At 66.2% G+C, this 56,445-nt stretch carries 52 protein-coding genes and 1 pseudogene (1 of these 53 only partly in view); 34 read left to right on the plus strand and 19 right to left on the minus strand.

Annotation, left to right across the window (positions count from 1 at the left end; all coding sequences use genetic code 11):
- Positions 1-229: hypothetical protein (locus ACTJI4_RS04450; protein WP_440868633.1), on the plus strand; the 229-nt coding region annotated here is incomplete at its 5' end.
- 150 nt (positions 230-379) lie between these two features.
- Positions 380-838 (plus strand): REP-associated tyrosine transposase, encoded by a 459-nt coding sequence (locus tag ACTJI4_RS04455; RefSeq protein WP_440868634.1) that lies wholly within the window; start codon positions 380-382, stop codon positions 836-838.
- Between the two features lie 60 nt (positions 839-898).
- On the opposite strand, the gene ACTJI4_RS04460 is transcribed toward ACTJI4_RS04455, so the two are convergent.
- Both ACTJI4_RS04460 and ACTJI4_RS04465 read right to left on the minus strand, forming a co-directional pair.
- Positions 899-2,629 (minus strand): M28 family metallopeptidase, encoded by a 1,731-nt coding sequence (locus ACTJI4_RS04460; protein ID WP_392919915.1) that lies wholly within the window; start codon positions 2,627-2,629, stop codon positions 899-901.
- 52 nt (positions 2,630-2,681) lie between these two features.
- A complete protein-coding gene (locus tag ACTJI4_RS04465) occupies positions 2,682-3,344 on the minus strand; it encodes a hypothetical protein (RefSeq protein ID WP_392919954.1) in 663 nt (220 codons plus the stop codon).
- 94 nt (positions 3,345-3,438) lie between these two features.
- Here ACTJI4_RS04465 and ACTJI4_RS04470 point away from each other — a divergent pair, with 94 nt between their 5' ends.
- Positions 3,439-4,764 carry a murein hydrolase activator EnvC family protein gene (locus ACTJI4_RS04470; protein WP_392919913.1) on the plus strand — a complete coding sequence of 442 codons (1,326 nt, stop codon included), beginning with the start codon at positions 3,439-3,441 and terminating at the stop codon, positions 4,762-4,764.
- A 96-nt stretch (positions 4,765-4,860) separates the two neighbouring features.
- Entirely contained in the window at positions 4,861-6,297 is a 1,437-nt protein-coding gene (locus ACTJI4_RS04475) for a S41 family peptidase (protein WP_440868635.1), read from the plus strand.
- A 231-nt stretch (positions 6,298-6,528) separates the two neighbouring features.
- Here the strand turns inward: ACTJI4_RS04475 and ACTJI4_RS04480 are convergent, their stop codons facing one another.
- Positions 6,529-7,221: a rhomboid family intramembrane serine protease gene (locus tag ACTJI4_RS04480; RefSeq protein ID WP_282247678.1), complete on the minus strand. Its 693-nt coding sequence runs from the start codon at positions 7,219-7,221 to the stop codon at positions 6,529-6,531.
- Positions 7,222-7,451: 230 nt separating this feature from the next.
- Here ACTJI4_RS04480 and ACTJI4_RS04485 point away from each other — a divergent pair, with 230 nt between their 5' ends.
- A complete protein-coding gene (locus tag ACTJI4_RS04485) occupies positions 7,452-8,795 on the plus strand; it encodes an outer membrane protein transport protein (protein ID WP_440868636.1) in 1,344 nt (447 codons plus the stop codon).
- A gap of 75 nt (positions 8,796-8,870) precedes the next feature.
- On the opposite strand, the gene ACTJI4_RS04490 is transcribed toward ACTJI4_RS04485, so the two are convergent.
- On the minus strand, positions 8,871-9,599 hold the full coding sequence (locus ACTJI4_RS04490; RefSeq protein WP_440868637.1) for a ThuA domain-containing protein: 729 nt from the start codon (positions 9,597-9,599) through the stop codon (positions 8,871-8,873).
- 104 nt (positions 9,600-9,703) lie between these two features.
- Here ACTJI4_RS04490 and ACTJI4_RS04495 point away from each other — a divergent pair, with 104 nt between their 5' ends.
- The gene (locus tag ACTJI4_RS04495) at positions 9,704-10,351 is read left to right on the plus strand and encodes a hypothetical protein (RefSeq protein WP_440868638.1); all 648 of its coding nucleotides are present in this window, start codon (positions 9,704-9,706) and stop codon (positions 10,349-10,351) included.
- A 69-nt stretch (positions 10,352-10,420) separates the two neighbouring features.
- Here the strand turns inward: ACTJI4_RS04495 and putA are convergent, their stop codons facing one another.
- A complete protein-coding gene (gene putA / locus ACTJI4_RS04500; RefSeq protein ID WP_440868639.1) occupies positions 10,421-13,645 on the minus strand; it encodes a bifunctional proline dehydrogenase/L-glutamate gamma-semialdehyde dehydrogenase PutA in 3,225 nt (1,074 codons plus the stop codon).
- A gap of 275 nt (positions 13,646-13,920) precedes the next feature.
- Here putA and ACTJI4_RS04505 point away from each other — a divergent pair, with 275 nt between their 5' ends.
- The 6 genes from ACTJI4_RS04505 to ACTJI4_RS04530 are packed head-to-tail and all read left to right on the plus strand — an operon-like array spanning position 13,921 to position 18,628.
- Positions 13,921-14,397: a DUF2244 domain-containing protein gene (locus ACTJI4_RS04505; RefSeq protein WP_392919893.1), complete on the plus strand. Its 477-nt coding sequence runs from the start codon at positions 13,921-13,923 to the stop codon at positions 14,395-14,397.
- A gap of 11 nt (positions 14,398-14,408) precedes the next feature.
- Positions 14,409-15,344, plus strand: coding sequence for a cytochrome c oxidase subunit II (coxB, locus tag ACTJI4_RS04510; protein ID WP_440868640.1), 936 nt, complete (start codon positions 14,409-14,411; stop codon positions 15,342-15,344).
- A 59-nt stretch (positions 15,345-15,403) separates the two neighbouring features.
- The gene (gene ctaD, locus ACTJI4_RS04515; RefSeq protein ID WP_440868641.1) at positions 15,404-17,014 is read left to right on the plus strand and encodes a cytochrome c oxidase subunit I; all 1,611 of its coding nucleotides are present in this window, start codon (positions 15,404-15,406) and stop codon (positions 17,012-17,014) included.
- 8 nt (positions 17,015-17,022) lie between these two features.
- Positions 17,023-17,151 carry a hypothetical protein gene (locus ACTJI4_RS04520; RefSeq protein ID WP_440868851.1) on the plus strand — a complete coding sequence of 43 codons (129 nt, stop codon included), beginning with the start codon at positions 17,023-17,025 and terminating at the stop codon, positions 17,149-17,151.
- Complete coding sequence (locus ACTJI4_RS04525; protein WP_392919884.1) at positions 17,148-17,729, plus strand: cytochrome c oxidase assembly protein; 582 nt, start codon at positions 17,148-17,150, stop codon at positions 17,727-17,729. The genes ACTJI4_RS04520 and ACTJI4_RS04525 overlap by 4 nt, the downstream gene beginning before the upstream one ends.
- Before the next feature lie 20 nt (positions 17,730-17,749).
- Entirely contained in the window at positions 17,750-18,628 is an 879-nt protein-coding gene (locus ACTJI4_RS04530) for a cytochrome c oxidase subunit 3 (RefSeq protein ID WP_282247951.1), read from the plus strand.
- Positions 18,629-18,640: 12 nt separating this feature from the next.
- On the opposite strand, the gene ACTJI4_RS04535 is transcribed toward ACTJI4_RS04530, so the two are convergent.
- Entirely contained in the window at positions 18,641-18,859 is a 219-nt protein-coding gene (locus ACTJI4_RS04535; protein ID WP_068848753.1) for a twin transmembrane helix small protein, read from the minus strand.
- A gap of 57 nt (positions 18,860-18,916) precedes the next feature.
- Between ACTJI4_RS04535 and ACTJI4_RS04540 the strand changes: the two genes are divergently transcribed.
- The 6 genes and pseudogenes from ACTJI4_RS04540 (at position 18,917) to ACTJI4_RS04565 (ending at position 24,463) form a co-directional block, all read left to right on the plus strand.
- Positions 18,917-19,648, plus strand: coding sequence for an SURF1 family protein (locus ACTJI4_RS04540; protein WP_440868642.1), 732 nt, complete (start codon positions 18,917-18,919; stop codon positions 19,646-19,648).
- A 13-nt stretch (positions 19,649-19,661) separates the two neighbouring features.
- Positions 19,662-20,237 (plus strand): hypothetical protein, encoded by a 576-nt coding sequence (locus ACTJI4_RS04545; RefSeq protein ID WP_392919876.1) that lies wholly within the window; start codon positions 19,662-19,664, stop codon positions 20,235-20,237.
- A gap of 10 nt (positions 20,238-20,247) precedes the next feature.
- A pseudogene (locus tag ACTJI4_RS04550) lies at positions 20,248-21,405 on the plus strand (COX15/CtaA family protein); the annotation flags it as partial.
- Between the two features lie 149 nt (positions 21,406-21,554).
- Positions 21,555-22,442, plus strand: coding sequence for a heme o synthase (cyoE, locus tag ACTJI4_RS04555; protein WP_392919873.1), 888 nt, complete (start codon positions 21,555-21,557; stop codon positions 22,440-22,442).
- Between the two features lie 111 nt (positions 22,443-22,553).
- Positions 22,554-22,985 (plus strand): hypothetical protein, encoded by a 432-nt coding sequence (locus ACTJI4_RS04560; protein WP_440868643.1) that lies wholly within the window; start codon positions 22,554-22,556, stop codon positions 22,983-22,985.
- A 737-nt stretch (positions 22,986-23,722) separates the two neighbouring features.
- A complete protein-coding gene (locus ACTJI4_RS04565; protein WP_440868644.1) occupies positions 23,723-24,463 on the plus strand; it encodes a hypothetical protein in 741 nt (246 codons plus the stop codon).
- A 48-nt stretch (positions 24,464-24,511) separates the two neighbouring features.
- Here the strand turns inward: ACTJI4_RS04565 and ACTJI4_RS04570 are convergent, their stop codons facing one another.
- From ACTJI4_RS04570 to rpsU, 5 genes are all read right to left on the minus strand, one after another.
- Positions 24,512-25,480 carry a bile acid:sodium symporter family protein gene (locus ACTJI4_RS04570; RefSeq protein WP_392919864.1) on the minus strand — a complete coding sequence of 323 codons (969 nt, stop codon included), beginning with the start codon at positions 25,478-25,480 and terminating at the stop codon, positions 24,512-24,514.
- A gap of 43 nt (positions 25,481-25,523) precedes the next feature.
- A complete protein-coding gene (dnaG, locus tag ACTJI4_RS04575) occupies positions 25,524-27,248 on the minus strand; it encodes a DNA primase (protein WP_392919861.1) in 1,725 nt (574 codons plus the stop codon).
- Positions 27,249-27,312: 64 nt separating this feature from the next.
- Positions 27,313-28,263 (minus strand): YihY/virulence factor BrkB family protein, encoded by a 951-nt coding sequence (locus ACTJI4_RS04580; protein ID WP_440868645.1) that lies wholly within the window; start codon positions 28,261-28,263, stop codon positions 27,313-27,315.
- 161 nt (positions 28,264-28,424) lie between these two features.
- The gene (locus tag ACTJI4_RS04585; RefSeq protein ID WP_440868646.1) at positions 28,425-28,871 is read right to left on the minus strand and encodes a GatB/YqeY domain-containing protein; all 447 of its coding nucleotides are present in this window, start codon (positions 28,869-28,871) and stop codon (positions 28,425-28,427) included.
- Between the two features lie 115 nt (positions 28,872-28,986).
- On the minus strand, positions 28,987-29,202 hold the full coding sequence (gene rpsU / locus ACTJI4_RS04590) for a 30S ribosomal protein S21 (protein ID WP_002808376.1): 216 nt from the start codon (positions 29,200-29,202) through the stop codon (positions 28,987-28,989).
- A gap of 167 nt (positions 29,203-29,369) precedes the next feature.
- On the opposite strand from rpsU, the gene tsaD reads away from it, so the two are divergent.
- The 5 genes from tsaD to ACTJI4_RS04615 all read left to right on the plus strand — a co-directional run bounded on the left by tsaD (position 29,370) and on the right by ACTJI4_RS04615 (position 35,370).
- Positions 29,370-30,398: a tRNA (adenosine(37)-N6)-threonylcarbamoyltransferase complex transferase subunit TsaD gene (gene tsaD, locus ACTJI4_RS04595; protein WP_392919852.1), complete on the plus strand. Its 1,029-nt coding sequence runs from the start codon at positions 29,370-29,372 to the stop codon at positions 30,396-30,398.
- 283 nt (positions 30,399-30,681) lie between these two features.
- Positions 30,682-31,035, plus strand: a complete 354-nt coding sequence (gene folB / locus ACTJI4_RS04600) for a dihydroneopterin aldolase (RefSeq protein ID WP_314104877.1) — start codon at positions 30,682-30,684, stop codon at positions 31,033-31,035.
- A 60-nt stretch (positions 31,036-31,095) separates the two neighbouring features.
- Positions 31,096-32,358, plus strand: coding sequence for a mechanosensitive ion channel family protein (locus ACTJI4_RS04605; RefSeq protein WP_440868647.1), 1,263 nt, complete (start codon positions 31,096-31,098; stop codon positions 32,356-32,358).
- An 82-nt stretch (positions 32,359-32,440) separates the two neighbouring features.
- Positions 32,441-34,615, plus strand: a complete 2,175-nt coding sequence (gene bglX / locus ACTJI4_RS04610) for a beta-glucosidase BglX (protein ID WP_440868648.1) — start codon at positions 32,441-32,443, stop codon at positions 34,613-34,615.
- A 128-nt stretch (positions 34,616-34,743) separates the two neighbouring features.
- On the plus strand, positions 34,744-35,370 hold the full coding sequence (locus tag ACTJI4_RS04615; RefSeq protein WP_440868649.1) for a hypothetical protein: 627 nt from the start codon (positions 34,744-34,746) through the stop codon (positions 35,368-35,370).
- 234 nt (positions 35,371-35,604) lie between these two features.
- Here ACTJI4_RS04615 and ACTJI4_RS04620 read toward each other — a convergent pair whose 3' ends face one another.
- Positions 35,605-36,762, minus strand: coding sequence for a PQQ-dependent sugar dehydrogenase (locus ACTJI4_RS04620; protein ID WP_440868650.1), 1,158 nt, complete (start codon positions 36,760-36,762; stop codon positions 35,605-35,607).
- A gap of 142 nt (positions 36,763-36,904) precedes the next feature.
- Here ACTJI4_RS04620 and yiaA point away from each other — a divergent pair, with 142 nt between their 5' ends.
- Positions 36,905-37,336 carry an inner membrane protein YiaA gene (yiaA, locus tag ACTJI4_RS04625; protein WP_440868651.1) on the plus strand — a complete coding sequence of 144 codons (432 nt, stop codon included), beginning with the start codon at positions 36,905-36,907 and terminating at the stop codon, positions 37,334-37,336.
- A gap of 23 nt (positions 37,337-37,359) precedes the next feature.
- Here the strand turns inward: yiaA and ACTJI4_RS04630 are convergent, their stop codons facing one another.
- The 6 genes from ACTJI4_RS04630 to ACTJI4_RS04655 all read right to left on the minus strand — a co-directional run bounded on the left by ACTJI4_RS04630 (position 37,360) and on the right by ACTJI4_RS04655 (position 43,353).
- Entirely contained in the window at positions 37,360-37,722 is a 363-nt protein-coding gene (locus tag ACTJI4_RS04630) for a hypothetical protein (protein WP_282246945.1), read from the minus strand.
- A gap of 92 nt (positions 37,723-37,814) precedes the next feature.
- Positions 37,815-39,107, minus strand: coding sequence for an APC family permease (locus ACTJI4_RS04635; RefSeq protein WP_440868652.1), 1,293 nt, complete (start codon positions 39,105-39,107; stop codon positions 37,815-37,817).
- Positions 39,104-39,898 (minus strand): L,D-transpeptidase family protein, encoded by a 795-nt coding sequence (locus tag ACTJI4_RS04640; RefSeq protein WP_440868653.1) that lies wholly within the window; start codon positions 39,896-39,898, stop codon positions 39,104-39,106. The genes ACTJI4_RS04635 and ACTJI4_RS04640 overlap by 4 nt, the downstream gene beginning before the upstream one ends.
- Positions 39,899-39,915: 17 nt before the next feature.
- Positions 39,916-40,764 carry a MurR/RpiR family transcriptional regulator gene (locus ACTJI4_RS04645; protein WP_440868654.1) on the minus strand — a complete coding sequence of 283 codons (849 nt, stop codon included), beginning with the start codon at positions 40,762-40,764 and terminating at the stop codon, positions 39,916-39,918.
- A gap of 40 nt (positions 40,765-40,804) precedes the next feature.
- On the minus strand, positions 40,805-41,911 hold the full coding sequence (locus ACTJI4_RS04650; protein WP_440868655.1) for a dipeptide epimerase: 1,107 nt from the start codon (positions 41,909-41,911) through the stop codon (positions 40,805-40,807).
- Positions 41,911-43,353: a C40 family peptidase gene (locus ACTJI4_RS04655; protein WP_440868656.1), complete on the minus strand. Its 1,443-nt coding sequence runs from the start codon at positions 43,351-43,353 to the stop codon at positions 41,911-41,913. The genes ACTJI4_RS04650 and ACTJI4_RS04655 overlap by 1 nt, the downstream gene beginning before the upstream one ends.
- Positions 43,354-43,485: 132 nt before the next feature.
- Here ACTJI4_RS04655 and ACTJI4_RS04660 point away from each other — a divergent pair, with 132 nt between their 5' ends.
- The 9 genes from ACTJI4_RS04660 to hglS all read left to right on the plus strand — a co-directional run bounded on the left by ACTJI4_RS04660 (position 43,486) and on the right by hglS (position 54,403).
- On the plus strand, positions 43,486-44,970 hold the full coding sequence (locus ACTJI4_RS04660; protein ID WP_440868657.1) for a transglutaminase-like domain-containing protein: 1,485 nt from the start codon (positions 43,486-43,488) through the stop codon (positions 44,968-44,970).
- A 61-nt stretch (positions 44,971-45,031) separates the two neighbouring features.
- Positions 45,032-48,031 (plus strand): TonB-dependent receptor, encoded by a 3,000-nt coding sequence (locus ACTJI4_RS04665; protein WP_440868658.1) that lies wholly within the window; start codon positions 45,032-45,034, stop codon positions 48,029-48,031.
- 4 nt (positions 48,032-48,035) lie between these two features.
- Positions 48,036-49,745 (plus strand): serine hydrolase domain-containing protein, encoded by a 1,710-nt coding sequence (locus ACTJI4_RS04670; RefSeq protein ID WP_440868659.1) that lies wholly within the window; start codon positions 48,036-48,038, stop codon positions 49,743-49,745.
- Entirely contained in the window at positions 49,711-50,337 is a 627-nt protein-coding gene (locus ACTJI4_RS04675; protein WP_440868660.1) for a M15 family metallopeptidase, read from the plus strand. Before ACTJI4_RS04670 ends, ACTJI4_RS04675 begins: the two co-directional genes overlap by 35 nt.
- A 38-nt stretch (positions 50,338-50,375) precedes the next feature.
- Entirely contained in the window at positions 50,376-50,753 is a 378-nt protein-coding gene (locus ACTJI4_RS04680; RefSeq protein ID WP_440868661.1) for a hypothetical protein, read from the plus strand.
- A gap of 220 nt (positions 50,754-50,973) precedes the next feature.
- Positions 50,974-51,396, plus strand: coding sequence for an EF-hand domain-containing protein (locus tag ACTJI4_RS04685; RefSeq protein ID WP_392919806.1), 423 nt, complete (start codon positions 50,974-50,976; stop codon positions 51,394-51,396).
- 95 nt (positions 51,397-51,491) lie between these two features.
- Positions 51,492-52,241, plus strand: coding sequence for an HAD family hydrolase (locus tag ACTJI4_RS04690; RefSeq protein WP_392919803.1), 750 nt, complete (start codon positions 51,492-51,494; stop codon positions 52,239-52,241).
- A 4-nt stretch (positions 52,242-52,245) separates the two neighbouring features.
- Entirely contained in the window at positions 52,246-52,779 is a 534-nt protein-coding gene (locus tag ACTJI4_RS04695) for a hypothetical protein (RefSeq protein WP_440868662.1), read from the plus strand.
- 259 nt (positions 52,780-53,038) lie between these two features.
- A complete protein-coding gene (gene hglS / locus ACTJI4_RS04700; protein WP_440868663.1) occupies positions 53,039-54,403 on the plus strand; it encodes a 2-oxoadipate dioxygenase/decarboxylase HglS in 1,365 nt (454 codons plus the stop codon).
- Between the two features lie 145 nt (positions 54,404-54,548).
- On the opposite strand, the gene ACTJI4_RS04705 is transcribed toward hglS, so the two are convergent.
- Entirely contained in the window at positions 54,549-56,063 is a 1,515-nt protein-coding gene (locus tag ACTJI4_RS04705) for an acetyl-CoA hydrolase/transferase family protein (protein WP_392919794.1), read from the minus strand.
- A 335-nt stretch (positions 56,064-56,398) separates the two neighbouring features.
- Between ACTJI4_RS04705 and glnE the strand changes: the two genes are divergently transcribed.
- A protein-coding gene (glnE, locus tag ACTJI4_RS04710) for a bifunctional [glutamate--ammonia ligase]-adenylyl-L-tyrosine phosphorylase/[glutamate--ammonia-ligase] adenylyltransferase (protein WP_440868847.1) crosses the window boundary here: on the plus strand, positions 56,399-56,445 show its 5' portion. Its footprint extends 2,812 nt past the window's final position; 47 of the gene's 2,859 nt are visible here — the first part of the coding sequence; its start codon is at positions 56,399-56,401; its stop codon lies beyond the right edge, outside the window.

Genomic DNA, 56,445 nt, shown 5'->3' on the forward strand with positions numbered 1-56,445 from the left:
TCGCCAGGGTTTACACCCAAAAACCCCGCTGCTCACGCAGCGGGGTTTTTTCTTTTCCGCGATGGGCGCGTTCCGACCAACGGTCGACATCTACCGTGACGGGCCGGGAGGCGGTAGGGTCGGTTCCCAAACGACGATGTGCATGGATGCACAAGTGGTGCGGCCGCAGGACGCGGAAGAGCATCCACTGCCGATAACGGTGATCGGCACGGTGACGCATGGACCCTGATCAAAATGCGTTGCCTGCGTTCGTGGTCATGCCCCAATGGGGTAATCACCACGGCGGTCGATTGGGATGCGACCCTACCGGCTTCGTCTGACAGGTTGATTGAGGCTTCCCGGATACAACACACCATGGGCAAAACGCCACTCTGTGGTCATGCCCAGTCCACGCCTCCTCATCGGCCGCCGCTCCCTTCAGGGCGCGTATTACATGCTTACCACCGTCGTCGCCGGCCGCCAATCCCTCTTTGTCGATGACCCCACCGTTGAATGCGTGGTCGAGGCACTTCGCTGCTCCGATCGCGAACATCGCTCACGCACGCTCGCGTGGGTGGTGATGCCCGATCACGTCCATTGGCTGATGCAGCTGGGCAACGGCAACATCAGTCGCTGTGTCCAAGCTTTCAAATCCCGCTCCTCTCGTGCAGTCAATCTGCATCGCGGCAGCCAGGGTGCGTTGTGGCAACGCGGCTTCTGCGACCACTGCATCCGCTCCGACGAATCGTTACTCACACAGGCCAACTACCTGATCGAGAACCCGGTTCGTTCGGGACTCGCGACAAAGGTAGGCGAGTACCCGTATTGCTGGACGCGGTGGCCATCCACTATCGAATGAACCACAAAAAAGCGGCGCCTCAAGGCGCCGCTTCTTCTCAACCAGCGATGTGGGCCAGGCTTACTTCGCAGCCGGGGCTGGCGCAGCCGCCTCGGTCTTGCCCTTCATCATCTCGTCGCGGGCCGCCTTGAACGGGTTGCCCTCGTACCAGTTCGGCCACTGGCCGCCCACCGCGATGGCCTTGCCTACGCCGTGCAGCAGCTCCAGGTCTTCCACGGTGCCGTCCAGCTTCCAGGTGCTGGCGTCGTACTCGTCCTTCGGGCCGTGGTAACGGTCGCGGCCATACGCCTCAGCCGCCTTTCGGCCTGCGTCCACGCCGCCGTCGAGCAGGTCCTCTCCACCGTCGGCATACAGCGCCGGCACGCCGGCCTTGGCGAAGTTGAAGTGGTCCGAACGGAAGTAGAAGCCGCTCTGCACCGAGGTTTCGCCGTGCAACGTGCGACCCTTCTCCGCGGCCAGCGGCTTGAGGATGTCCTCCAGCTGCGAACTGCCGAAGCCGGTCACGGTCAGGTCCTTGGCCTTGCCGGCCACCGACATCGCATCGATGTTGATCACGCCGGCAATCTTGTCCAGCGGGAAGGTCGGGTGGTTCACGTAGTACTTCGAGCCCAGCAGGCCCGACTCCTCCAGCGTCACTGCCAGGAACACCACCGAACGCTCCGGTGCCGGCTGCTCATGTGCCATCGCATCAGCGATCTCCAGGATGCCGGCCACGCCGGTGGCGTTGTCGATCGCACCGTTGTAGATGTTGTCGCCCTGCTCGCCTTCATGCTTGCCCAGGTGGTCCCAGTGCGCCATGTACAGCACGGCCTCATCGGCGTGCTTGGTGCCCGGCAGCACGCCGACCACGTTGCGCGACTTCTTCTCGGCAATCGTGCTCTTCAGGTCCAGCGAGATCTTCGCCTTCAGTGGCACCGGCTTGAAGCCGCGCTTGTTGGCATCCTTGTAGGCCTGATCCAGGTCCAGCCCGGCATCGGCGAACAGCTGGCGCGCCGCATCGGCGCTCAGCCACCCCTGCGCCGGCAGGCGGGGTTCCGGATCGTCCTTGGCCGGCAGGTCGTACTGCGGACCCGCCCACGAGTTCTTCACCACATCCCAGCCGTACGAAGCACCGGCGGTGTCATGCACGATGAACGCCGCAGCGGCACCCTTGCGGGCGGCCTCTTCGAACTTGTAGGTCCAGCGGCCGTAGTAGGTCATGCGCTTGCCGTCGAACAGGGTGTCGTCGTTGGCGTGGAAGCCCGGGTCGTTGACGAACATGACCACCGTCTTGCCCTTCCAGTCCTGGCCGGCGTAGTCGTTCCACTTCTGCTCCGGCGCGTCGACGCCGTAGCCCACGAAGACCAGGTCGCTGCCGTCGATCTTCACTTCCTGCTGGCCAGTGCGGGTGCCGACCACCATGTCGGTACCGAACTTCAGGTCGCGCTGCTTGCCGGCCTGGTCCAGCTTCAGCACGGTGCTTTCATCGGCAGTGGTCTCGGTCATCGCCACCTCCTGGAACCAGCTGTCGCCGTTGCCGGGCTGCAGGCCGATGCGCTGCATCTGGTCGCGGATGTACTCCACCGTCCGGTCCTCGCCGGCGCTGCCCGGCGCGCGGCCTTCGAACGCATCCGACGACAGGGTCTTGACCAGCTCGCCGAAGTCGCCGGCGTTGATCTCGGCCGAGAAGGCGTGGCCGGCGGCAGCCGGGGTGGTATCAGCAGCCGGCGCGGCGGCCGGTGCGGTGGTCTCGCCCTTGCACGCGGTCAGCGCGGCGGTGGCGGCCAGGCACAACAGAAGTTTGCGGGACATCATCGATTCCTGGAGACAAAGGGCCGGTGCGCGGGCACCGGGTGAAAGCGTATCAATTGGCGGGCGCGGCGTCGGTGTCGAACGGCACGGGTTCGGCGCCGGTGACCGGGCCAATGCTCGCCGTGCGGTGCACGTACAGCACGACCTCGCGCTCGAACCGTAGTTCGCCGGCAACCGAGGCATTCGGGCCGATGATCACGCGGGGCTTGCGGGGTGCATTGAACGAAATGCTGAAATTCGGCTTTTCGATGTGGATACCGCCCTCCACATGCGAGCCGACTCCGACGGTGATGTCGCCGTTGACGGTGGTGATGCCGTTGCGCAGGCGCGTTTCGACCAGGCCGATGCCACCATTGACGGTTTCAATACTGCCTTCGATCTGGCTGCCGCGATCGGTGAAGATGCTGCCGTTGACCGTCTCCAGGTTGCCTCCCGCAATCACCCGTTGACCGATGGCGATCTTGCCATTGACGGTGGAAACACTGCCGGTCCGGGCGCCCTCCTCGACAATGATGCCGCCATTGACGGTTTCGATGCTGTGGGTGGTGGTGCCGGCGCCAACCTTGATGTTGCCGTTCACCGTCTGCAGGTCGCCATAGGCCTGCCCGGCGTCTGCCGTAATGCTCCCATTGACCTTGCTGATGTCGTCAACGGCCCAGGCTGACCCGCAGGGGATCAACAAGGCCAACAACAGGGGAAGCGGATGGAGTTTCATCTGTGCGTGTCCGGTATGCGGCTGGCAGGCCGCCTTCAGGAATGTCACCATGCAGCGCTGCAATCCGCATCTGCCTGAAGTCACTGGAAAGCCCTTGCGCCCCAACGTCTTTTCCTCACGCCGGAATAACAAACCGACCGCTGGGCACGGTCATGGCTCGCGTTGGCCGGTGGCGCTGCCGGCGTTGGCATTGATCCTGGCCCTTGCCGGCCCTGCGCCTCTTTCAGCGCAGAATCCGAAGGAAGCCGAACGCAAGCTGCAGAAGCTGCGCACCGAACTCAAAGGCGTCGCCCAGGAACGCCGTACGTTGGAAAGCCAGCGTGGGCAGGCGTCGCGCCAGTTGCGCGAGGCCGATGAGAAGGTGGCCCGTACCGGCCGCGTGCTGGCCCAGACCGAAACCGCGCTGCAGCGGGAGACCCGCGCCCTGCAGGAGCTGCAGCAGCGCCGGGGTGAACTGCAGGCCGGCTTGAAGGCGCAGCGCCAGGAGCTGGCCTCGCTGTTGCGTGCCGCCTACCGGATCGGCAACAACGCGCCATTGAAGCTGCTGCTGTCGCAGGACCGCGTTGCCGATGCCAACCGCACCCTGGCCTATCACCGCTATCTGCAGCGCGAACGCGCGCGGCGCATCGGCGCGCTGACCGCCGATCTGACTGAACTGGAAACGGTGGAAGCGCAGATCGAAGAGCGCCGGCAGGCGCTGGAAGGGACCCGTCAGCAGCAGAAGCAGCAGGCCGCCAGCCTGGCACTCGATCGGCGTACCCGCGCGCAGACCGTGGCCAGCCTGGACGAGCGCTACAAGGACCGCAGCGAACGCGAGAAGGCGCTTGGCCAGGATGCCAAGGCGCTGGAAACGCTGCTCGCCAACCTGCGCGCTGCTGCCGCCCGCGCCGAAGCCGAACGCCGTGCCGCTGCGCGCCGCGCCGCCGCGGAAAAGGCCGCCGCCGAGAAGGCCGAGCGCGCCGCCGCAGCCAGTGGGAGCAAGCCGCCGCCGCGCCCTGGCAAGACCCCGCCGGCAGTGGCCTCGGCGCCGGCGCCGAAGGTGGGGGGGCTGGGCTGGCCGCTGTCGGGCAACCTGCTGGCGCGCTACGGTGGCAAGTTGCCGGACGGCCGAACCAGCAGTGGCGTGTTGATCAGCGCGCCTGCGGGCAGCACCGTCACCGCCGTCGCCGATGGCACCGTGGTGTTCTCCGACTGGATGACCGGCTACGGCATGATCCTGATCGTCGACCACGGCAATGGCTACATGAGCCTGTACGCACACAACGACACCCTGCTGCGCGATGCCGGTGGCACGGTGAAGAAGGGCGATGCCGTGGCCAAGGTCGGCAACTCCGGCGGGCAGGGCGTTACCGCGCTGTATTTTGAATTGCGGCGTAATGGGCAGCCGGTGGATCCTTCGTCATGGTTGCAGCGCCGGTAGCCCCGTTCAACGGGAATTTACCGTGCCTTCGCGCATAATCGGGCCACGCACCATCAGTGCGTGGTGTCCCGTCCCCCGCTCAACCTGGAGTGCTTCATGCGCGTAGCCCGTTCCGCCACCCTGCTGCTGGCCCTGGTGCCGGCGCTGTCATGGGCGCAGCAGACCGCCCAGGTTCCGGAACGCGGCGGCGATGCGGCCTCCACCGAAGAGGCGGTAACCTCGCGCGTGCCGCTGGAGGAGATCCGCCGCTACGTGGCGGTCTACAACGCGGTGCGTGCGGCGTATGTGGAACCGGTGGACGACAAGAAGCTGATGCAGTCGGCCATCCGCGGCCTGCTGCTGGACCTGGATCCGCACAGCACCTATTTCGACAAGGAAGACGCCGAAGCCTTCGACGAACAGGCCGAAGGTGCCTATGAAGGCATCGGCGTGGAGCTGCAGCAGCAGCCCGACAACAGCAGCCTCAAGGTGATCTCGCCGATCGACGACACGCCGGCAGCCAAGGCCGGCATCCTGGCCGGTGACCTGATCATCGCCATCGACGGCAAGCCGATCAGCGCCATCGAAGCTACCGAGCCGCTGCGGGGCAAGGCCGGAAGCAAGGTGATCCTCACCATCATGCGCGAGGGCAGACTCAAGCCATTCGACGTGCCGATCACCCGCGAAACAATCCGCATCACCAGCGTGCGCAGCCGCATGCTGGAACCGGGCTATGGCTATGTCCGCCTGAGCACTTTCCAGGCTGATACCGGCGCTGATTTCCAGAAGCATGTGGCGCAGTTGCAACAGCAGGCCGGCGGCAAGCTCAGGGGCCTGGTGCTGGATCTGCGCAGCAATCCGGGCGGCCTGCTTACCGCCGCCGTACAGGTGGCCGACGACCTGCTCGACAAGGGCAACATCGTCAGTACCCGGGGCCGCATCGCGATCAGCGACGCACGTTTCGATGCCACGCCCGGCGATCTGCTCAAGGGCGCGCCGGTGGTGGTGCTGGCCGACGCGGGTTCGGCCAGCGCCTCGGAAGTGCTGGCGGGTGCGCTGCGCGACAACGGTCGTGCCCGCGTGATCGGCAGCCGTACCTTCGGCAAGGGCTCAGTGCAGACCGTACTGCCGCTGGACAACGGCGACTCGGTCAAGCTCACTACTGCGCGCTACTACACCCCCAGCGGCAAATCGATCCAGGCCACCGGCATCGTGCCCGACGTGGTGCTGCTGCCGGACAAGAAGGCGGGCGAAGACGACGACCTGCCGGCCAGCCTGTCCGATTACAGCGAAGCGACGTTGCCGGGCCACCTGCGCGGTGACGAAGAAGGCGGCGATGGCTACCAAGCCGGTGACGTGCTGCCCGGCGACGGCCCGATCAACGACGCGCTGGCCGAGTTGAAGCAGCCGGGTTCGGTGGCCGCCAAGCAGAAGGCCGAAGCGGCGAAGAAGCCGGTGCCCAATGTGGAAGCAAAGCCGGAAGCAAAGCCGGAAGCAAAGCCGGAAGCAAAGCCGGAAGCAAAGCCGAAGCCGGAACCTGCACCCACGCCGTGACGGGTGCACCCGCTGGTAGAGTCGGTTCCCAAACGACTGCCGATGACGGGGCAACGCCCGGTAACGCATTGCGTTGAACGGCGTAACAGCCGGATCCGCCGATGTTCATGCCGACATCGAACGCGGCGGATACCACGGCGGTGGTGCTCCTCCGCATCCTGCGGCCGCACCACTCGTGCATCCGTGCACATCGTCGATCGGGATGCGACCCTACCAGCCTGCGGCGTACGCTTAGAACCCGTGCCGCTTCCGCAACCGCCGCGCGATCGCCGCGCGCACGTAAACCCCATACACCAGCCCGAACACGAACCCGGCAATGTGTGCCCACCAGGCCACCATGCCGAAGGTCGGGCCGATGTACGCGAACACCACCTGCAGTCCGGCCCACACCCCGATCAGCAGGTAGGCCGGCGCCCGCACGAATTCCAGGAACAGCCCCAGCGGGATCACCACCCCCAGCCGCGCGCCGGGGAACAGCGCAAGGTACGCCCCGATCAGGGCCGACACCGCGCCACTGGCGCCGATGATGATCTGGTCCGGGCTGCCCATCGTGTAGATCGCGGTGAGGTTGGAGATCGCCCCGCCCACCAGGAACAGCAGGATCAGCCGCCACGGCCCCAGCACCCGCTCGGCAGGCAGGCCGAAGATCAGCAGGAACACCAGGTTGCCCAGCAGGTGCGACCAGTCCGCGTGCAGGAACAACGCGGTGAACAGCCGCAGCACGCTGCCGTCCTGGAAGGTGGCCCACCAGTCGAGGGGCCGGGTCAGCCCGGTGGACAGCGCGCCCCAATCCATCCACAGACTGCGTCGGGCATCACCCGGGCGCGAGATCGACCACAGGAACGCGGCCCACAGGGTCGCGAACAGCAGGGGCGTTGCCCAGCGGACAGCGGACTTCTTGCGGGAGGGGAGCGAGACGAACATGCGTGGGCGCTAGCCTAGCGCGGCAACGCGCCTGAAGGGGCGAAGACGCGTTCAGCCTGAATAGCCGGAAAGAGTGATCGCGTTATTGTTTCATTAACCGGTCTGGGTATACTCGCATACGGCGTCGTATGTCGGGAGGGGAATCCGGCGCGTTGTGTCAAGCCTTTCGGGGCCTGGGACAGCGCAGGCGCGCGTTGCCAAATCACACGCATTTCCGGAGAGAACAAACGATGCATACCGCTTCCACCCTCGCCCGCGTCACCGCCCTTGCTGTCGGCATCGCCGGTGTCCTGGCCGTTGGCCACGTCAACGCCGCCGCCTTCCAGCTGAAGGAAAACAGCGCCAAGGGCCTCGGCCGCGCCTTCGCCGGTTCGGGCAGCGCCCAGGGCGACGCCTCGATCATCGCGGTCAACCCGGCCGGCATGCGCCAGCTGGAAGGCACTCTGGTCCAGGGCGACCTGAGCGCCATCAGCTTCAAGGCCGAATTCGAAGGCACCGGCCGCAAGCCGACCGGCCAGCCGCAGACCGGCGGTGACGGCGGCGACGCCGGCATGATTGCCCCGGTTCCGGCCGCGTACTTCCACATGCCGATCGGCGAACAGGCCCACTTCGGCGTGTCGCTGACCGCCCCGTTCGGCTTCAAGACCGATTACGACAACGGCTGGGTGGGTCGCTACAGCGGCCTGAAGACCGATCTGAAGGCGATCGACCTGGGCTTTGCCGCCTCGTACGACGTCAACCCGTACGTGTCCTTCGGCGCGTCGGTGTTCGTTGAGCACCTGACCATCGAACTGAGCAACAACATCGACTTCGGCACCGCGCTGGCCCAGTCCCGCGTGCCGGGCTTCGCCCCGGGCAGCGCCGACGGCAAGCTGACCGTTGAAGGCGACAACAATGCGGTGGGCTGGACCGTCGGCGGCTTGTTCAGCCCCGATGAGAACACCCACATCGGCTTCAGCTACCGCTCCAAGGTCGAACACAAGATCACCGGCGGCGACGCCACCTTCGACGTGCCGTCCAACGCAGCTGCCGTGCTGGCCGTTGCCCAGCCGGGCCGTTTCGTGACCACCTCCGGCAAGGCCACCGTGACCCTGCCGGCCTCGGCCACCATGAGCGTGACCCACAACATCAACGACAAGTGGACCGTGATGGGTGATGTCACCCGCACCGCATGGTCGACCGCATTCGACCAGGTCACCATCGACTACGCCTCGGCGCAGCCGGACTCGGTGCTGGAATTCGGCTACCGCGACACCACCTTCGTGTCGCTGGGCGCCGACTACAAGCTGAGCGACACCCTGACCCTGCGTGGCGGCGTCGCGTATGACCAGACCCCGACCACCGACGCCCACCGCGACGTGCGCGTACCGGACACCAGCCGCAAGTGGCTGTCGTTCGGCGTGGGCTGGACCCCGTCGGCGAACATGGAATACAACTTCGGTTACACCCACCTGTTCACCAGCGACCCGAACATCAGCGTGCCCGCCACCACCAACAACCAGGGCAACTCGCTGACCGGCAAGTACAAGGTACGCGGCGACGTGCTGGCAGCTTCGTTCCAGTACAAGTTCTGATCCACGGCGTTCTCGCCGCGTGACAGACGGAAGGCCCCGCGCAAGCGGGGCCTTCTGCGTTTGGGTCTTACCGTTTCAACATTGGGGCGAACGGCCCGCCGCATACAGCAGGCCCTGCCGCAGGTGGGCCAGGAAATCGCGGTTGCGGTACAGGCCCGTGTCATGGCCCAGCCCGGTGTACCAGCTACGGCCGCCATCGAACGGGTGGCACCACGCAATGGGGTGGTCGGCACCCATCGTGCCGCCCTGGTACATGCGTTCGTCCACTGTGGCGATCACCTGCACGGCCCCACGTGGGTTGCTGCGGAAGTTGTACAGCTCGTCGCGCACCGGCCATGAAGTGCCCTGGGGCGTTCCCCCGCGCTCAGGCTGCACGCGGCTGAACTGCAGGCCTTCGGGATGGTTCTTGAAATACGCGCCCACCAGCTGCCCGTACCACGGCCACTCGTACTCGGTGTCTGCTGCCGAGTGCACGCCCATGAATCCGCCGCCCGCCCTGATGAAGGTCTCCATCGCCTGCTGCTGGGTGGCATCGAGCACATCGCCAGTGGTATTGGCGAACACCACCACCCGGTAGCGGGCCAGGTTGGCATCGTTGAAGTCGGTCGCGTTCTCGCTCTGGTCCACCGCCATGCGCTCGCGCTCGGCCAGCAGGCGCAGCGTGCTCACGGCGGTGGGAATGGAATCGTGGCGGAACTTCGCGGTGCTGGTAAACACCAGCACGCGCTCATTGGCCGCCGCCATGGCCGCGGGAACGGTGGACAGGAACATCGCCAACAGCAACGGCAGGACATTTGGGCGCATGGCCGGATCATGACACAGCCCCGTACAATCGCGGTCCGCGCGCAGCCGGCCGGGTGCCGCCTGCGGCGCAGGAACCGCTTCACGATCCATGACAAGGAAACCACATGTCGCCCGTTCTGCTTCGTTCCACCCTGGCCTTTGCCCTCTCGGCGCTGGCCGCGCCGGCCTTCGCCGCCGCCGATTTCGCCACCTGCTTCACCCTCACGCCGGGCCTGCGCTTCTCCACCGGCGATGAAACCCTGACCATCGAGAAGGCCACCTTCAACGGCCACGACGCCATCAAGGTGCACAGCGCCGGCGGCGGCGTCGGTACCGCCGCCTATTACGATGCCAGCGGCCGCCAGCTGCTGGGCCAGGACCGCTACGGCATCTCCGCCTGGGGAGGCGATGCCTCCCGGCCGGTGATGACCGATACCTTCAAGCCCGCGCCGACCTTCCCGCAGACCGCCAGGCCGGGCGAGCGCTTCGTGGTCAACGGCAGCGGCGAACGCACCCACCACGTGGAAGAAACGGTCGAGCCGGTCGACTACGACGGCTTCAACGACTACACCTTCGTCGGCTTCGAAGACGTGGAGGCCACGGTCGACGACCAGCCGCGCACCTTCAAGGACACCTGCCACCTCACCGCGACCTTCGAAGACAACCGCATGGAAGCCTGGTACGCACCGGGGTTCGGCCGCATCAGGTTCGAGCGCTACATGGGCGAAGAACTGCTCATGCGCGATGAAATCGAGGCGATCCACGCCGAGTGACGGCGACGGTTCAACCCACAAAAAACCCCGCTTTCGCGGGGTTTTTCGTTCAAACCATTACAACGACGATCAATCGCCCAGGGTCAGCAGCGAGGCATTGCCACCGGCGGCCGTGGTGTTCACGGTGACGGTCTTTTCGGTGGCAAAGCGCAGCAGGTAGTGCGGGCCGCCGGCCTTCGGACCGGTGCCGGACAGGCCCTGGCCGCCGAACGGCTGCACACCCACCACCGCACCGATCTGGTTACGGTTGACGTACACGTTGCCCACGTTCACCCGCGAGGCAATGCGGTCCACGGTTTCGTCGATGCGCGAATGCACGCCCAGGGTGAGGCCGTAGCCGGTGGCGTTGATCTGGTCGATCACCGCATCCAGCTGGTCGCCCTTCCAGCGGATCACGTGCAGCACCGGCCCGAAGATTTCCTTGTGCAGCTGGTCCAGGTTCTTCAGCTCATACGCACGCGGGGCGAAGAAGGTGCCGTGCGCGGCCGCTTCGCTGAGCTCGGCAGCGGCGATCAGGCGCGCTTCCTTCTCCATGCGCACCGCATGTTCCTGCAGGATCTGCAACGCATCGGCGTCAATCACCGGGCCGACGTCGGTCGACAGCAGGCCCGGGTCGCCGATCTTCAGTTCGGCCATCGCACCGGCCAGCATGGTCATCACCTTGTCGGCGATGTCGTCCTGCACGAACAGCACGCGCGCGGCCGAGCAGCGCTGGCCGGCCGAGGTGAAGGCCGAGCCGATCGCATCCTTGACCAGCTGTTCCGGCAGCGCCGAGGAATCGGCGATGAACGCATTCTGGCCGCCGGTTTCGGCGATCAGCACGCCAATGGCGGCATCGCGGGCGGCCATCGCACGGTTGATCGCGCGCGCGGTATCAGTTGAACCGGTGAAGGCCACACCGGCCACGCGCGGGTCGGCGGTGAGCGCAGCACCCACGGTGGCGCCGTCGCCGGGCAGGAACTGCACCACGCCTTCGGGCACGCCGGCGTCCAGCAGCAGCTTCACCGCGTAGTAGCCGATCAGGTTGGTCTGTTCGGCCGGCTTGGCGATCACGCTGTTACCGGCGGCAAGCGCGGCGGCGACCTGGCCCAGGAAGATCGCCAGCGGGAAGTTCCACGGGCTGATGCACACGAACACGCCGCGGCCATGCAGCTGCAGTTCGTTGGATTCACCAGTCGGGCTGGGCAGTTTCTCGGCATGGCCGAACTGCTCGCGCGCCTGCTTGGCGTAGTAACGCAGGAAGTCCACCGCTTCGCGCACTTCGGCGATGCCGTCGGGCAGGCTCTTGCCGGCTTCCTTGACACACAGTGCCATGAACTCGGGCAGGCGTGCTTCCAACTGGTCGGCGGCGTGTTCCAGGATCGCCGCGCGGCTGGCGGCCGGGGTGCGGTTCCACTGCGGCTGTGCGGCCACGGCGTTGGCCAGGGCCTTCTCCACGGTGGCGCTGTCGGCCGGCTGCCACTGGCCCACCACCTGGCGCGTATCGGCCGGGTTCACAACGTTCAACAGCGCGCCGGTGGGCTGTGCACCCGGCACCAGCGGGGCGGCCTGCCACGGCTTCACCGCAGCGTTGAGCTGCTCGGCCAGGGCGCGCAGATCGTTGTCGTTGGCGAGATTGACGCCCATGGAGTTCTTCCTGTCGTGGTTCTGGCTGCGCAGCAGGTCAACCGGCAGCGGGATTTTCGGGTGCGGAATGGATTCAAACGAGGCCACGGCTTCGACCGGATCGCGGATCAGGTCGTCGATGGCCACCGCGTCGTCGGTAATGCGATTGACGAAGCTGGAGTTGGCGCCGTTCTCAAGCAGGCGGCGCACCAGGTACGGCAGCAGGTCTTCGTGCGAACCCACCGGTGCGTACACGCGGCACGGCACGTTCAGGCGGTTGGCCGGTACCACTTCGGCATACAGGTCATCGCCCATGCCGTGCAGCTTCTGGTGCTCGTACTGGCCCCCCTGCGCGATCGCCTGCACCGCGGCGATGGTGTGCGCGTTGTGCGTGGCGAACATCGGGTAGATCGCATCGGCATGCGTGAAAAGACGCTTGGCGCATGCCAGGTAGGACACGTCGGTGTTCTGCTTGCGGGTGAACACCGGGTAGGCCGGCAGGCCGTCGATCTGGGCGCGCTTGATCTCCGCATCCCAGTACGCGCCCTTGACCAGGCGCACCTGCAGGCGGCGACCGATGCGGCGGGCCAGGTCGGCCAGATAGTCGATCGTGTACGGGGTGCGCTTCTGGTACGCCTGCACCACCACGCCGAAGCCTTCCCAGCCAGCGAGCGAGGCATCGCTCACCACCGCTTCGATGATGTCCAGCGACAGTTCCAGGCGGTCGGTTTCCTCGGCATCCACCGTGCAGCCGATGCCGTACGACTTGGCCAGCTGCGCCAGTTCCAGCACGCCCGGAACCAGGTCGGCCATCACGCGCGCGCGCTTGGCGTGTTCGTAGCGCGGGTACAGCGCCGACAGCTTGATGGAGATGCCGGGGGCCGAATTTACGTCGCCATCCGGGCGGCCGCCACGGGCCTTGTGGTCGCCACCGATGGAGTGGATCGCGCGGCGGTAGTCTTCCAGGTAACGCTTGGCATCCTTCATGGTCAGCGCGCCTTCGCCGAGCATGTCGAACGAATAGCGGTAGCTGGCGTTGTCGCCCTTGTGCGAGCGCGACAGCGCTTCGTCGATGGTGCGGCCCATGACGAACTGGTGACCCATGATCTTCATCGCCTGGCGTACGGCCAGGCGGATCACCGGCTCACCGACGCGGCCCATCAGGCGCGCGAACGCGCCCGGCACGTCGGCGCGGGTCGAATCGTTGATCTGCACGATGTGGCCGGTAAGCATCAGGCCCCAGGTAGAGGCGTTGACCAGCACCGAATCGCTGCCGCCGAGGTGCTTTTTCCAGTCCGCTTCGCCCAGCTTGTCGCGGATCAGCTTGTCCGCGGTTTCCTGGTCCGGAATGCGCAGCAGCGCTTCGGCCACGCACATCAGCAGCACGCCTTCCTCGCTGCCCAGGTCGTACTGGCGCATGAAGGCTTCAATCGCGCCCTGGTCCTTGGCGCGCACGCGCACGCGCTTGACCAGGTCGGCAGCGGTCGCCTGCACCCTGGCCTGTTCGTCGGCGGGCAGGCGCGCCTGCGCCAGCAGCTCGCGCACATGGCTGGCCTCGTCCTTCATCCAGGCATCGGTGATCGCCTGGCGGAACGCATTGGGAACGGCCGGCAGCTCAGGGGACAGCAGCGGCGGGCGGGAAGCGCCGGACGGGGCCGGGGCAGGGGGAAGCGCGGAGGGTGCGGTCATGCCGGTTGGCTCGTGGAAAACTTGACCATTTTAATCGTTTTTCCATGTCTTTAAGCAATCCGCGCCGCGCCATGGATCAAGTCCATAGCCTTTCATACAGCGGGATTCGGCAGATCCAGCGGTGTCGTTAAAAACTATGCTGATTTCGTCAAATCAGCCGCCGATGCCAATGCTGTATTGCACCATTCGCAAAAGTGTGAACGGACCCTTGCCGCTCGCGCGAGATCAGGGCTACCATCGAGACGTTTCCCGCGGCAGGAAAACGCGGTTGCGACATGATCGAGGTGCTGACAGCTCCGGATGGATCAGAAACGCAACTGCGGCTGCGTCCCCCACGGGCGCTCGATGCCCGGCAGTTCGTCCTGTTGTTTGCTGTGTTGGCGGGGGTGATGTGGCTGGTGGCGGCCCTGGGCTGGTTCACCGGCAATGCGTTCGCCCCCCTGTTCGCGCTGCTGTACAGCCTGTTGCTGGCGGCGGCACTGCGTGTGTTGTGGCGTAGCGGTGAACGGCAGGAAGAAATCCGGGTAGTGCCGGCGTGCGTGGAAGTAATCCCCGCGCCCGGTCAATCGCCGGTGTTCAGTGCGCACCCCCACTGGGTGCGACTGATCGCCGACGAACAGAGGGTCCGGCTTGCGTCCAGCGGTAGGCAGGTGGAAGTGGGGAGTTTCCTCGCACCGGCCGAACGCCAGGCACTGGCAGAGACACTAGAAGGCTTGCTCGTGGCCAGCGATGGCTGCAACCGACGACGCTAAGGGTCTAGGCAATGAAGCAACGCAGAAAGTGGGGCACGCAGTTCGCAAAGGCAGTGGGGTGTGGGGCAGCGCTGATGGCGCCGGTACTGGCGTGGGCCCAATCGGCCGACCCGGTTCCGTGGCAGCTGAACATGGGCAAGGGGGTCACCCAGAGCTCGCGGCTGGCCTGGGAATCCAACATGTTTTCGCTGTGGGTGTGTACGGTCATCGGCGTGCTGGTGTTCGGCGCGATGTTCTATGCCATCTTCAAGTTCCGCAAATCCAAGGGGGCGGTCGCCGCCACCTTCAGCCACAACACCCGGGCGGAGATCGTCTGGACCGTCATTCCGGTGATCATCCTGGTGGTGATGGCGTGGCCTGCCACGGCCAACCTGATCAAGTTCTACGACACCCGCGATGCCGAAATGACCGTCAAGGTCACCGGCTACCAGTGGATGTGGAAGTACGAATACCTCGGCGAAGAGGTTACCTTCACCAGCCGCCTGGACCGTGAATCGGACCGGGTCCGGCAGAGCGGCAAGGTCCCCGACCGCGACAGCCACCCGCACTACCTGCTTGATGTGGACAACCGCCTGGTGTTGCCGGTCGACACCAAGGTGCGGTTCGTCATCACCTCCGATGACGTGATCCACGCGTGGTGGGTGCCGGCGCTGGGCTGGAAACAGGATGCCATTCCCGGTTTCGTCAACGAAGCCTGGACCAACATCGAGAAGGTCGGCGTGTATCGCGGCCAATGCGCCGAGCTGTGCGGCAAGGACCATGGCTTCATGCCCATCGTGGTGGAAGCGGTGTCCAAGGAAGATTTCCAGAAGTGGCTGGCCGACAAGCGGCCCAAGGCGCCCGACCCGGCGCCGGCGCCTGCAGCCCCTGAAGCCGCGCCTGCACCTTCGGCCCCGGCGGCGCCGGCGACCGACGCGGCACCTGCACCGGCGCCTGAAAACGCCTGAAACGAACCGCGCGCACCGCACGGTGCGCGCTGATACCGAACCAACGAGGTGGTGTGGCGATGGCGCATTCCGCAGTTGATCACGACGGGCATCACGGGCATCAGCGGTCGTTCTTCGAACGTTGGTTCTTCTCGACCAACCACAAGGACATCGGCACGCTCTACCTGCTCTTCAGCTTCATCATGTTCATCATCGGCGCGGCGATGAGCGTGATCATCCGCGCCGAGCTGATGCAGCCAGGCCTGCAGTTCGTGAAGCCGGAAACCTTCAACCAGCTCACCACCGTGCACGCGCTGGTCATGATCTTCGGTGGCGTCATGCCGGCCTTCGTCGGCCTGGCCAACTGGATGATCCCGCTGCAGGTCGGCGCGCCTGACATGGCGCTGCCACGCATGAACAACTGGTCGTTCTGGCTGCTGCCGGTGGCCTTCAGCCTGCTCCTGCTCACCTTCCTGCTGCCCGGCGGCGCGCCGGCCGGTGGCTGGACGCTGTATCCGCCGCTGTCGCTGCAGGGCGGCTACAACGTGGCGTTCACCGTGTTCGCCATCCACGTGGCCGGCATCAGTTCGATCATGGGCGCGATCAACATCATCGCCACCGTGCTCAACATGCGCGCGCCGGGCATCGACCTGCTGAAGATGCCGATCTTCTGCTGGTCCTGGCTGATCACCGCATTCCTGCTGATTGCAGTGATGCCGGTGCTGGCCGGTGCGGTGACCATGCTGCTCACCGACAAGTTCTTCGGCACCAGCTTCTTCAACGCGGCCGGCGGTGGCGACCCGGTGATGTTCCAGCACATCTTCTGGTTCTTCGGCCACCCGGAGGTGTACATCATGATCCTGCCGGCGTTCGGCGTGGTCAGTGAAATCATTCCCACCTTCAGCCGCAAGCCGCTGTTCGGTTACCAGGCGATGGTCTACGCGATCGCCGCGATCGCCTTCCTGTCCTTCATCGTCTGGGCCCACCACATGTTCACCGTGGGCATGCCGCTGGGCGGCGAAATCTACTTCATGTTCGCCACCATGCTGATCTCCATCCCCACCGGGGTGAAGGTGTTCAACTGGGTGAGCACCATGTGGCGCGGTTCGCTCACCTTCGAAGCGCCCATGCTGTGGGCGGTGGCCTTCGTGATCCTGTTCACCATCGGCGGCTTCTCCGGCCTGATGCTGGCCATCGTGGTCGCCGACTTCCAGTACCACGACACCTACTTCGTGGTGGCGCACTTCCACTACGTGCTGGTGACCGGCGCGGTGTTCGCCCTGATCGGGGCGGTGTACTACTGGTGGCCGAAGTGGACCGGGCGCATGTACAGCGAATTCTGGGCCAAGGTGCACTTCTGGTGGTCCATCATTTTCGTGAACCTGCTGTTCTTCCCGCAGCACTTCCTGGGCCTGGCCGGCATGCCGCGCCGCATTCCCGATTACAGCGTGGCGTTCGCCGACTGGAACCTGATCAGCTCCATTGGCGCGTTCGGCATGTTCGTCACCCCCTTCATGATGGCCGCGATCCTGATCGCCTCGCTGCGCAACGGCGAAAAGGCCGCTGACCGCTCGTGGGAAGGTGCACGCGGGCTGGAATGGACGGTGCCGTCACCGGCGCCGGCACATACGTTCACCGTGCCGCCGACCATCCGCCCGGGCGATCTGGCCCATGACGACATCACCCATTGAGGTCCGCCATGCATGATATCCATCAACAGGATCTGGCTGCCCGCCGCCAACGCGCACGGCGCACCGCGCTGTGGGTGGGTGCGGTGGCGATCCTGGTCTATGTCGGCTTCATCCTGAGCGGGGTGCTGGGCCGATGAGCGAGACCCGCCCCGCACCGCATGCCGGGCTGCCGCGCCTGATCGCGGTGGCCGTGGCGGTGTTCGTGCTCACCTTCTCGCTGGTACCGCTGTACCGCATCGCCTGCGAAAAGGTGTTCGGGGTGCGGCTGGAGCGCGGCCCCGGTGCGTCGGCCATGGGCGCGCCCGGTGCGGCCAAGCGCACCGTGAGGGTGCAGTTCGATGGCGGCGTGAACTCCAAGCTGCCATGGGCCTTCCACCCCGAGCAGCTGACCATGGACGTGGTGCCCGGCGAGCTCAATGAAGCACTGTATTACGCACGCAACGACAGCGACCGTGCGCTGGTGGGGAGTGCGGTGCCGTCGGTGGCCCCGGCCAAGGCCTCGGGTTACTTCAGCAAGACCGAATGCTTCTGCTTCACGGCGCAGACCCTGGTGGCGGGCGAGAAGCGCGACATGCCGGTGCGTTTCATCGTCGACCCGGACCTGCCGGCCAACATCAAGACCATCACCCTGTCCTACACGTTCTACAAGAACGACGCGCTGTCGGCGCAGCTGGCGACGGCGACCCCGCCGGCCACCGCGCGCTCGGCACCCTGATACGTACCCGGATACCGATCATGGCCACCCAGCACAGCCCAGACGCCAACGTGTATTTCGTGCCCACCCACAGCAAGTGGCCCTTCATCGGCTCCATCGCGATGATGGTCACGATGGTGGGCGTGGCCAGCTGGCTCAACGACGCCGGCTGGGGCAAGTGGACCTTCTATGCCGGCATCGCCATGCTGGTACTGACCCTGTTCTGGTGGTTCAGCGACGTGGTACGCGAATCGCAGGCCGGGCACTACAACCACCAGGTCGACGGCTCGTTCCGGATGGGCATGGTGTGGTTCATCTTCTCCGAAGTGATGTTCTTCGGTGCCTTCTTCGGCGCGCTGTTCTACACCCGCAACCTGGGCCTGCCGTGGCTGGGCGGCGAGGGCGACGGGGTGATGACCAATGAACTGCTCTGGGATGGCTATTCGGCGGCGTGGCCGACCAACGGCCCGGGCGCCATCGGCGGCCACTTCCAGACCATTCCGGCCTGGGGCCTGCCGCTGATCAACACGCTGATCCTGCTCACCTCCGGTGTCACCCTCACCATCGCCCATCACGCGCTCAAGGCCGGGCACCGCCGGCAGCTGCTGGTGTGGCTGGGCATCACCGTGCTGCTGGGCGCGTTCTTCCTCACCCTGCAGGCCGAGGAGTACATCCACGCCTACAAGGAGCTCAACCTCACGTTGGGCTCGGGCATCTACGGATCAACGTTCTTCATGCTCACCGGCTTCCACGGTGCGCACGTGCTGCTCGGCACCATCATGCTGATCGTGATGTGGCTGCGCTCGGCCAAGGGCCACTTCACCCGTGACAACCACTTCGGTTTCGAAGCTGCCGCGTGGTACTGGCACTTCGTCGACGTGGTGTGGCTGATGCTGTTCCTGTTCGTCTACGTGCTGTAGCGTCGGGCGGTATCAACCGCCCACGCCGTGGGGTTTGATCCAGCCGCTGTAAATGCCGATGGCCACCAGCACGATCAGCGCCACCGAGACTGCGATGCGGCGGGTGAGCGCATTGACCGTGCGTTTGGTCTGGCCACGGTCGACCAGCAGGTAATACAGCCCCGCGCCCAGATTCCAGACGATGACGATCAGAAACGCGATTACCAGCAGGGTCTTCAACGAATCATTCATGCGCGGCTCTAGGGCAGGGCGGGTACGCCTATCTGACCGCGTTTTGCCGGCGTTGTCATGATGCGCCAGCACACGCGCCTGATCGGCTGGGTCGCCGCCGTGCTGGTGATCATCGCGTTCTGCCAGCTGGGCCTCTGGCAGCTGCAGCGCATGCATGAAAAACAGGCACTGCTGGACCAGCAGCTGCCCGCCCGTGCGCAGACCCTCAGCCTTGCCCGGGCGCAGGCCGCGCCGCCGCAGCTGCGCTGGGTGGAGGACCACGGCCGCTTCCTGCCCGGCACCCTGCTGCTGGACAACCAGACCCGTCAGGGCCGCGCCGGCATCAAGGTGTACCAGCCATTCCGCAGCGATGGCGGCGCGGTGGTGCTGGTTGACCTGGGGTGGCTGCCGATGCCCGGCGACCGCACCCTGCCGGGCATCGTGCCGCGTGACGGCGATGCCCACGTGGCTGGCCTGCTCGCGCCGCCGCCGGCCAGCGGCCTCGTGCTGGGCCCGGCCTTCACCGCCACCCCGCAACCGGGGGTGTGGCTGGCCAACCGCATGCCGCCGGATGAAGCAGCGATCACGCTGGCACTGCCCGCAGGCAGCCTGCACGGCCCGGTGCTGCGCCTGGACCCCGCGCTGCCCGGCGGCTATGCCCGGGACCTGGAGCTGCTGCCCAACACCCTGCCGCCCAGCCGCCACCTCGGCTACGCCGTGCAGTGGTTCGGCCTGGCCCTGACCGTACTGATCGTCGCCCTGGTCCTCGAATGGCGCCGGCGGCGCCCGGCACGCCCCCTCCTTCCATGAGAAAATCCCACGCATGAATGCCATCACCCCGGAACAGCTCAAGGCCCGCAATCGTGGCCGCTGGACCCTGGTAGCCCTGTTCGGCCTGTTCTTCGGGGTCATGGCGCTGGCCGGCGTGCTGCGCTTCGCCGGCTGGCAGCCGGCCGCCCACCGCAATACCGGCGAAGTGTTCGCCCCGGCGGTGGACGCGCGCGCGCTGCCGCCCACCCTGGCCAACGGCCAACCGTACCCGTGGAATCCCGATGCGCACGTCTGGCGCATCCTCGTTGCGCCGGCTCCGGGCTGTGCGGCCGAGTGCGTCACTTTGTCGCAGGGATTGGACAAGGTGTGGCAGCTGTTCGGCCATAGGGCCGATAATGTCGAAATCCTGTGGCTGGGTACGCCGCCGGCCGAGGTCCAGGGCTTTCCCGCCCTGCGCGTGCTGGCCCCCCAGCCGACCCTGCGTGCCGTGTTGCCCGCCGTGGATGACGCCGCCGGCACGCCTGTGTATGTCATCGACCCGAACGGGTTTGTGATCATGCGGTATGCGCCGGGATTCGAATTGGCCGGTCTGCGCAAGGACATGGCCACGCTGTTGAAACTGAAGTGAGTTCCGTTTGATGAACCCCACCGCGCGTCCGGCGCTGCATCGCAACTTCCACCGTCTGGCGTGGTTCGCCCTGATCATGACGGCCAGCACGATCATGTTCGGTTCGTTCGTGCGGCTGTCCGATGCTGGCCTGAGCTGCCCGGATTGGCCGACCTGCTATGGACGCGTGACCTGGCCGCAGCATGCGCAGGAAGTGATCGGCCACGAAGCGGCCAAGATCCGCCCGCTGGAAACGCACAAGGCGTGGCGCGAGCAGGTGCACCGTTTCCTGGCCGGCGCGCTGGGCATCGAGATCCTCACCCTGGCGCTGCTGGCCACGCGCCGCCGGCGCTGGGGCACCACCGCCGTGGTCGCCGCGTGCGTGCTGGTGGCCACCGGCATACCGCTGTACGTGATGGGCATGCACGCAGTGGCGAGCATCCTGGCCATCACCGGCGAAGTGATCCTGCTGATCGCCGCGTTGCGCTGGAACAACATCGACCTCTCACGCGCGGCGTTGCTGACGCTGGCGGTGGTGATCTTCCAGGCACTGCTGGGCATGTGGACGGTCACCCTGTTGCTCAAGCCCATCGTGGTGATGGGCCACCTGCTCGGCGGCATGTTGATGTTCGGGCTGCTGGTGTGGATGGCCTGGCGCGCCACGCACATGCCGATCACCCTGGTGCAGGCGCCGAAGCTGAAGTGGCTGCTGCGCATCGGCGTGGCCGTGCTGGTGATGCAGATCGCCCTCGGCGGCTGGGTGAGCGCCAACTACGCCGCGCTGGCCTGCGGCGGCGGCAGTGCCTCGCTGGATAATTTCCCGCGCTGCGTGAGCCAGTGGTGGCCGCAGCACGACTTCAAGGAAGGCTTCACGCTGTGGCGTGGGATCGGCGTGGATTACGAAGGGGGCGTGCTCGATGGCGCCTCGCGTATCGCCATCCAGATGGCGCACCGGATGTTTGCCGTCGTCGTGGCCGTGTACCTGCTGTGGCTGGCGGTGCGCCTGTTCCGGCTGCCGAGCATGCGTGGCTGGGCCAGCGCGCTGGGGCTGCTGGTGGTGCTGCAGATCACCCTGGGCATCCTGAACGTGAAGCTGGCGGTGCCGCTGGAAGTGGCGGTGGCGCACAGCGGCGGCGCGGTCGCGCTGCTGTTCGTGCTGGTCACGCTGCTGGCGCGCCTGCGCGCACCCTCCGACGTAGTCGATGAAAGTGCAGGAACAGAGCCCCCGAAGTTCGGGGGCGGCGCCGAAGGCGCGGGGGTGTGGAAGAATGCCCCTCATGGTCGCGATTCGCGCAGCGAATCGCGGGAGCTCCAGCGCGAAGCAGCTGGAGCGACACCATGAGCGTTCGGCAGTATTGGGATCTGACCAAGCCGAAGGTGGTGGCCCTGATCGTGTTCACCGCGCTGGTGGGCATGTTCCTGGCCATACCCGCGTTGCCCACTGCCGAGCAGGCCGTGCGCGGCGCGCTCGGGTTCCTCGGCATCTGGCTGGCAGCCTCGGCTGCGGCCGCCATCAACCAGCTGCTGGACGCACAGATCGACGCGCAGATGGCGCGCACCTCGTGGCGGCCGCTGGTGGTGGGCAAGGTGAAGCCGTGGCAGGTGCTGGTGTTTGCCGGCGCGCTGATCGTGCTGTCGATGACCATCCTGGTGGTGTGGGTCAACGTCATCACCGCCGTGCTGACCTTCGCCTCGCTGATCGGCTACGCGGTCATCTACACGGTGTACCTCAAGCGCGCGACCTCGCAGAACATCGTGATCGGCGGCCTCGCCGGTGCCACCCCGCCATTGTTGGGCTGGGCGGCCATCACCGGCATGCAGGGCCCGATGGACTGGGCCTACGCCTCGCTGCTGGTGCTGATCATCTTCATCTGGACCCCGCCGCACTTCTGGGCGCTGGCGATCTTCCGTCGCGAGGATTACGCCAAGGCCAAGATCCCGATGCTGCCGGTGACCCACGGCGTGGCCTACACCCGCAAGTCGATCATGGCGTACTCCATCGCCCTGGCCATCGTCAGCATCCTGCCCGCCGCGGTGGGCATGAGCGGCCTGTTCTACCTGGGCGGCGCGGTGGTGCTCAATGCCGTGTTCCTCTGGTACGCCTGGCGCATGCTCAACCCGCCGGACGAGCTGTTCTCGATGAAGATGTTCGGCTACTCCATCGTCTACCTCATGGCGCTGTTCGCGTTCCTGATGGTGGACCACTGGATGCTGCCGTTCCTGTGATCGAACAGCCGCCGGGCAGAGCCCGGCGCTACCGCACACGCGTGCGGTTGAATCCGAAGATCGTGTCGCCATTGCTTTCATGACCCCAACAGGACGTGACGGTATGAAGCGATGGCTCTGGGGGCGCAGGGTCGCGATATCGCCGTAGCGGGCTACGACATTGAAATCGGCGCGTACGACAGCGACGTGGATCGCGACGCGGAGATGGCCACCCATGTGCGCCAACAGTTCAACGCCCTGCCCAGCGCGGCGCGGATGCTGGTACTGACAGGCAACGTGCATGCAATGCGCCACCCGTTCGAAGATGCGCCCCCGGAAATGCAGCATCGCACCATGGCGGCTTTCCTTCTGGACCTGCCGCTGTACAGCGTGCGCGTGGAAGCACTGCGTGGGCACACCTGGCATTGCATGAGCCCCTGCCGCGCGATGCCGCTGCTTGAGCGGCCAGCACGCGCTCCGGTTGCCGACACGGACCCGGATCGCTCGTATGACGTATGGGTGTACTTGCCGGCGCTGAGCGTAGGCACGTTGACCGACCGCTGACGCCGGTCGGAGCGGAACCCGGTGGGCTGGGACGGCTTTGGTAGGGTCGCTTCCCAAACGACCGCCCGTAGCAACGATCACCGCGATGGCGGCATGACCCTGGCCGACGCCACGTCGCAAAGCGAAGCTCCGATGATTGTCATGCCCACCATCGGCCGATCACCGCTATCGGCAGTCGTTTGGGAAGCGACCCTACCGCGCGTCGCTATCGTCCCGAAGGCGCGGTCAGAGAACGCCGCGCCACCTTGTACTCCTCGACTCAACTGCTTGAAGCAGGATTGATGTCTCACTTCCTCGCGTGTCTTGTGGCCTATACAGAGCTCGCGAGTTGAGTCGCATACACATGAGGAGAAACGGATGCATCCAACAAGGATTCTCGGATTGAGTCTTCTCACAGTGAGCGCGTTTTACAGCGCGGCCGTCCACGCCGAAGTAAAAGCGCTCAGCCGCGCCAACTGTCCAGGCTTCGTCAACGAATCGATTACCTACGACCGCCCTCTCTTCAGAAGAATTCAGGGGTCAGCGGCAAGCAAGCATGTTCCCCAAGGCAACATCTACCCGAAGCACAACCTAGGGGCGCCAAACAATGGTGGCTTCGCATGGCGGTTCAGGGCAGGTGACCAGTCTGATCCTGAACGAATGCTGGTACGGGGGTACCACACGTGGATTCTTGACCGACTTCCCTACATACGGCACACCGCTGTCGTCGACTGTGCGCTCACTGAATGGTAATCACGATGAAACTGAAATTAGCAATCACGTTGCTCACCATGGTCCTCCCGATGGGGTCAATACACGCATCATCGGAGCAAGCCGACGCCGTTGGCCAATGGTTGAGCGATCGCGCGATGCGGGTAGCCGAGAAGGATGACGCACAAGGCGCAGCACGAAGCCTTGAAGAAGGCGTCTATCGCCTGATCCCATTGGCCGAACTGGATGCTCCCGAGCCAGTCAAGGAATACTTTCGCGAGCAGTTCCAACGCAGTCGCTCGGGCGTGGTACGGGTGCCGAAGGGCACTATTCCATCCCAACAGGCGCTCATCAGGGCACTGCCGAAGGTATGGCGACCCGATGCGATCCTGCGTCAGCGGCTGCCGAATCCTCCAAGCGATCTGCAGAGAACGCCGCTGGGCGCTGCGGAAACGATCGGCATGGAGCCAACAGGTGCAATTGAAGGGCTGAAATCCTCTGGGCTGTCCCGTTTCTATCGCTTCAAAGACGTAGGTATCGTGGAGTTCAATGAAGAGAATTTCCGCGTTCCCGGAGGCGTGATTGAAGCCTTCGTTGAAGCACAGAATGCCGTGATCAACGGCACACCGGGGCAAATCGAGATGGAGGTTGATGGTCAGGGCCGCGGCCGAGTGGCATTGGTGTGGGCCGGGAAGGACAAAGTCTACAAATTGATCGCCACAGGTGACGACAAGGTGGAACGTAAGGCCGAGATGTTGAAGGAGATTGCGGAATCTGTTTTAGATTGAACCTATGCAGGGCCGTCCCAGGGCGGCCCTGCACGTGCATCCCGTATCTCAAGAGTCGCGTGCATACCGCTGTGCAATTACCGCGCAGACGATCAGCTGGATCTGGTGGTAGATCATGATCGGCAGCACGATGGCGCCCAGGCTGCCGCCGGCGAACAGCACCTTGGCCATCGGTACGCCGGTGGCCAGGCTCTTCTTGGACCCGCAGAACAGGATGGTGATGCGGTCTTCGCGGTTGAAGCCCAGCCGCCGTGACAGGAAGGCAATCGTCGGCATGGCGATGCCCAGCAGCACCGCAGCTACCACTGCCACGGTGAGCAGTGACAGCAGCGGGGTCTTGCTCCACAGCCCTTCGTTCACCGCTTCACCGAACGCCGAATACACCACCAGCAGGATGGTGCCCTGGTCGGTGTAGCGCAGCAGCGCGCGCTGCCGCTCTACCCAGCGGGCGATCCACGGGCGCAGCAGATGGCCCGCCACGAACGGCACCAGCAGCTGCAGCATGATGCTCAGGATGGCCTGGCCGGGGTTGTGCATGCCGCCTGCGGTACCGGCCAACAGGGCCAACAGCAGTGGAGTCAGGAACACGCCCAGGATGCTGGACAGCGAGGCGCTGACCACTGCCGCGGGCACGTTGCCACGCGCCAGCGAGGTGAACGCGATCGAGGACTGCACCGTGGACGGCAGCGCGCACAGGAACAGCACGCCGATGTACAGCTCCGGGGTGAGCAGCCAGCCATCCAACGGCTTGAACGCCAGCCCGAACAGCGGGAACAGCACGAACGTGCAGGCCAGGATGGTCAGGTGCAGGCGCCAGTGCAGCAGCCCGGCCATGATCGATTCGCGCGGCAGGCGTGCGCCGTGCAGGAAGAACAGCGCAGCGATGGCCACGTCGGTGACATCGTCCAGCACCATGGCCGCAGGACCGTGCATGGGCAGGAACGATGCCAGCAGCACGGTGCCAAGCAGGGCGAGGGTGAAGTTGTCCGGTCGCAGGCGCGACCACCAGCGGGTCATGGTGGGCAGGCTCCTGTAGAGCAGGGGGAAGGGGCGTGATCGGTCAACGCAGCGTGGCGCGCGCCTTCAACAGCTCGCGCAGTTCGTACTTGTCAGTATCGTCCAGACCCTGCTGCCGCTGCTTTGCCTGAAGCTCCTCAAGACGTTGCAGCAACAGCTGTTTTTCCAGCTGCGCCACCGCATCGTGCAGTTCCTGGTTCCACATCGCCTCATCGCCGGGCAGGGTCTGCGCGGCCAGCTTGTGCAGCGATTCCTGCTCTTCGCGGCCTTCGAAATGCTCCAGCAGCGCGCCGGTGCTGATGTCCGGGCGCTGTTCCACCAGGGTCAGCAGCTCGATCAGCAGCTCCACGCCGGGCAGGCGCAGGCCGCTGAAGTGGTGGCCTTCCAGCGTCATCGCCAGCGATGGCTGCTGCAGCAGGATGGCAATGGCCGCGCGTACCAGGCTGCGCCGCTGCGCGGGAGCCACGGCGCGTGCCGGCGGGCGTGACACTGGCGCTGCGGGCGGTTTGGCGCCCAGCCCGGTCAACGTGGCCAGCTGCTGCTTCATCAGGTCGCCGAAGGCGCCATCGGGAATCTGCGCCAGCATGGGCCGCGCGCGCTCGGCCAGGCGTGCCTTGCCGTCCAGCGTGGCCATGTTGACCTCGCGGGTGAGCTCGTCGAAGAAGAACTGCGACAACGGCGTGGCCTGCTTGAGGCGCTCGTCGAAGCCGTCCTTGCCTTCCTTGCGCACGATGGTGTCCGGGTCTTCGCCATCAGGCAGGAACAGGAAGAACGCCTGTCGCCCATCCTTCATGCGCGGCAGCACCGACTCCAGCGCGCGCCAGCCGGCGCGGCGGCCGGCGGCGTCGCCGTCGAAGCAGAAGAACACGTCCGGCGCGTTGCGGAACAGCAGCTCGGCATGGTCCGGCGTGGTCGCCGTGCCCAGCGTGGCCACCGCCTGGGTGACCCCGAACTGGAACAGCGACACCACGTCCATGTAGCCTTCCACCACGATCAGCCGTTCGATCTTCTGGTTGGCCTGGCGCACCTGCCACAGGCCGTACAGCTCGCGGCCCTTGTGGAACAGCGCGGTTTCCGGCGAATTGAGGTACTTCGGGCCGTCGTCCTTCTCCAGCACCCGCCCGCCAAAGGCGATCACGCGCCCGCGCCGGTCGAAGATCGGGAACATCACCCGGTCGCGGAACTTGTCGTAGACATGGCCGCGGTCGTTCTTGGAAAACAGCCCGGCGCGGTCAAGCAGCTTCATGCGCCGCTCGTCCTTGCCCAGTGCATCCTTCAGCGCGCTGTACCCATCGGGCGCGTAGCCGATCGCAAATCGCGTGCGGTTTTCCTCGTCGACGCCGCGCCGGTCCAGGTAGGCACGTGCGGTGTCGCTGCCCTCCAGCGACTTCTGGAAGAACCGCGTGGCCGCATCCAGCGCCGCGTACAGCTCGCGGCTGTCGTCCTGCTGCTGGGCGGTGCGCGGCTGGGTATCGCGCGGTACTTCCATGCCCACGCGCTTGGCCAGCTCATCGACCGCGTCGAGGAACTCCAGGCGGTCGTAGTTCATCAGGAAGCTGATCGCGGTGCCGTGCGCGCCGCAGCCGAAGCAGTGGTAGAACTGCTTGGTGGGCGAGACCGTGAACGAAGCCGAACGCTCGTCATGGAACGGGCAGCGCGCCGAATATTCCTTGCCCTGGCGCTTCAACGGCACGCGGCTGCCCACCACTTCGACGATGTCGGAGCGGGCCAGCAGGTCGTCGATGAATGCGTCGGGGATACGGGCCATGGGCAGCAGCAGGGGGCAGGGCCGGTATCGGCCACGCACGGAAGCGGGGGACCCCGCTAGTCTACTAGCTGGCGGTGCCTTCGCCCGGTTTCGGCGGCACGATGCCGGCCTCGGCCAGGTGGACCCGGGCACGCAGGCGCTCATCGATCACCGCGGTCATCAGCGCGCCCACGAAGAACACCACCGTGGCGTAGTAGATCCACACCAGCGAGATCACCAGCGCGCCCATCGAGCCATAGGCACTGCCCGGTGCCACCGTGGCGATGTACAGCCCGATGCCGTAGCGGCCCAGCGCGAACAGGGCCGAGGTGATCACCCCGCCAATGAATGCCTGCCGCCACGCCACGCGGCGATCGGGCAGGTAGTGGTACAGGAAGGCAAAGCCCACCGTGTACAGCAACAGACTGGTCAGGTAGCCCACCGCCGGCAGTACCGAGGGCAGCTGTGCGAACGCCACCTGCAGCATGGTGGTGGCGGTCATCGACAGGATCAGCAGGAAGCCCAGTGCCAGCACCACGCCAAAGGAAAACACGCGCTTGCGCAGCCACGCCACGATGCCATCCAGGCGTTCGCCGCTGGTATTGAAGATCAGGTTGAGCGCGTTCTGCAGCTGGGCGAACACCGCCGTGGCGCCGATGAACAGCAGCAGCGTGCTCCACATCCCGGCCAGCGAGCCCATCGAAGGCTGGTTGTCGGCGTTCTTGAGCACGGTATCGGCCACGGTGGCCGCGCTGCTGCCGGCGACATCGTTGATCTGTCCGATCAGCGCCTGCTGTGCGGGCGGATACAGCGAGGCGGTCAGCCACAGCAGCAGTACCAGCAACGGCGCCATCGAGAGCAGCGCATAGAAGGACACCGACGCGGCCTGGGTCAGCACGTCCACATCGACGAAGCGTTTGCCCACGGCGACCGGGAAGCTGCGTTCAAGCCGGTCCACGTACTTGCGCAGGCGGAGTGGAACGCGGGAGGGATCGTGCGTGGGCTCGGGCGCGGGGGAAGGTGGCAGCGAAGACATGCCTGGATTTCTAGCAGGCCCGGTTCGAAGACCGGGTGAAACATGCACCGACCAACGGTCGGTGCCTACCGCATGGTGCGAAGCCGCCCGAGGACGACACCGGCCGCGGGGCCGTGACGCCACCCGGTAGGACACGACCGTTGGTCGTGTCCCTCTCAAACTCAACCGGCGAAGTGCGCCTTCACCAGCTTGGACACCAGGCCCATGTCGGCCTGGCCGGCCAGCTTCGGCTTCAGCGCGCCCATCAGCTTGCCCATGTCGGCAGCACTGGCGGCGCCGGTTTCGGCGATGGCGGCCTGGATCGCAGCCACGATCTCGGCTTCGCCCATCTTGGCCGGCAGGTAGGTGTCGATCACCACCAGCTCGTCGCGCTCGATCTGGGCCAGGTCTTCACGGTTGGCCGCTTCGTACTGGCTGACCGAGTCCTTGCGCTGCTTGACCATCTTGTCCAGCACGGCGATGACGGCGGCATCGTCCAGCTCGATGCGCTCATCCACTTCACGCTGCTTGATGGCGGCGTTGATCAGGCGGATCACGCCCAGCTTGTGCTTTTCGCCCGCCTTCATGGCGGCCTTCATGTCTTCGGTGAGCTGCAGCTTCAGGCTCATGGAACACCTCGTATCGGTGAAAAGGGTGGAAACGCAAAAAGCCGGTAACGCTCGCGCGTTCCGGCTTCGGCTCCGCCGCGACAGGACCAGCCTGCCGCATCGAAGTTGCGTCCGATCAGTACAGGCGCTGACGCTTGGTGACGTCGCGCGACGAGCGGCGCAGCTGACGCTTCACAGCAGCAGCAGCCTTACGCTTGCGCTCCTGGGTCGGCTTTTCGTAGAACTCGCGCTTGCGGGTTTCGGCCAGCACGCCGGCCTTTTCGCAGGTGCGCTTGAAGCGACGGAGCGCAAACTCGAAGGGCTCGTTCTCGCGGACTTTAACGCTGGGCATGGAATCTCCGGGACACAGTAGAACCGGGTCACGCCCGGTGAGAGCCGCACATTATAGCGGCGAGAAAAGAAGTTGCAACCCACCCCGGCAAAGATCCTGGCCTGGGGTAGTGAAGGGCACGTCGGCGGTACGTCTGCCAAGGCCTCAAGAGGTCCATAATACCCGTTATGCGAGTCCTTGGTATCGAATCTTCCTGCGATGAGACCGGCGTAGCGGTGTATGACACCGCCGTGGCCGGCCCGGACGCCCTGCGCGCCCATGCCGTCTACAGCCAGATCGCCCTTCACGCCGAATACGGCGGAGTGGTGCCCGAACTGGCCAGCCGCGACCACGTGCGCAAGCTGCTCCCCCTGATCCGCCAGACCCTGGCCGAGGCCGGGTTGGGCGTGGGCGACATCGACGGGGTGGCCTATACGGCCGGCCCGGGGCTGGTCGGCGCCCTGCTGGTGGGTGCGGGCGTGGCCCGATCGCTGGCTTGGGCGCTGGAGGTGCCTGCGGTGGGTGTCCACCATATGGAAGGGCACCTGCTGGCCCCGCTGATGGAGGACGACCCGCCGGAGCCGCCGTTCGTGGCCCTGCTGGTGTCCGGCGGGCATACCCAGCTGGTGGCGGTGGACCGGATTGGCCAGTACCGCCTGCTCGGCGAGACCCTGGACGACGCCGCCGGCGAGGCCTTCGACAAGACCGCCAAGCTGATGGGCCTGCCGTACCCGGGCGGCCCACAGCTGGCAGCCCTCGCCGAAAAGGGCACCCCGGGCAGGTTCAAGTTCACCCGCCCGATGACCGACCGGCCCGGGCTGGATTTCAGCTTCTCCGGCCTGAAGACCCAGGTGCTGCTGGCCTGGCGCGACAGCGACCAGAGCGAGCAGACCCGCGCCGACATCGCGCGCGGCTTTGAAGATGCCGTGGTCGAAACCCTGGCCATCAAATGCGAGCGCGCGCTGGATGCGGCCGGTACCGACGTGATCGTCGTGGCCGGTGGCGTGGGCGCCAACAAGCGCCTGCGGGCCAAGCTGCAGCAGATGGCCGAACGCCGAGGTGGCCGCGCCTGCTTCCCGCGCCCTTCGCTGTGCACCGACAACGGCGCCATGATCGCCTTCGCCGGCGCGCTGCGTCTGCAGGCCGGCCAGCACAACCCGCCGCAGGTGCAGGTCACCCCGCGCTGGGACATGGCGACGCTGCCGGCGGTGCAGTAGTCAGCGTCAGACTGGTCGATTCCGCAGCAGTGGCCTCACCCTATCGTGTCCGGCCATCCATGCCGCTGTGCGCGGGCAGCGCAGCTTCACTACTCAACAATGGGTGACGGCGTAGTGCCGCCCACGTAATTTCCGCCTCACGCGCCACCGGGACTCGCGGATGGGTATCCCATCTCCACCCGGGGACAAGAGGTATTTCACACCGGGCGCCGCCAGGCACCGGTTCGAGGCACGTTCGGGGCCGTCCCGTTACCATGGTTGCCATCTTCTACGTGGCACTCCTATGGACAAGGTATTCATCGAAGGGCTTGAGATCGATGCCCTGATCGGGATCTACGACTGGGAACGGCGAATCCGCCAGACCCTGCGCTTCGATCTGGAAATGGGTTTTGACAACCGCAAGCCGGCGGCCAGCGACGACATCGCCGACACCCTGAACTACAAGGCCGTCAGCAAGCGCATCGAGCAGTTCGTGCGCGAATCCGACTTCGGCCTGGTCGAAACCCTGGCCGAGCGCATCGCCGAGATCGTGCTGCGCGAATTCAACGTGCAGTGGCTGCGCCTGAAGCTGAGCAAGCCCGGCGCCGTGCGCGGCGCCAAAGCGGTAGGCGTGATCATCGAACGCAGCGCCGCCTGAAGCTGCCCCGGTAGCGCCGGCCGTTGGCCGGCCCTGGCAGTAATGAGAGACCCCCAAGAAATGACAGATGCAGTAATCGCCGTGCAATGGCTGGAAGGCCTGCAGCAAACCCTCGAACCCTGGCCCTGGGCCTACACCACCATCGTCCTGTGCGCGCTGGCGCTGGCCGCCTGGCTGGCCAACTTCGTCACCAAGCGCATCCTGCTGCGCGGCCTGCGCCGACTGGTGCGCCGCCTGCCCGGTACCGAAGGCGGCAGCAACCTGCGGGTGATCTCGCGCCTGTCCAACGTGGTGCCCAGCATGGTCATCGCCGCCGGCATCCGCATCGTGCCGGACCTGCCGCCGCAGCTGGTGTCGGGCGTGATCAGCGCCTGCCAGGCATGGGCGGTGCTGACCGTGGCGCTGGCGGTTTCGCATGCACTGGATGCGGCCAACGAGCTGTACGAACGCCGCCCCGATGCCCGCAGCAAGCCGATCAAGGGCTACCTGCAGGTAGTGAAGATCGTGGTGTTCGTCGTGGCCGGTTTGTCCATCATCGCCACTCTGTTGGGGGTGAAGCTGGGTCCGATGGTGGCCGGCCTGGGCGCCGCCACCGCCGTGCTGATGCTGATCTTCCAGGACACCATTCTGTCGCTGGTGGCCAGCGTGCAGATCAGCGGCGATGGCCGCGTGCGGCTCGGCGACTGGATCGAGATGCCCAGCCAGAACGCCGATGGCGATGTGATCGATATCGCCCTGCACACCATCACCGTGCAGAACTTCGACAAGACCATCACCACCATCCCGACCAAGAAGCTGGTCACCGAGTCGTTCAAGAACTGGCGCGGCATGCAGGAAGCCGGCGGGCGCCGGATCAAGCGCGCGCTGTACCTGGACCAGCACAGCGTGGGCTTCCTGGACGCGGCGGCGCTGCAGCGGCTGGAGCAGTTCGCGGTGCTGGGTGAGTACCTGCGTGAAAAGCAGGCCGAGCTCACCCAGTGGAACACCCAGCTGGAGGCGAAGGGCGTTGCTGCGGTGAACGCGCGCCGGGTCACCAATCTGGGCACCTTCCGTGCCTACGTGGAGCGCTACCTGCACCAGCACCCTGGCATCCATACGGATATGACGTTGCTGGTACGGCAACTGCAACCCACCACCGAAGGCTTGCCGCTGGAGGTGTACTGCTTTACCCGGACCACCGCCTGGGCCAGCTACGAGGGCATCCAGTCGGATGTGTTCGACCACCTGCTGGCGATCCTGCCGGCGTTTGGGCTGCGCGTGTTCCAGGCCTCCAGCGATGCCATGTTGATGGCCACACAGCAGCAGCGGCCCGCCGCAGAGTAAGCTCCTCAGCCCCGCGCTTTGCTTTGCTGGCGGCGGGAACGCTAGAATCTCGGCCTTGTAAACGTTTTCATAAGGATAGCCGGTGGCCTCCGATCGCATCGAAACACTCATTGCCCAGATGACCGTCGAAGAAAAGGTCGGCCAGCTGGGTGTGTTCGCGGACATGGTTCGGCCGTTCGCGCCGGACGTGAACCCCGAAGCCAATGTCAGCAATGCCGACCAGGTGCTGCAGCAGGTGCGCGAAGGCAAGGTGGGCTCGCTGTTCAACGGCGTGGGCGTCGAAGCGGGCCGCCGCATCCAGCAGGTTGCCCTGGAGGAAAGCCGCCTGGGCATTCCGGTGATCCTCGCCGCCGACGTCATCCACGGCATGCGCACCGTGTTCCCGATCCCGCTGGGCGAAGCGGCCAGCTTCGAACCGGACCTGGCCGAACGCACCGCGCGCGCGACGGCCGTCGAAGCCACCGCGGCGGGCCTGCACTGGACCTACGCACCGGCGGTGGACATCGCCCGCGACCAGCGCTGGGGCCGCGGTGCCGAAGGCGCCGGGGAAGACGTGGTGCTGGGCTGTGCGTTCGCCGCCGCCCGCGTGCGCGGCTTCCAGGGCCCGGACCTGCGCGCCGCCGACGCGCTGCTGTCCACCCCGAAGCACTTCGCCGCCTACGGCGCGGTGATGGCCGGCATGGAATACAACATGGTGGACATCTCGCCGCAGACCCTGCGCGACGTGCACCTGCCGCCGTTCAAGGCCGCGTTCGACGCCGGCGCGATCACCGTGATGTCCTCCTTCAACGACATCAACGGCGTGCCCGCCAGCGCCAACGCCGAACTGCTTACCGACATCCTGCGCGGTGAATGGCAGTTCCCCGGCGTGGTGATCTCCGATTACACCGCCGACATGGAACTGGTCGCGCACGGTTATGCCGCCGACGACCGCGATGCCACCGCCAAGGCGTTCACCGCTGGCCTGGACCTGAGCATGCAGAGCGGCTTCTATGCCGAACACCTGCCGGGCCTGATCGACAGCGGCGAGGTGCCGATGGCCACGCTGGATGAATCGGTGCGCCGCATCCTCAATCTGAAGGAAGCGATCGGCCTGTTCGACAATCCCTACCGTTCGCTGGATCCGGTGCGCGAAGCCGACACCTCGTACATCGCCGCGCACGATGAACTGTCGCGCGATGCCGCGCGCCGTTCCATCGTCCTGCTGAAAAACGAGGGCAACGTGCTGCCGCTGCGCAAGGCCGGGCAGAAGATCGCCCTGATCGGACCGTTCGTGCAGGACCGTGACAACATCGAAGGCTGCTGGACGCTGTTTGGCGACAAGGACCGCTACGTCACCCTGGAAGCTGGCGTGCGCGCGGCGATCAGCGATGAAAGCCTGCTGGAGGTCGTGCCCGGCTGCGACCTGGAAGCGGCCGTGCAGGACGGCATCGAACAGGCCGTGGCTGCGGCGCTGCGTGCGGACGTGGTGGTGCTGGCGCTGGGCGAACCGCAGCGCTACAGCGGCGAAGCGCAGTCGCGGGTGGAAATCACCCTGCCGGCGCCGCAGCAGGCGCTGGCCGAGGCGGTGGCGATGACCGGCAAGCCGCTGGTGGTGCTGCTGCGCAATGGTCGCGCACTGGCCCTGCAGGGGGCGGTGCGCAATGCGCAGGCTGTGGCCGTCACCTGGTATCTGGGCACGCAGACCGGCCCGGCCGTGGCCGATGTGCTGTTCGGCGATTACAACCCGTCCGGCCGCCTGCCGGTGAGCTTCCCGCAGGTATCGGGGCAGCAGCCGTTCTTCTACAACCACCCGCGCACCGGCCGCCCGGAACTGCCGACCATGTCGGAGTTCAAGGCGCGCTGGCGCGAGATTCCCAACGCGGCGCTGTATCCGTTCGGGCACGGCATCGGTTACACCACCTTCGCTTACGGCGTGCCGCAGTTGAACAGCGCCCAGCTGGGTTGGGATGACACGCTGGAGATCACCACCACGCTCACCAACACCGGCGCGGTGGCGGGTGAGGAAGTGGTCCAGCTGTACATCCACGACCGTGTCGCCAGCCGCGTGCGGCCGGTGCGCGAGCTGAAGGATTTCCGCAAGGTAGCGTTGCAGCCGGGCGAGAGCACGGAGGTGCGCTTCACGCTGGATCGTCATGCGCTGGGCTTCACCGGGCGTGATGGCGTGTTCGGTGCGGAGCCGGGCCAGTTCGACGTGTGGGTGTGTGCGTCGTCTGCTGCCGGTGAGCCGGTGCTCTTCGAGCTGCTGGCCAAGTGACGTGGCGCCGGGCCCTGCCCGGCGGACCATCACCGCGCGGTTGCCAGGCAGGGCCTGGCACTACCGTCATCGGTATTCCACGCGCTTCCGGCTACGCTGGCATCTTCGCGATACCGACGGAGCCGTGCATGCGCCTGATCAAGATCCTGCTTCCCACGTTGATGCTGGCTGCCTGCAGCCAGCCCACGCCGCCGGCCAATGAGGCGGCGGCGCCCTCGACCTCGCCGCCGACCACGACGCCCACCGCCGCAGAGGATGCGCCGCAGGCCGGGTTGTCACCGGATGCGGTGGAACCGAGCACGGCAGCCACGCCGGATACCGCACCGCCGGTGGCGGGGACCGATTCGGCGGCTACGCCCGCTGCGGATGCATCTGCCGAAGCCGAGGGTGGCGCACGCGAGCGCATCACCAAGCTGCTGGGGGATGCGGCTCCCTACGAAAGCGTGTTCAACGAACTGCAGCATGGCGTGGCCGCAGGTGACCGCGCGGCCGTCGCCGGGCTGATGCGGTACCCCGTGCGGGTCACCATCGGTGGCAAGAACCAGAAGGTGGCTGATGCTGCCGCCTTCCAGCGCGACTACGACAAGATCGTGACCCCGGCGCTGGCGAAGCTGATTGCCGAGCAGAAGTTCGACACGCTGTTCGTCAACTGGCAGGGCGTGATGCTGGGCCAGGGCGAGGTGTGGATCAACGGCACCTGCCTGGACAAGGAATGCACCAAGAGCGACGTCAAGGTCAACAATATCGGGCAATGACGCATGCCTTCGTTGGAGGTCATGCGTTACCGGATGTTGATGGCGCAGCGGCAGTCGTTTGGGAACCGACCCTACCCCCAGCGCCGCCGAACCGCCGACCGGGCCGGTTGGGCCGGTCGGGACTGCGCGCTGGTAGGGTCGCATCCCGATCGACCGCCGTGGCATTGCCCGCGTTCGGTCAAGGCATGAACGTCGGCGGGGAAGGCCGGGCATCGCCCGGCGCTCCCACCTGCATCACCCCTTCGGGGTGAGCTTCAACAGCTTGCCCTTGCTGCCATCTTCCAGCAGCCAGATCGCGCCATCCGGACCCTGTTCCACTTCGCGGATGCGTTCGCCCATCAGGAAGCGCTCGGCTTCGCGCGCGTTGTCACCGTCGAAGGCTACCCGCACCAGCGAGGTGGACGACAGCCCGCCGATGAAGCCGCTGCCGGTCCACTGCGGGAACAGCGTGCCGCTGTAGATGATGAAACCGGCCGGCGAAATCACCGGGGTCCAGGTCACCTTCGGGGCGGCGAATTCCGGCCGCGTGCTGTGGTCGGGAATGTCGCGGCCGTCGTAATGGTTGCCGTTGGACACGATCGGGTAGCCGTAGTTCGCGCCGCGCGTGATCAGGTTCAACTCATCGCCACCGGCCGGGCCCATTTCGTGCACCCACAGCTTGCCGCGTGCGTCGAAGGCGATGCCGAGCGCGTTGCGATGGCCCAGCGACCAGACCTGCGCGGCCACGCCGCCCTGGGAGGCAAACGGATTGTCGGCCGGCACGCTGCCATCATCGTTGAGGCGGATGATCTTGCCCAGGTTGCCGGACATGTCCTGCGCCGGGTCGAACTTCTGCCGCTCGCTGGAGGTGATCCACAGCTTGCCGTCCGGCCCGAAGGCCAGGCGGTGGCCGTAGTGCCCCTTGCCTTCCACCTTCGGGGTCTGGCGCCAGATCACCTTGAAGTCTTCCAGCGTGCCGCTGCCATCGGCGGCAAGCACCAGCTTGGCGCGACCGACCGCCGCCCCGCGCGTGTCCTTGTCGCCTTCCTCGGCGTAGCTCAGGTACACAACGCCGTTCCGGGCGAAATCCGGGTGCGGCAGCACATCACCGAAGCCGCCTTGGCCGCCGTAGGCCACCTTCGGCACGCCGGTGATCTCCGCGCTCTTGCGGGTGGTCAGGTTGAAGTGCTTCAGCCTGCCTTCCTTCTCGGTCACCAGCAGGCTGCCATCGGGCAGGAAGCTCATCGCCCACGGCTGGTCGAAGGTGGCAAATTCGGTGGCGGTGAACGGCCACTGCGCCTTTTCCAGCGCGGGCGCGGAGGCCGCCCCGGGCGTATCCGCGGCCACGCAGGCGGTGGTGAACAGGGCCGGGGTGGCGGCGAGGGCAAGGGTCAGCAGCAGGTGGCGGGTCATGGGAGATCTCCGGAAGGGGACGCGAATGGCCAGCCGTTGTTGTACACCATGGCCATCAAGGGGGCGTGGACCATACGTCACCCCCGTAGGCGGGTGCGGGGGAATCGGCTACCGTAGGCGCCATCAAAAGGGAGTTTGAATAATGAAGCCTCAGGTCACCAAGCCGTCTCCGGCGTTCATCGCCGCCTCGTGGACCGCACTGCTGCTGGGCGCCGTGGCGTACCTGGTCGGCCTGTTCAATGCCGAAATGGCCCTGAACGAGAAGGGCTACTACCTCACCCTGCTGCTGTTCGGTCTGTTCGCCGCAGTCTCGCTGCAGAAGAGCGTGCGCGACCGGGTGGAAGGCATCCCGGTGAGTGCGCTCTATTACGCGCTGTGCTGGTTCGCGCTGCTCGTGTCGCTGTTGCTGCTGCTGGTGGGGTTGTGGAACGCCACCCTGCTGCTCAGCGAAAAGGGCTTCTACGGCATGGCCTTCGCGCTGAGCCTGTTTGGCGCCGTGGCCGTACAGAAAAACACCCGCGACCTGATGGCCGCGGGTGACCGCGAGATTCCGCCGATTCCGCGCGCGGAATAATCCCGCGTCGCGCCGCGCGGTACTCAGGTGCCGCGCGGTACGCCCTTGTCCAGGTGGGCCTGGTGCAGGGCGGTGGACTCGTCCCAACCACGACGCACCGCGTTGCGGGCCTGGGCCCATGTCAACTTGCTGGTGGCCTGTTCACGCGCCCAGCGCGATTCAAGTTCGGCTTCGACCTGCTCGTAGGCCTGGATGATCTCATCGGCGCGGGTACCGCCCAACCGCGCGCTGTGGCCCAGGTAATAGGCCGGCTCGTAATCTTCGAAGGTCTGTTCGCTGTCGTAATACGGCTCGGCGCTGAAACGCTCGCGCCAGTAATCGGACACTGCTTCGCGCGGTACGCCGTCTTCCGGCACCCGGCCGGGAATCTGGTAATCAGGGCTCATGTCTGGCTCCGGTGGGGTGAGGCTTCACCGTACCCGGCACCGGGTTAACGCCGCGGGCGCACGGGGTGAACAGCGCATCAAGCGCCGTTCGCTCACACCGTCTTGCGCGGCAGCAGGTAGATCACCGCGCCAACCGCGAACGCGATCAGCGCAGCCACGATGTTCTGCCAGCTGGCACTGGCAAACAGCGCCAGGCACAGCACCAGTGCCAGGATCGGAATCAGCGGGCCACCGGGCAGCTTCAGCGCGCCGGGGCGGTCGCGGAAGCGGCGGGCCAGCACGATCACAGCCGCCGCCGTGCCGATGTACGCGAACAGGCGCGTGGTCATCGACAGCAGCGCCAGCTGCACGAACGAGCCGGACAACGCCAGCAGCAGCGCGATCAGGCCCTGGGTGATGATCGCCGCGGCCGGCGTGCGGAAGCGCGGATGCACCTGCGCCAGCAGCTTCGGCCCGTAGCCATCGCGCGCCAGCGCGAACAGGAAGCGCGGGCCCATCATCATCGTGTTGCTGTTGGTGCCCAGGATGGAAATCGTCGCGCCCACCGTGAGGATCAGGGCCAGCGCCTCGCCGCCGAAGCCGGCGGCGGCATCGGCCAGCGGCGTGGCCGAATCGGCCAGGCCCGGCAACGTGCCCTGCGCGATGAACTGCACCGCGCCGTAGATCACCGTTACCGTGATGATCATGGTGATCAGCGCGAACGGGATGTCGCGGCGCGGGTTGCGGTACTCACCGGCTGCAGCCGGGATGTTCTCGAAGCCGGCATAGGCATACAGCAGCAGCAACGCCGCCTCGCCCATGCGTTGCAGGTCATGCGGGTCCGGGCGGGTGCCGGAGAAGGCCAGGTCGGTATCCACGTAGAACGCGCCGATCGCCACGAACAGCAGCAGCGGCAGCATCTTGCCGATCACCAGCACGATCCCGGTCCGCGCTGCCGAGCGCACACCGGCCACGTTCACCGCGGTCAGGAACCCCAGCGAGGCCACGATCACCAGCACCCGGCCCACATCGTGCCCGGCCCAGGGCCAGAACCGGGCCACTGCATCGGCCAGCGCATTACTCAACGCGGCCGCCGAACTGATCCGGGTCAGCCAGATCATCCAGCCGATCTCGAACCCGGCAAAGCGCCCGAACGCCTCGCGTGCATACAGATAACTGCCGCCGGGCTCATCGAAATAACTGGCCGCCTGCGCGTAACAGAGCACCAGCAGTGCCACCACGATGCCTGCCGCCACCACGCCCCACAGGCTGAACGGCCCCAGCAGGAGCACGGTAGCGGCCGGCAGCAGGTAGATGCCACTGCCGATCACGTCGTTGATCGACAACCCCACGATCTGCCAGCGGCTGACCGCGCGTTCCAGTTGCGGTTCGGGCGCGGCGCTCATCGTGCGGCCTTGGGCAGCGGCGGCAGCTGCCAGTCCTGCTGCAGGCGCTGGTACTGGGCGCGCGGCAGCAGCACGAACACCGGGCGCTGGGCCGGGTCGAGCCAGGCCAGCAGGCCACGCATGTGTTCGGGCTGCATCGCCGTGCAGCCGGCCGTGGCCTCACCCGGCGTGCGCCACAGGTGCGCGAAGATGCAGCTGCCCCGGCCCGGCTCGGCGTTCGGGTTGTGCTCGATCACGAAGCCTTCGCGGTAACGCACGTCGCCCTTGTTGTGCAGGTCCAGCCGCATCGGTTCGGTGGACCCTTCGACCGCATCGGCCCCTACGACCTCGGCATCGACGATGCGGTTGTAATACTTCGAGTCGGGTACATCCATGCAGTAGCTGCTCTCCAGCATCGGCTGGTAGGGCATCGCGCTGGCGATCTTCGGCGCATAGCCGAACGCCGGACCGATACTGAACATGCCGGCCGGGCTGCGGCCATCACCCTCCTGCTTCAGCGGCTCGCCCGGCTGCTGCGGCCCACTGCCGTTCGGCGCGGGCGCTACGCCCACACCCCAGGCGCTGCCGCTGCGGCCCACCGCCACATCGAATGCGGCGCCATGTGGCTGCCAGCCCTGTGGGGTACGTGCATAGGCCTGCAACCTACCCTGTGTGGCATCCCAGCCATCGGTGGTGACCACGATCATCTGGCCGTTGTCGTGCAGCGGCGTGGCCACGGGGGTGAGTGCCGAAGCAGGCAGGGCGCTGGCAACCAGCACGGTGGCAAAGGCGGTACGCAGCAGCGACAGCATCGGGTGCACTCCGGGAATCAGGTGTCGATCAGGTGTTCGATCCGTTCCAGGTTCACCCCGAGCTGGCGGTGGCGGTCCGGGTTGGCGTGGCAGAGCAGCACGAACACGAAGTCCAGCAGCGACTGCAAGGCAGAACGGTACAACAGTTGCGCCACGTGCGGCGCCGGATCGTGCGCGCACACCACCAGCGCGCCATCGGCGTGCGCGCGCAGCGGGTTGGCGCTGTGGCGGGTGATCGACACCACCTTGCCGCCCACGTCCTGGAACTGGCGCGAGAGCTGGAACAACTGCGGCAGCTTGCCGAATTCGGAAAACACCAGCAGCACATCGCCCGGCCGCGCCGCCGACAGGTTGGCCATCATCAGGATCGGGTCGGCGTGGTGCACGGTGAGCATGCCCAGCAGCGACAGCCGCATCGCGAATTCGCGCGCGTACAGACCATCATCGCCCAGCCCGTACACGAACAGCTTGGGCGCGCCATCGATCAGCTGCACGATCGCTTCCACGTCCGCCTGCAGGTTGGCCAGCCGGGTTTCCTCGTCGGCTGCGGTGCGGCTCAGGCGCAGGCGCTCGGCCAGCTGGTCGTAATCGTTGCCCGGCGCGGCGGCCGGCGGGCCGGCGCCCGGATCGTTGCCGGCGCGCGCTACGGCCTGGCCGATGGAATACTTCAGGTCCGGGTAGCCCTTGAAGCCGAGCTTCTGGCTGAACTTGACCACGCTGGACTGGCTGATGCCCAGCGCGCTGGCCAGCTGCTGCGAGGAGTAATCGCGCAGCAGGTGGGCATTGTCGAGGATGAAATCAGCGATGCGGCGTTCGATTGCCGACATGTGGTCACGCTCGGAGCGGATTTTCACCAGGGGCGGCATGGGTCAGGCAACGGTTCCAATCAAAAGGGGGCGGGGCACGTTACCAGCGCGGCGGCCTGATCATCTCCAGACCGCGCACTTCAGTGATGCCCAGACCGGGCGCGTCGCTGATGGTGATCTCCGACTCGTTGAACTGTACCCCGCCCGTGACCGGGTTGAACTGCCCCAGCGACGGCCCGTCCAGGTCCACCTTGGTGATCACCTCGCTCTTGGCCACCGCCAGGTGCACGGCCGCGGCCACGCTGATGCTTGATTCGATCATGCAGCCGATCATGCACGGCACCCCGTAGATGGCGGCGATGTCGGCAATCCGGATCGCGTTGGACAGCCCGCCGGTTTTCATCAGCTTGATGTTGATGATGTCGGCCGCGCGCTGCTGGATCAGGTCGAACACCTGGCCCGGGTTGAATACGCTCTCATCGGCCATCACCGGCGTGTTGACCCGGTCGGTTACATACTTCAGCCCGCTGATGTCGGCCGCCTTCACCGGCTGCTCCAGCAGTTCCAGCACCACCCCGGCCTCTTCCAGCGTGCGCATGGCATGCACCGCCTGCTTGGCGGTCCAGCCCTGGTTGGCATCCAGCCGCAGCAGGGCGCGGCCCTGCACGGCCGCATGGATCGCCTTCACCCGCTCGATATCCAGCCCGATGTCCTTGCCGACCTTGATCTTCAGCGACTCGAAGCCGCGGTCGATCGCCGACAGCGAATCGGCCACCATCTTGTCGATGTAATCCACGCTGATGGTGATGTCGGTGGTGATCACCGGGTCGCCACCGCCCAGCATCTGGTACAGCGGCGCCTTGTGCAGCTGCGCCCACAGGTCGTACAACGCGATTTCCACCGCTGCCTTGGCGCTGGTGTTGCGTTCCATCGATGACTGGATCAGCGCGCAGTTGCGGTTGAGCTCGGCCACGTCCTGGCCGACCAGGCGCGGCTTGATGAAGGTGTTGATCGCCTCGATGATCGAACCGTGGGTATCGCCGGTGATCACCGCCGTGGCCGGCGCCTCGCCGTAGCCGGTGTGGCCGGTATCGGTGCGGACCAGCACCACCAGGTCTTCCACCGTGTCCACGGTGCGCAGTGCGGTCTTGAACGGGGTTTTCAGCGGCACGCGCAGCATGCCAAGTTCAATGTCGGTGATTTTCATCAAGGAGTCTGGGGCCGGATGCGCTGGATGTTGGTGATGCGGTCGATATAGCTCACGGTGTCGCTGGCCATCATCGGCTGCAGCGGCGTCACCGAGACGCCATTGAGGTGGGCCTGCACGCGCTTGCCGCCCGGGCCGAACCAGCTGCCGCCGGCGGTGTCGTGGATCATCCACGTCTGTCCGTCGAGCTGGCCAATGGTGACCATCACGTGGCCGGGAATGTAGACCAGGTCGCCCACCTGCAGCTGCTGAACGGCCGCGTTGCGCTTGGCCTTGCCGTCCTTGTCGCTGAAGGCGATACGGTCCAGCGCCGGACTGATCGCCTGCGCACTGGTATTGCGCGGTACCAGCACGCCGAAGCTGCGGTAGATCTCGGAGACGAAGCCGCTGCAGTCACGGGTGTCGTACGAATGGCCCCAGCCGTAACGCTCGCCCAGGAACTTGAAGCTCTGGCTGAGCAGGTTGCGCGGTGTCAGTGGCAGGTAGTCGCTGGCCGTATCCTGCGAACGGGGCAGCAAGGCCGGCACCAGGGCCAGGGTGCCGTCGTCGTTGCGGACCGGCAACTGCACCACGTGCGCGCCATGTGCCTGCTGGCCATTCACGGCCTGCGCCATCGGCCAGTCGGCCAGCACCGGCAGGCGCACGCCCATCTCCAGCTGCAGCCGCGACACGCGCGGCTCTTCCGGGGTGAACGCGGTGTACGCGGTGGCGCCGGTCACCACGCGATACGGACCGTGCTGGCCGTAGCCCAGCACCGTGGCCGCATCGCCCACGCCCACGAAGCGCTTCTCGATCCACGCCGAATAGCGTTCACTGGTGACGAACAGCCACTGCCCATCCGCGCTTTCATGCAGCACCGCTACCGCATCGCCCGGGAACAGCGCGGACTCCTGGAAGCGGTCGATATCGGTATCGCCCTGCGAGGTGAACACCCGCAGCGCGGTCGGGAATGCGCGCAGTGCGGCGCGGTGGGTGACCAGGCCGTACTGCAGCGGGCGCTCGGCAGGAATGGCGTCCAGCGCCAGGTTGGCCTCGATCGCCGGACGCGCGGTGGCGGCCACCGGTTTGCCGTCCTCACCGAACAGCGGCTTCTGCGGCCAGCGCGAGAGCGCCTGGATGTCGGCCAGCACCGTGGCGCGCGGCAGGCGCGCGGGCAGGGCGCGCAGGTCATGAATGGAGGTGTCTTCGGCGCGCATGCGCGCGTTCTGCGCCGCGATGCCCGAGCGATCCAGGATCACCCGGTCGGCATCGGGCAGCCGCGCCGCCCAGAACGCCGGGTCCAGATAGGCCTCACGCAGGCCCACCACGCCAGCAAAGTCGGAAGGGCTGGCGACAGGCGCCTGAGCCCAGGTAGCAGCGGCGGGCAGGGCGAGCACCGCGGCCAGCAAGGCACGCGCCGGCCACGCAAGCCGCGCGGGGCGGCGGGGGGAAGCCTGGATCATGGAGCGGTCACCCTCCTCGAAAGCGTCAGGAATATTTATTCCTTTTTCCAGCGAAAGCAAGAATAAATTATTGACCACCTGTCAGGCCCGTGTTACACAGCGATTACCACCTGCACCTTGGGAAGTGTCGCCGTGGATCTGCCCGTACGCAAACCGCGTTCTTCTGCCTCGACCTTCGCCCGGCGCGCCGCGACGGCGTGCCTGCTGCTGGGCATTGCCTCGGCCGGGGCGCAGGCGCCGGCGCTGGATGCGGTGGTGGCGCAGATCGACCACGGCGACTTTGCCGCTGCCGACGCGCGCATCGCTGCGGCCATCAACGATCCCGCGCTCAGCGAAGACGCACGTGCGGCTTATGCGTTCCAGCGCGAGCGGATGCGCCGCATGCGGCTGGACTTCACCCTGGACGAGGCTGCCGCCAAGGCGATGGTGCGCAAGCAGATCCCGGACCTGCGCGATGACGAGTTCGCGCGCTGGGATGCCGCCGGGCTGATCGAACACCTGGACATCGACGGTGAACGCCGCTACTTCAAGCGCGCGCCGGCCAACCTGTTCCGGGTCAGCGCCGAAGCCAAGGCACGCCGCGCACCCAACGTCCCGCTACCGGTGGATGGCCCGTACGAGAACCTCGCCCCGCACCACGAAGAAGTGATCGCGGCGGCCAAGGCCAGCGGCGCCACCAGCCTGGTGCCACGCCGCGTGGAAGTCACCCAGTCGATCACGGTCAAACCCGATGCCGTGCCCGCCGGCGAACTGCTGCAGGCCTGGATTCCTTACCCGCGCGCCATTCCCGGCCAGCAGGAAGACATCCGCTGGATCGGCCCGAAAAGCGGTGCGGTGATCGCGCCCGAAGCCGCCCAGCAGCGCACGGTCCACCTGCAGCAGAAAGCGGTGGCGGGAACGCCGACCCGCTTCGAGATCCGCTACGCCGTCACTGTCTACGCGCGCCACATCGCGATCGATCCGGCCAAGGTGCTGCCCACGCCGGCCGATGCCGCGCTGCAGCCCTACCTGGCCGAACAAGCGCCGCACGTGGTGTTCACCCCGGCGTTGCGTGCGTTCTCGCAGCGCGTGGTCGGCAATGAGACCAACCCCTACCGGGTCGCTCAGAAGCTGTTCGACGCGGTCGACCAGATCCCATGGGCCGGCGCCCGCGAATACTCGACCATCTCCAACATCAGCGACTACGCCCTGCACGCTGGCCATGCCGACTGCGGACAGCAGACACTGCTGCTGATCGCCTTGTTGCGGCTCAACGGCATTCCCGCGCGCTGGCAGTCGGGCATGGTCTATTCGGACGACGCGGTGGGCTACAACAACCTGCACGACTGGGGCGCGCTGTACCTGGCCCCGTATGGCTGGGTGCCGATGGATGTCACCACCGGCCGCCTGCAGAGCGCGGACCCGGCGCTGCGCGATTTCTACTTCGGCGGGCTCGATGCCTACCGCATCGCCTTCAACGACGACTTCCAGCAGCCGTTCCAGCCGGCCAAGCGGTACCCCCGTTCGGACACCGTGGATTCGCAGCGCGGTGAAGTCGAATGGTCCGGCGGCAACCTGTATTTCGATCAGTGGAATTACGACTTCCAATCGCACGTGGTGCCAGCCACGCCGCGGTAGCACCCCACCGTTGGTGGGGTAATCAACATTGTTTTTTCACCCTTGAAGGAGAGAGCAGGGAATGAAAGCGAACGGTTTGAAGCGGGCGGCGCTATGCGTCGCATTGGGTGCGTGCCTCGGTGTCGTGGCACCGGCGGCGATGGCGCAGGATGGGTCGGTGGCGGGCAGGCTGTTGAGCGAACCAGGCCAGCAACTGGATGGTGCCACCGTCACGGTGCGCAACCCGGCCACCGGCTTCGTGCGCTCGGTGCGCGCCGATGCCAACGGCAGCTACCGCATTCCCCTGCTGCCGGTGGGCACCTACGACCTGGAAGTGGCCGTGGCCGGCGGCGCGCCGGCGCGCGTAGGCCAGGTCAACGTGACACTGGGCAATGCCACCACGGTGAACGTGCCGGTCAGCGGCGTGAACACCTTGGGCGCAGTGCAGGTCAGGGCCCCCCAGGTGGTGAACATGGTGGACGTGCGCTCCACCGAATCGGCCACCAACATCACCCGCGAAGAGCTCTCGCGCCTGCCGGTGGACCGCGACATCACCGCCGTCGCCCTGCTGGCGCCGGGCGCGGTGAAGGGCAAGGGCTCGCTGGGCGGGCAGGGCATCTCCTTCGGTGGCTCGTCAGTCGCGGAAAACACCGTGTACGTCAACGGCCTGAACGTTACCGACTTCTACAACCGGGTCGGCTTCTCGTCGGTGCCGTTCGGCTTCTACCAGGAGTTCCAGGTCAAGACCGGCGGCTACTCGGTGGAGTTCGGGCGCAGCACCGGCGGCGTCATCAACGCCGTGACCCGCTCGGGCACCAATGAATTCCAGACCGGTGCGCAGCTGGTGGTGGAACCGCGCGCGTGGCAGTCGCAGGCCCGCGACCGCTACGACCGCAACGGAAGCCGCTACATCACCGCCAGCCAGGATGACTACTCGCGCAGCGCCCTGAACGTGTTCGCCTCCGGCGCGCTGGTACAGGACAAGCTGTTCTTCTTCGGCATGTACGAAGCGCGCGACTACCAGCCCAACTCCACCAACGACGCCGGCACCGTGTTCAACCGCGGCAGCGCCGATGACCCGTTCTGGGGCGGCAAGCTGGACTGGCAGATCACCGACAACCAGATGCTGTCGCTGTTCGGCTTCTCCGACAAAAGCGACACCATCACCGACGTCTACAGGTACGACTACGCCACCGGCGACATCGTCGGCGACCGCACCAACCAGATCTACAACACGGTCGGCGGCAAGAACTGGTCGGGCACCTACAGCTGGCAGGTCAACAACGACCTGACCATGAAGCTCATGTATGGCGAGAACAAGCGCAACCGTTCGCAGAGCAGCCTGATGGACCAGAACTGCAACCGCGTGTTCGACAACCGCACCGCCAGCCAGGGCGTGCCCACCGGCCTGCAGGGCGACCGCAGCTGCACCAGCAGCTCGCAGGTGGAATCGGCACTGGATACCCGCAAGGCGGCCCGTGCCGACTTCGAGTGGGCCCTGGGTGACCACCTGCTGCGCTTCGGCCTGGACCGCGAAGAGAACACCTCCGATTACGAACGCTCCTACCCGGGTCCGGGCGGGCTGCGCTACGACATCTACTACCGCACTCCCGGCAGCTCGCTCAACGGCGGCACCGTGCCGGCCAGCGGACTGGTCGCGCGCACCCGCCGCTATGAAGTGGCCGGTTCGTTCGAGACCATCAACTCCGCGTACTACATCGAAGACAACTGGCAGGTCACCCCCAACCTGCTGCTGAACATCGGCGCGCGCGTGGAAGGCTTCGACAACAAGGGCGGTGACGGCGACAGCTACATCAAGATCGACAACATGTTCGCCCCGCGCCTGGGCTTTTCCTGGGACGTCAGGGGCGATGGCACCACCAAGGTGTTCGGCAACCTCGGCCGCTACTTCCTGCCGGTGGCCAACGTCATCAACATCAAGCAGGCCGGCGGCTTCCTGGATGAGCGTACCTGGTACGAGTTCCTCGGCTACTCCGGTGGCGGGAACAACATCCCGGTACTGGGCGGCCAGATCGGCCCGGTGGACAACTCGCAGGGCGACGGCAGCGTGCCGGACCTGCGCGCCGAAGTGAACCGCGACATGGACCCGGTGTACCAGGATGAAGCGATCCTCGGCTTCCAGCACATGCTCAGCGAATCCTGGTCGGTCGGCGCCAGCGTCACCTATCGCCGCCTGAACAATGCCATTGATGACATGAACATCACCGCGACCGGCCAGTGTGGTGAGGTCGACAGCGTGTGGATCATGGGCAACCCGGGTCGCACCAACACCGTGTGGGGCGACACCGATTGCGATGGCAGCAATGATGGCTGGATCAACATCGACACCGCCCGCGAAGGCTGGGCGCTGTATGACGACGACGGCAACTACGTGGGCCAGCGTGGCTGGGTCAAGCCGAAGCGTGATTACAAGGCGCTGGAACTCCAGGTCGACCGTGCATGGGATGGCAAGTGGGGCTTCAACGCGTCCTACACCCTGGCCTATGGCAAGGGCAACGCCGAAGGTCCAGTCAATTCCGATACCGACTTCGCCGATTCGGGCCGTACCGAGAACTTCGACAACCCATGGGTCAACTACCGCGGCTACGGCTACCTGGCCAATGATCGCCGCCACCAGTTCAAGTTCCGCGGCAGCTACGCGCTCACCGAAAACCTGACCGTGGCGGCCACGCTGGGCATCCAGTCCGGCAGCCCGATCACCCGCTTTGGTGCAGGCAACCCGTTTGATGCCACCGATTTCCACAGCTATTTCGTGTGCGTATCCAACTGCCAGTCCAGCGTGCCGTCCGAACGCGTGTTCGTGCATTCGCCGCGTGCCGGTGATGGCCGCACCCCCTGGACCTACGACCTGGACATGAGCATCGCCTACAAGGTGCCGGTGCCGCTGGACATCAGCCTGAAGCTGGCCGTGTACAACGTGCTCAACCAGCAGCGCATCGTCTCGGTGGACCAGGACTACGAGCCGCAGGACAGCATCGGCACACCGAACCCGCTGTACGGTTACGGCACCGGGTTCCAGTCGCCGCGCTATGCGCAGCTCACGGTTACGTGGAACTATTGAGCGCATGAGCGTCTTGAAACCGTGGGTGGCGTGCGTGGCGGCGGGGGTCATGGCTTCGGCCACCGCCGCAGCCGCCGAGCCCGGCTTCCAGGCGATGTTCGACCAGACCCGGCAGCACTACGCGCTGCCGGGACTGGCCATGGCCGTGGTGGATGACGGCCGCGTGGTCTATACCCACACCGCCGGTGAACGCCGCGCCGGCAGTGGCGAGCCCATCGATGCCGACACCCTGTTCAAGATCGCGTCCAACAGCAAGGCCATGACTGCGGCAGTCCTGGCGCGGCTGGTCGACCGTGGCCTGCTGGCGTGGGACGACCCCGTTACAAAGTACCTGCCGCAGTTCCGCATGCACGATCCGTGGGTCACCGAACACATGCAGGTGCGCGACCTGCTCATCCACAACAGCGGGCTGGGCCTTGGCGCGGGCGACCTGATGCTCTGGCCCGAACCCAATGCCTTCACCCGCGCCGACATCATGGCCGGTCTTGCCCATCTCAAGCCGGTCACCAGCTTCCGCAGCGGTTACGCCTACGACAACCTGATGTATGTGGTGGCCGGTGAGGTGGCCGCCGCCGCCGGGGGCAAGCCGTATGACCAGCTGCTGCGCGAGGAAGTCTTCGGCCCGCTCGGCATGACCCGCTGCCAGGCCGGCGCGTGGTCGGTGGCGAAGGTGGGCAACGTGGCCCAGCCGCATGTCCCCCGCGAAGGTCGCAACGCGGTGGTCAATGCTGACACCGACATCGCGCCGGACCTGACCTCGATGGCGGCTGGCGGCATCCGCTGCAGCCTGCGCGACATGACCCGCTGGATGCAGGTCCTGCTGGATCCCAGCCTGGTGCCTGGCTGGCTCAGCGATACCCAGCGCCGCGCGCTGTGGACCGCGCACATGCCCATGCCGCTGGGCGAACGCCAGCGCCGCTGGGACAACGCGCATTTCTCCGCCTATGGCTATGGCTGGCGGCTGTCGGACATGGACGGGCAGTGGAAGGTCGCCCACACCGGCACGTTGTCGGGTATGTACTCCTCGCTCGCGCTGCTGCCGGACCGCAGGGTGGGCGTGGTGATCCTGATCAATGGCGAAGGCGAGGACGCGCGCACCGTGCTCATGCAGGCCGCGCTCAAGCATTACACCGCGCCAGAGCAGCTGCAGACCGTTGCCGGTTACTCCGGGCAGCTGCAGGCCGAACGGACCCAGCGCCGCAACACCACCCACGTACTGCCAGACACGACGGCACGCAAACCCGTAGAGCCACGCCCTGCGTGGCTGAGCAGCGCCGACCATCCCGCAGCCACGCAGGGCGTGGCTCTACGCAGCGCCGACCATCCCTCAGCCGTGCAGGGCCTCTATCGCGACCCCTGGCTGGGCCAGGCCCGCCTCTGCCCCGAAAACAACCGCCTGCGTTTCAGCGTGGACAAATCGCCGTCACTGCGCGGAACCGTGATGCAGCTCGATACCCGCTGGCTGGTGCAGTGGGATACCCTCGGGGCGGATGCAGAACCCTGGCTGCAGGTGGAGCCGGGCACCCCGCCGGCGCTCCGCCTGAGCGCGATCGATCCGGATATCGACTTCAGCTATGACTACCAGGACCTGCACTTCACCCGCGTCGGCGATTGCCCTCAGCCTGCTGCTCGCCTTGGCCGCGCCCGCGGTGGTGTCGGCCCAGCCGGTGCACATCGCCTTGGTCCGTACCGCCGAGCAGGCCGGCCTGGTTGACATCACCACGCTCTCGCCGGATATCAAGCTCGACATGCGCTACGCCGGCGCCAACAACTTCACCGGCCGCCCGGTACCCGGGTACGAGGCACCCAAGTGCTTCCTGCTGCGCCCCGCGGCCAAGGCGCTGGCCCAGGTGGAAGCCGACCTGCGCGCGGGCGGCTATGGCCTGCAGCTGTTCGACTGCTACCGTCCGGCACAGTCGGTCCGCTCCTTCGTGGCCTGGGCCAACGACCCGCTCGAGCAATCACGCAAGGCGCAGCAGTACCCCGGTCTGGACAAGCCGGCGCTGCTGGGCGGCTACATCGCCGAAACCTCCGGGCACAGCCGCGGCGCCACCGTCGACCTGGGCCTGCTCGACTGCCGCAGCGACCCGTGCAGCGTGATCGACATGGGCACCGACTTCGACTTCTTTGGCCCGCGCGCGCATACCGACGCGCCCGACATCACCCCCACCCAGTACCGCAACCGGCAGACCCTGCTGCAGGCCATGCAGCGCCGGGGCTTTGCCAACTACCCGCAGGAGTGGTGGCACTTCACCCTCACGCCCGAGCCCAGCCCCACCACGGCCTACGACGTTCCGGTTCGCTGAGCGCCTACAATGCGCGCTCACCGAACCCACGGAACACGATGAACCTGCCGCTGCATTTTGGATTGCTGGGCACGCTTGAAGCCGGCCTGATCGCCCTGCTGCTGGGCGTACTGGTGTATGCGCTGTGGCACCGGCTGTGCCGCTGGGCGGGGTGGTCGGACGGGCACGCCATCGGCTGGTCCTGCGTAATCGCCGTGGCGGGCGCGGCTGGCATCGATGCCTGGAACCTGTTCTACATGGGCATGATGCGGCTCGAGTCGCCGCTGTATGCGCGCCTGTTCCTGGCCACCATCCACGATCCAAACGAACTGGGCTCGCGCGTGGTCATCGAAGTGGCCGGTGCACTCGGTGGTGTTGCACTGGGCTGGCTGATATTCAGTTCCCGCTCAGGCGAAAAAAGCGCCACCGAACGCTGAGTTTTCGTTCGCATCCGGTTAAATCCGGGCGCATTGAATGATCACCTTACCAACCGCTCACCTGTGCGTAACCGCACCGGTAATGGAGCGCGGCGCGCGGGTGGTTAAGACCGTGTGCGAAGGCCGGTTGCGGCGCAAGATTGATTCACAAACGGGGTGTCAGTCTGGGGTCGTGCGGCAAACAACGAGCCGCGCAACATCCCACAAGGAGACCACCCAGATGACTATTCGCAACCGCAAGCCCCTGATCGCCCTGATCGTCGCCGCCGGCAGTGTTCTGGCCATTCCGGCGATGGCCCAGACCGCCCAGCAGAGCGCCGCGCAGGCACAGACCCAGGCCGCGCAGGCCCAGCAGTCGGCGGCACAGGCCGACCAGGCGGCGGATGCCGCCACCGGCGCCGCTGCCCAGGCGTCGGCGCAGGCTGGCGGCGGTGGCGGTGGCGGCCAGACCTGGGCCAGCGTTGATACCGACGGTGACGGCGCCATCAGCAAGACCGAGGCCCAGGTGAACGCCGGCCTTGCCCAGGTCTTCGACCAGGCTGACAGCAACAAGGACGGCAAGCTGACCCCGGACGAGTACAAGGCGTATGTCGCCGCCCAGCAGGGCGCCGCAGCCGGCGGCAACGCCGCCCCGGGCCGCTAAACGCGCAACTGCCTGAAACCGATGGACAACGGTGAATGGCCTGGAAGGGCGGCTTGGGCCGCCCTTCCTTCTTTTCGCCTTGGTATCCTTGCCCGATGATGACCTCCATGCCCGCGCCCACCGGCGCCATCGGTCTGGTCGGTTTTGACGGTGACGATACGCTGTGGAAGAGCGAGGACTACTACCGCAAGGCCGAGCAGGATTACCTCGACATCCTGTCGCGCTACATCGACGTGCACGACACCGCCACCGCGCGCCACCTGCTCGAGGTGCAGCAGCGCAACCTGGGCGTGTTCGGCTACGGTGTAAAGGGCATGACCCTGTCGATGCTGGAAGCGGCCATCGAGATCACCGGAAAGGCCATTGCCGCACGCGACCTGCAGCTGATCCTCGACATCGGCCATGACACCCTGCGCCATCCGGTCGAACTGATCGACGGCGTGCGCGAGTCCGTCGCCGAGATCGCCCGCGATTACCCGGTGGTATTGATCACCAAGGGCGACCTGTTCCACCAGGAAGCCAAGATCAAGGTCGCCAACCTGCGCGAGTTGTTCCCGCGCATCGAAATCGTCTCCGAGAAGGACCCGGAAACCTACGCGCGCGTACTCGAAGAGTTCGACCTGCCGATGGAGCGTTTCGTCATGGTCGGCAACTCGCTGCGCTCGGATATCGAGCCGGTGGTTACCCTGGGCGGCTGGGGCATCCACACCCCGTACGCAGTGACCTGGGCGCACGAAACCCAGCATGGCGTGGCCGCCGACGAACCGCGCATGGTGGAAGCGGCCACCGCCTTCGACTGGCCGCAGGCCCTGCGCGCCATTGAAGCCAAGGCGGCGGGCGGCTGAGCCGGTGAAGCGCCTGCGCCTGCTGCTGGTGGTCCTGCTGCTGTGGTTGCCGGTGCTGGCGGCCGCACAGCAGACCCCCGAGAAATCCCAGGTCTACCAGGTCGATACCGGTGATGCCTGGGTCGATACCCAGCTGCAGGACATCAACCATTACGCCGAGCGCTACCCGCAGAGCTTCCTCGACGAGGTAGCGCGTTACGCCAGCGTCCCGCGCGATTACATCGCCGCGCTGTTCTACACCCACGGCTGGCAGGCCGGCGATATCTACTTCGCCTGCTTCTGGGCCAAGGCCACCGAACGCTCCTGCCGGGATGCCGTACAGGCCTGGTCGCGCTTCGTGCCCGAAGAAGGCGACGACAAGCGCTGGGCCGAGGTGGTGACCAGAATGCCGGTCACCCCGACCAACCAGCACTGGCGCACCCTGCGCCACGCCATCGTGGCCAGCCACGACCACTGGGACCGCCCGGTCACCCTCGACGCCACCCTCAAGCGCCAGCTCGGCGACCGCGCCCAGCGCGACAAAGCCGCCAAGCGGTAGGGTCGCATCCCGATCGACCGCCGTGAAATGCTCCGCGTTCGGTGAGGGCATGACCTTCGTCGGGGACGGCTCTCGCTCCGTTTCGGGGTCATGCGTTACCGGGTGTTGACCGGTTATCGGCGGTCGTTCGGGAACCGACCCTACCCCCCCATGCGACGTGTGGGGCACCCTCGTCAATGCTGCTGTGCACCTCGCCGCATCCCGCTTCCTCGGCGACAATGGGTACCTGCTGTTCCCGTGATCCGTTGCCGAGTACGTAATGAGCGCCGACCGTTTCGTTTCACCCGACGATATCCGCAGCCTGTTCGCCCAGGCCATGTCCACCATGTACCGCACCGAAGTGCCGCTGTACGGCACCTTGGTTGACCTGGTGGCCGAGATCAACGATGCCGTGCTCACCGACAACCCGGCGCTGGCCGAGCAGCTCGAACGCAATGACGAGCGTGGCCGCCTGGCGCAGGAACGCCACGGCGCCATCCGCGTCGGCACGGCCGACGAGCTGGCCACCCTGGGCCGCCTGTTCGCGGTGATGGGCATGCACCCGATCGGCTACTACGACCTCTCCGTAGCCGGCGTGCCGGTGCATTCCACCGCCTTCCGACCGCGCACCGCCGCCGCGCTGGCCGCCAACCCGTTCCGCGTGTTCACCTCGCTGCTGCGCCTGGAACTGATTGAGGACGAAGTCCTGCGCGACGAAGCCGCGCGCATCCTCGCGCGCCGCCGCATCTTCACCGCTGACGCACTGGCGCTGATTGACCAGGCCGAACGCGAAGGCGGGCTGGACCAGAACGACGCGCGCCGCTTCGTGCTCGCCGCGCTGGAAACCTTCCGCTGGCACAGCGACGCCACCGTGTCGCTGGCCACTTACCACGCCCTGCACGACGCCCATCGCCTGGTGGCCGACGTGGTCAGCTTCCGGGGCCCGCACATCAACCATCTCACCCCGCGCACGCTGGATATCGACGCCGCGCAGGCCGGCATGCTCGCCCGTGGCATCGATGCCAAGGCCGTGGTCGAAGGCCCGCCGCCGCGCCGCTGCCCGATCCTGCTGCGCCAGACCAGCTTCAAGGCGCTGGAAGAAACGGTGAACTTCCCTGATGGGGAAGGTGGCGATGCCGGCACCCACACCGCACGCTTCGGCGAAATCGAACAGCGCGGCCTGGCCCTGACTCCCAAGGGCCGCGCGTTGTACGACCAGCTGCTGGCCCAGGCCCGTGATGCCGGCGGTGCCGGCAGCACCGGCCAGGATTACCCCACGCGCCTGGCCGCGGCCTTCACCGCATTCCCGGACGACCACGACAGCCTGCGCCGCGAAGGGCTGGGCTATTACCGCTATGCGCTCACTGAAGCCGGCCGCGCCAACCCGGCCGCCGTGGGCGACCTGCCGGCCGAAGCGCTGGTGGCGGCAGGGCTGGCCAGTGCCGACCCGATCGTCTACGAAGATTTCCTGCCGGTCAGCGCGGCGGGTATTTTCCAGTCCAACCTCGGCGGTGAAGAGCAGCGCGCCTATGCCGCCCATGCCAACCGCGATGCGTTCGAGCAGGCGCTGGGCATGAAGGTGGAAGACGAGTTCGTGATCTACGAACGCCTGCAGCAGGAATCGCTGGACAGCCTGCGCGGTTGACGGATTGCGTGCGCCACGACCAACGGTCGTGGCCTACCGGCGTTCACCATGGCGAATGGCCGCGGTGTACCGGCAATCACGACGGCGGATGATCGCGGTTTACCGGTAGGTACCGACCGTTGGTCGGTACCTCACCCACCGACGCTCACGCCTTCATCGTGCCCGTATCCAACCACCGCTGGTGCCAGGACAACGCTTCGGGCAGCAGGTGCGGGGTGTGCTTGCCGTAACTGTCCCGGCTGGCGCGCTCGAAATAATCGTTGAGCTGGTCGCGGAAATCGGGATGCGCACAATTGTCGATCACCGCACGCGCACGCTTGCGCGGCGGCAACCCGCGCAGATCCGCCAACCCCTGCTCGGTCACGATCACCGACACATCGTGTTCGGTGTGGTCCACGTGGCTCACCATCGGCACGATCGCCGAGATGGTCCCGTTCTTGGCCGTCGACGGGCTCAGGAACGCCGACAGGAACCCGTTGCGCGCGAAATCCCCCGAACCGCCAATGCCGTTCATGATCCGCGTGCCCATCACATGCGTGGAATTGACGTTGCCGTACAGATCCACCTCGATCATGCCGTTCATGCCGATGCAGCCCAGGCGGCGCACCAGTTCCGGGTGGTTGGAAATCTCCTGCGTGCGCATGATGATGCGCTCGCGGTAGAAATCGATGTTTTCCTTGAACGTCTCGTTGGCCTGCGGGCTCAGCGCGAACCCGGTGCACGAGGCATAGCTCAGCACCCCGTCGCGCAGCAGGTCCAGCATGCCGTCCTGGATCACTTCGGTGAACGCGCTCAGGTCGCGGAAGCCGCTTTTGCCCAAGCCCGCCAGCACCGCATTGGGAATGTTGCCCACGCCGCTCTGCAGTGGCAGCAGGTTGGCCGGCAGGCGCCCGCGCGCCACTTCGTGCTGCAGGAACTCGATCAGGTACGCCGCGATCTGCTCGCTGGTCGCATCGATCGGGCTGAACGGGCTGTTGCGGTCCGGGCCGTTGGTGCGCACCACCGCCACGATCTTGTCCGGGTCACAACGCAGTGCCGTCTCACCGATGCGGTCGTTGCCGTGAACCAGCGGAATCGGCTTGCGGTGCGGCGGCAGCGCCGTGCCGTAGTAGATGTCGTGCATGCCGTCCACCCCGGCCGGCTGCCATTCGTTGACCTCGACGATCACCTTCTTGGCCAGGTCCAGCCAGGTCTTGTTATTGCCCACCGAGGTGGAGGGGACCAGCGAACCGTCTTCGCGGATCGCCGAAACCTCGATCACCGCCGTGTCGATCTCGCCATAGAACCCGAACCACACATGCTGGGCCACGTGGCTCAGGTGGATGTCGATGTAGTCCAGCAGGCCCGCGTTGATGCGGTTGCGCGCATCCGGATCGCTCTGGAACGGCATGCGCATGGCGATGCCATCGGCCTTGGCCAGCGCGCCGTCCAGTTCCGGGGCGGTGGACGCACCGGTCATCAGGCTGATCTGGAAGGGCAGGTTGTCGGCGTGGAACGCCTCGATGCGCTGGGCCAGGGCCACCGGCACCGCCTTGGGGTAGCCCGAGCCGGTGAAACCACTCATGGCCACCGTCTCACCGGGCTGGATCAGCGCGGCGGCGGCTTCGGCAGATACAACGCGACCGCGCAGGCGCGCGTCGGCAATGCGATCAACGGACATGACGACTACGTTTTGTGGGGGACATTCATTATCCGCCATCGCCGCCGCCAACCGGCTGCGACCAAGGTGGAATGGCGTCCACCGCGCGGATGGGTTCCTATTCAGTTAAATGAGGGCATCTGTACCCGCCGGTATTGTTTTGCAGTGCAGCGTGCAACTTCTGCGCGGAGCCTAGAAGATCGCCCTGCATCCCGACGTGGGGGAGGGAGCAGAGCCCGCTGGCAGTTCGCTGCAAGCGGGCTTTTTTATGTCTGAAATTGGTGAACGGCCGTCTCCGGCCCCCATACGTACCGCATCATTCGGGCGCCTCGTGCGACCCCATGCATAATCGCTTCATGCCGATTCCTGCCGATGCCGTCCCCGCCGCCCTTGTCCCGCTCGT

Source organism: Stenotrophomonas sp. 22385, from assembly GCF_052045085.1.
Lineage (GTDB): Bacteria > Pseudomonadota > Gammaproteobacteria > Xanthomonadales > Xanthomonadaceae > Stenotrophomonas.

Bases quoted from the DNA above. Each gene is read 5' to 3' on its own strand.
- ACTJI4_RS04455 (WP_440868634.1), top strand. From the start codon at position 380: ATGCCCAGTCCACGCCTCCTCATCGGCCGCCGCTCCCTTCAGGGCGCG.
- ACTJI4_RS04460 (WP_392919915.1), bottom strand. From the start codon at position 2,629: ATGTCCCGCAAACTTCTGTTGTGCCTGGCCGCCACCGCCGCGCTGACC.
- ACTJI4_RS04465 (WP_392919954.1), bottom strand. From the start codon at position 3,344: ATGAAACTCCATCCGCTTCCCCTGTTGTTGGCCTTGTTGATCCCCTGC.
- ACTJI4_RS04475 (WP_440868635.1), top strand. From the start codon at position 4,861: ATGCGCGTAGCCCGTTCCGCCACCCTGCTGCTGGCCCTGGTGCCGGCG.
- ACTJI4_RS04480 (WP_282247678.1), bottom strand. From the start codon at position 7,221: ATGTTCGTCTCGCTCCCCTCCCGCAAGAAGTCCGCTGTCCGCTGGGCA.
- ACTJI4_RS04485 (WP_440868636.1), top strand. From the start codon at position 7,452: ATGCATACCGCTTCCACCCTCGCCCGCGTCACCGCCCTTGCTGTCGGC.
- ACTJI4_RS04490 (WP_440868637.1), bottom strand. From the start codon at position 9,599: ATGCGCCCAAATGTCCTGCCGTTGCTGTTGGCGATGTTCCTGTCCACC.
- ACTJI4_RS04495 (WP_440868638.1), top strand. From the start codon at position 9,704: ATGTCGCCCGTTCTGCTTCGTTCCACCCTGGCCTTTGCCCTCTCGGCG.
- putA (WP_440868639.1), bottom strand. From the start codon at position 13,645: ATGACCGCACCCTCCGCGCTTCCCCCTGCCCCGGCCCCGTCCGGCGCT.
- ACTJI4_RS04505 (WP_392919893.1), top strand. From the start codon at position 13,921: ATGATCGAGGTGCTGACAGCTCCGGATGGATCAGAAACGCAACTGCGG.
- coxB (WP_440868640.1), top strand. From the start codon at position 14,409: ATGAAGCAACGCAGAAAGTGGGGCACGCAGTTCGCAAAGGCAGTGGGG.
- ctaD (WP_440868641.1), top strand. From the start codon at position 15,404: ATGGCGCATTCCGCAGTTGATCACGACGGGCATCACGGGCATCAGCGG.
- ACTJI4_RS04520 (WP_440868851.1), top strand. From the start codon at position 17,023: ATGCATGATATCCATCAACAGGATCTGGCTGCCCGCCGCCAACGCGCA.
- ACTJI4_RS04525 (WP_392919884.1), top strand. From the start codon at position 17,148: ATGAGCGAGACCCGCCCCGCACCGCATGCCGGGCTGCCGCGCCTGATC.
- ACTJI4_RS04530 (WP_282247951.1), top strand. From the start codon at position 17,750: ATGGCCACCCAGCACAGCCCAGACGCCAACGTGTATTTCGTGCCCACC.
- ACTJI4_RS04535 (WP_068848753.1), bottom strand. From the start codon at position 18,859: ATGAATGATTCGTTGAAGACCCTGCTGGTAATCGCGTTTCTGATCGTC.
- ACTJI4_RS04540 (WP_440868642.1), top strand. From the start codon at position 18,917: ATGATGCGCCAGCACACGCGCCTGATCGGCTGGGTCGCCGCCGTGCTG.
- ACTJI4_RS04545 (WP_392919876.1), top strand. From the start codon at position 19,662: ATGAATGCCATCACCCCGGAACAGCTCAAGGCCCGCAATCGTGGCCGC.
- cyoE (WP_392919873.1), top strand. From the start codon at position 21,555: ATGAGCGTTCGGCAGTATTGGGATCTGACCAAGCCGAAGGTGGTGGCC.
- ACTJI4_RS04560 (WP_440868643.1), top strand. From the start codon at position 22,554: ATGGCTCTGGGGGCGCAGGGTCGCGATATCGCCGTAGCGGGCTACGAC.
- ACTJI4_RS04565 (WP_440868644.1), top strand. From the start codon at position 23,723: ATGAAACTGAAATTAGCAATCACGTTGCTCACCATGGTCCTCCCGATG.
- ACTJI4_RS04570 (WP_392919864.1), bottom strand. From the start codon at position 25,480: ATGACCCGCTGGTGGTCGCGCCTGCGACCGGACAACTTCACCCTCGCC.
- dnaG (WP_392919861.1), bottom strand. From the start codon at position 27,248: ATGGCCCGTATCCCCGACGCATTCATCGACGACCTGCTGGCCCGCTCC.
- ACTJI4_RS04580 (WP_440868645.1), bottom strand. From the start codon at position 28,263: ATGTCTTCGCTGCCACCTTCCCCCGCGCCCGAGCCCACGCACGATCCC.
- ACTJI4_RS04585 (WP_440868646.1), bottom strand. From the start codon at position 28,871: ATGAGCCTGAAGCTGCAGCTCACCGAAGACATGAAGGCCGCCATGAAG.
- rpsU (WP_002808376.1), bottom strand. From the start codon at position 29,202: ATGCCCAGCGTTAAAGTCCGCGAGAACGAGCCCTTCGAGTTTGCGCTC.
- tsaD (WP_392919852.1), top strand. From the start codon at position 29,370: ATGCGAGTCCTTGGTATCGAATCTTCCTGCGATGAGACCGGCGTAGCG.
- folB (WP_314104877.1), top strand. From the start codon at position 30,682: ATGGACAAGGTATTCATCGAAGGGCTTGAGATCGATGCCCTGATCGGG.
- ACTJI4_RS04605 (WP_440868647.1), top strand. From the start codon at position 31,096: ATGACAGATGCAGTAATCGCCGTGCAATGGCTGGAAGGCCTGCAGCAA.
- ACTJI4_RS04615 (WP_440868649.1), top strand. From the start codon at position 34,744: ATGCGCCTGATCAAGATCCTGCTTCCCACGTTGATGCTGGCTGCCTGC.
- ACTJI4_RS04620 (WP_440868650.1), bottom strand. From the start codon at position 36,762: ATGACCCGCCACCTGCTGCTGACCCTTGCCCTCGCCGCCACCCCGGCC.
- yiaA (WP_440868651.1), top strand. From the start codon at position 36,905: ATGAAGCCTCAGGTCACCAAGCCGTCTCCGGCGTTCATCGCCGCCTCG.
- ACTJI4_RS04630 (WP_282246945.1), bottom strand. From the start codon at position 37,722: ATGAGCCCTGATTACCAGATTCCCGGCCGGGTGCCGGAAGACGGCGTA.
- ACTJI4_RS04635 (WP_440868652.1), bottom strand. From the start codon at position 39,107: ATGAGCGCCGCGCCCGAACCGCAACTGGAACGCGCGGTCAGCCGCTGG.
- ACTJI4_RS04640 (WP_440868653.1), bottom strand. From the start codon at position 39,898: ATGCTGTCGCTGCTGCGTACCGCCTTTGCCACCGTGCTGGTTGCCAGC.
- ACTJI4_RS04645 (WP_440868654.1), bottom strand. From the start codon at position 40,764: ATGCCGCCCCTGGTGAAAATCCGCTCCGAGCGTGACCACATGTCGGCA.
- ACTJI4_RS04650 (WP_440868655.1), bottom strand. From the start codon at position 41,911: ATGAAAATCACCGACATTGAACTTGGCATGCTGCGCGTGCCGCTGAAA.
- ACTJI4_RS04655 (WP_440868656.1), bottom strand. From the start codon at position 43,353: ATGATCCAGGCTTCCCCCCGCCGCCCCGCGCGGCTTGCGTGGCCGGCG.
- ACTJI4_RS04665 (WP_440868658.1), top strand. From the start codon at position 45,032: ATGAAAGCGAACGGTTTGAAGCGGGCGGCGCTATGCGTCGCATTGGGT.
- ACTJI4_RS04670 (WP_440868659.1), top strand. From the start codon at position 48,036: ATGAGCGTCTTGAAACCGTGGGTGGCGTGCGTGGCGGCGGGGGTCATG.
- ACTJI4_RS04680 (WP_440868661.1), top strand. From the start codon at position 50,376: ATGAACCTGCCGCTGCATTTTGGATTGCTGGGCACGCTTGAAGCCGGC.
- ACTJI4_RS04685 (WP_392919806.1), top strand. From the start codon at position 50,974: ATGACTATTCGCAACCGCAAGCCCCTGATCGCCCTGATCGTCGCCGCC.
- ACTJI4_RS04690 (WP_392919803.1), top strand. From the start codon at position 51,492: ATGATGACCTCCATGCCCGCGCCCACCGGCGCCATCGGTCTGGTCGGT.
- hglS (WP_440868663.1), top strand. From the start codon at position 53,039: ATGAGCGCCGACCGTTTCGTTTCACCCGACGATATCCGCAGCCTGTTC.
- ACTJI4_RS04705 (WP_392919794.1), bottom strand. From the start codon at position 56,063: ATGTCCGTTGATCGCATTGCCGACGCGCGCCTGCGCGGTCGCGTTGTA.